Genomic DNA, 57671 nt, shown 5'->3' with positions numbered 1-57671 from the left:
CGAACAGACGGTACGTGAAGATCTTCCGGAAGGTTTCCAGCGCAGTGAGTTCTTGCTTGAGCATGGTGCTATCGACATGATTGTTGATCGCCGAGAAATGCGTCAGCGCATTGGTAGCCTGATTGCGAAAATGACTAACCAACCTTCGCCTCTGGTCGTTTCTGTTAACGATTCACAAAATGAAGCTGCTTATTCTGTACCAGAAGCGGACAAAAAAGGGTAAAGTAACATACTAACAAACAACCACAATGACTTGGTTAGAGTTAGATGAGTCAATCCCAAATTCCTCAAGCCACATCCTCTCTTGCGATGTGGCTTGATTATTTAACAAACATACACACTTCTGCTATCGATCTTGGCTTAGATCGTGTTAAGGCTGTCGCCGAGAAAACCAACCTAGTTAAACCTGCTCCTACCGTGATTACTGTCGCGGGGACCAATGGTAAAGGTTCCACTTGTGCACTTATGGAAGCCATATTGCTTGATGCAGGCTACTCCGTTGGTGTTTACAGTTCACCCCACCTGATTCGCTATAACGAACGTGTCCGTATTAATGGTCAAGATTTGGCTGATGAGAAGCACACTGAAGCGTTTGACTTTATTGAAAAGCAGCGTGGCGATATTAGTCTAAGTTTTTTTGAATATGGGACTTTAGCGGCATTGCGCCTGTTCCAAACTGAAAAAGTGGATGTTGTCTTACTTGAAGTCGGTTTAGGCGGGCGTTTGGATGCGACGAATGTTGTTGACCACGATGTTTCTATCATTACCAGCCTAGCGATTGATCATGTTGACTGGCTTGGTGATGATATCAATGTCATCGGTTTCGAGAAGGCAGGCATTTATCGCACTGGTAAACCAGCGATTTGTGGTCAGCCTAAAGCACCGTCAACAGTTGCAGCACACGCTGATGATATAGGCGCTGAACTGTTTCAGGTAGAAATCCAATACAACTACCAATTGGTAAGTGAGAATACCTGGCGTTGGACACATGGCTCTTATGAGCTTGATGAGTTGCCTGTTCCGGGATTACCGTTACAAAATGCCGCCACAGCATTAATGGCGCTTGCTACTTCTCATCTCGATATCTCTGACATCAATATTGTAAAAGGTTTGAAAGAAGCAAAGTTACCAGGAAGAATGCAGGTGGTGAGTACCGATCCAATAGTCATTCTCGATGTGGCGCACAATCCGCACTCGGCTGAGTACTTGGTAGAACGCGTTCAACAAAAGTTCTCGAGCAAAAATATACACGCCGTGGTTGCGATGTTACACGATAAAGATATCAAAACGACGTTGGAGGCTATATCTCCAGTTGTTAGTCAGTGGTACCCTGCTTCACTGCAAGGCCCGAGAGCGGCGAGCGCTGATGAGCTTTGTAAATTCTTACCCGAAGGCAACGAGCGCTTTGCCACCCCTGTTGATGCTTTTAAAGCTGCCATGACAAGCGTAGGGGCTGAAGATGTCATTTTAGTGGTGGGATCATTCCATACTGTCGGTGAAGTTCTCGAATTCTGGCAGAACCAAGGAGAGTAAATGGCGAGTAAGTTTCAAAATCGTTTGGTTGGCACCATTTTACTGGTGTCAATTGGCGTTATCGTGTTGCCCGATGTCCTTGATGGCAAGAAAACGCACTATGAAGAAGAAATTGCCAGTATCCCTATTAAGCCAGAGCTCGATAGCGATGTTGAAAGTTTCGATGTGCTTGAACCTGTCGATGACACCGCAAGCCTACCTGAGACTCCGGTAGAATTAGTACAAGGCATAGAGCCATCCGTTGAAGCAACGGATGATAAACCACTGCCAGTTGCGATAAAGGAAGTTCCAGAACGCAATGAGTATCAAGACAGCGCATGGATTATTCAACTGATGGCGTTGAAGAATGCTGAGAATGCAAAAAATGTTGTAAAAGACCTTCAAAAGCGTGGCTATCAGGCTCATACCAAACTCGAAAACGGTTTTACTCGTGTCATTATCGGTCCTGATGTTTCTAAGAATAAGCTAGAGCAACAAGTGACAGAACTCGAAAAAATAACCGGCTCTAAAGGTCGATTGCTTAAATTTAAGCCACTAAATCCATAAGAAAACGTTTGCGTCGGCGTTTTTTCTGTTAAAATGCGCGCCAACTTAAGATGTAAGAACAGATGAATTCGTTAGATATTGTCATTTTGAGTGTGATCGGCCTATCGGCATTGATCAGTTTGATTCGAGGCTTCGCAAAAGAAGCATTGTCCTTAGTTATTTGGTTTGGTGCTTTTTTTATCGCCAGTCAGTACTACGCAAAATTAGCGGTGTACTTCTCCAATATCCAAGACGACATGTTTCGTAACGGAGCCGCGATCGCAGCCTTGTTTGTTTCAACGCTAATCGTGGGGGCTATAGTGAATTATGTCATCGCTCAATTAGTACAGAAAACAGGCTTGTCGGGAACAGATAGAGTACTTGGCGTCGTCTTTGGCGGCTTGCGTGGTGTTTTGATTGTTTCTGCTGCATTGTTTTTTATGGATGCGTTTACATCGTTTCCAGACTCAGAGTGGTGGAGGAGTTCGCAACTGGTACCGGAATTTAGCCGTATCATTGCGCCTTTCTTTGAGCACTTGCAAGCAACATCAAGTTTCTTATCTGGCGCGCTATAACGCGCCAGCCATTGTCGCAAATCGAGGGTTAGGACATGTGTGGTATTGTTGGAATCGTGGGTACAACGCCTGTAAACCAGTCTATCTATGACGCACTGACTGTATTGCAGCATCGTGGCCAAGATGCCGCGGGTATTTGTACCATAGAAGGCAATCGTTTTCGTCTGAGAAAGGCGAACGGTTTAGTTAAGGATGTGTTTGAAGCAAAACACATGCAACGCCTCCAGGGAACGGTTGGTATTGGTCATGTACGCTACCCAACAGCCGGTAGTTCTAGTGCCTCAGAAGCTCAGCCTTTCTACGTAAACTCTCCATTCGGTATCACTCTCGCTCACAATGGTAATTTGACTAATGCTGCTGAAGTTCGCGAGAAATTATTTGAGAAAGACCGCCGTCACGTCAACACGACTTCTGACTCTGAAGTCCTACTCAATGTGCTTGCCCATGAAATTGATACAGTCAAAGGCAATGTCACTGCAGAAGATGTCTTTCGTGCAGTGACTAACGTACATCGAGCTATCCGTGGTGCTTACGCTGTATCTGCAATGATCATAGGTCACGGTATGGTGGCTTTCCGTGATCCTAATGGTATTCGTCCGCTATGCCTTGGTAAGCGTGTTGTCGGTGAGACGATAGAATACATGGTTGCTTCAGAGTCTGTTGCTTTGGATGCTGTTGGCTTTGATTTCATCCGTGATGTCGCTCCGGGAGAAGCTATTTATGTGACTTTTGATGGTGAGTTACATACCAAGCAGTGCGCTGATAACCCTGTGCTTAATCCATGTATTTTCGAGTTTGTTTACTTCTCACGACCTGATTCGTTTATTGATAAAATTTCGGTTTATAGTGCTCGCGTAGAAATGGGTAAGAAACTTGGTGCGCGTATTCGTGATGAATATAGCCATCTTGATATTGATGTGGTTATCCCAATCCCAGAAACTTCATGTGATATAGCCTTGCAAATCGCACAGGCTATCGATAAACCTTATCGTCAGGGATTTGTGAAAAACCGTTACGTTGGTCGTACTTTCATTATGCCAGGGCAACAACAGCGTAAAAAGTCAGTGCGCCGCAAGCTGAATGCGATTCGTTCGGAATTCAAAGACAAAAATGTTCTATTGGTTGACGATTCAATCGTTCGCGGTACTACGTCAGAACAAATTATTGAAATGGCTCGCGACTCCGGTGCTAGGAAAGTTTTTATGGTTTCAGCGGCACCAGAGATACGTTTCCCTAATGTGTATGGTATTGATATGCCAAATGCGAATGAGTTAATTGCCCATGGTCGTGACAATGATGCGATATGTAAGCAAATCGGTGCCGATGAGCTGATATTCCAGACATTGGATGACCTAGTAGAAGCCGTAGGCATGGGTAATACGGATATCATTCAATTTGAAACATCGGTTTTCAATGGTCAATATGTCACTGGTGATATCGATCAGAAGTACTTGGACTTTTTACAATCTTTGCGTAGCGATGATGCTAAGGTTCAGAGAGAGATTCAACAAGATCTCGCTAATCTAGAGTTACATAATGAGGGAGCGTAGGACTGGCGACGACGCTCTTTCTTGAGGCTCGATAAAAGGGTTGGCGCATTGCGTCAACCCTTTTATCTTTCCATGACCTCAGTGTTTTGTGCGATAAGCCTGCGCTAACATGAACATCGCCGTAGCACTGATAACAACGGAAGGGCCTGCCGGGGTGTCATAATGCCAAGACATACTTAGACCAAGTAAGACTGCCACAGCACCAATACAAGAAGCCGTGAAAGCCATTTGCTCCGGAGTCTTTGAGAAACGTCGTGCAGTGGCTGCTGGTATAATCAAAAGTGATGTCATTATCAATGCACCGACAAACTTCATACCGATAGCGATCACGAGACCAACCATAACCATCAAGATTAGTCGCATTAAATCAACGTTATGTCCTTCAACAGCAGCCAAATCCTCATTCACTGTTGTTGCGAGCAACGAGCGCCAGAAACAAAACAAGATGACAGAAACTATTGCCGAACCGACATAGATATAGAAGAGATCGTTCGGGGTTACTGCAAGTAAATCACCGAATAAATAACTCATAAGATCGATACGAACATTGTCAAGAAAGCTCACTGCAACAAGGCCCAGTGAAAGTGCACTATGGGCTAAGATCCCCAGCAAAGTATCGGTAGCCACAAGCTGTTGTCTTTGTAATGCAACCAGAATGAAAGCCAGCGCAAGGCAGCAGACGATCAAAGCAAGGTATAAGTTGACGTCGAGCAAGAAACCCAGAGCAAGGCCCATTAAGGAAGCATGTGCTAAAGTATCGCCAAAATAGGCCATTTTACGCCAGACGACAAATGATCCAAGTGGGCCAGCAATTGCTGCAATACCAAGCCCAGCAAGAATAGAAGGTAGCAAAAACTCAATCATGGTGATGGCCGTGTGAATGATGGGAACAAGAAGATGCAGCACCCAGAACCGGGTCTCCAGCGAGATCATGATGATGGTGTTGATGCTGATGATGATAAAACGCGAGAGATTCGCTGCGAACTTCCCCAAAAAGAGCGATGTAATTAGGGTGCTTAGTGATATCCGCTGGTGCGCCTGAACAACAGATATGATGGTGTAAGCAGATGACATCATCCGTTTTAGCCATTACAAGATGCAAATCGTGTGAGACCATGAATACCGCACAACTAAAGCGATGGCGAATGGTATCAATCAATTCGTATAAGTCAATCTGTCCTTGAACATCAACACCTTGAGCTGGCTCATCAAGTACGAGTAGGTCAGGTCGTTGTAGTAATGCTCTCGCCAACAGAACCCGCTGGTTTTCACCTCCAGATAACGAGTGCATGTTGGCCCTTAGCAGGTGCTCGGCACCAACAAGTTTAAGTGCATCTTGGAGTTCCTGCTCACTGTATTTGCCAGCGAGTTTCATAAAACGTTTAACGTCTAGAGGAAGTGAATCATTGAGTCTTAGCTTTTGAGGGACATAGCCAATCTTGAGCCCTTTTGCTTTTTTTTACTGACCCTGTGAACTTTTTTTGCAGCCCCAAAAGTACTTTTACTAATGTAGATTTACCCGCACCATTGGGACCAATTAAAGTAGTGATCTCGCCTCTTTTAAGCTGGAGGCTAATGTTATCTAAGACTTTACGCTCATCAAATTGAACGCAAACTTGTTGAAGTTCGACCAGTGCCGACATGAATGGAACTCATTTGCAAATAACTAGTGTTATAATGTAACATTTGTCGCACTTTAACGCCAGAGAGTAGTGGTATTGAATTATGAAATATCTTATCCCTTTGCTATCCATACTTGCTATAGGTAGTGCCAATGCTAACGAGGTACTGACCAGTATCAAGCCGATTCAAATGATCACCTATGAGATCACCCAAGGTGTTTCTGAGCCAGATGTATTGCTTGACTCCAACACTTCTCCCCATGATTACGCGCTGAAGCCATCTGACGTAAAGCGAATTAGAAAAGCGGATCTGGTTGTTTGGTATGGAAAAGACTTAGAACCTTTCCTAGCCAAAGTTCTTGAGGAGCAGAAGAATGTTTTAACCATTAGTGAGATCCATGGTTTAAACCTACGTGAGTTTTCTGCAGACGGGCATAGTCATGATCATGATGGACATCATCATGGTTCACACGATCCGCATTTTTGGTTAGGTCATGAACAAAGTATCAAGGCCGCGGAAGCAATCAGCCAAAAACTTGCTGAGTTAGACCCGAGCAACAAAGATGTTTATCAAGCGAACTATCAGGCGTTTGTGAAAAATGCTAATCAGTACGATGAAAAGTGGCGAGCGGCGTTAAAGCCAGTAAAAGATGTGGGTTACTACGTATTTCATGATGCCTATGGTTATTTCGAGCAGGACTATGGCTTGAATCATTTGGGGCAATTTACTGTCAGCCCTGAGAGAAAACCAGGTGCTAAGACACTTATTAAAATAAAGAAAGCCTTGGCAAAAGGTGATGCTAAGTGTGTTTTTTCTGAACCTCAGTTTACCCCTGCAGTTGTTGAGTCTGTAACACGTGGTAGTCAAGCTAAACAAGGAGTGCTTGATCCTATTGGTACCGGAATTCAAGTTGGACCGGGAAGCTACTTTACTTTTATTCAATCTATAACGGACAGCTTTACAGAATGTCTTAATCAATAAAAATCGGTTTGATAGTAGAGTTAAAGGGAAGTGTAACACTTCCCTTTTTTGCATTAACACAACAACAAAAGATGGATTTTTTGAAGCAGCTTCTTGTTTCTCGGTTTAAATACAAGATAATTATTCGCACAAAATAATTTAATGATCTCATTCATTTAGTCTAGTTTTATCGATTAGGTGAACCGATAGCTCAGTCTAGATGTAATTGAATGCCATTTTTGCTGCAAGGGAACTGTGAGTGTATAAAGCTATTTGCTTCTTATCGCTATTGCTAATAACTCGTTTGGCATCCGCGATGGATCTTCCTTTGTCGGTTTTTTACCCACTGCCTACTAAAATTCAGGGTAAAGCTTTCGCAGCCAAAGCCCTTTTTTTAGCCGATAATGGTGGGGTTTGGTTTCAGGATGTCAGAAATCAGCTACTTTTTTTTTGACGGTCAGAATATCTTACCTAAATCAGGTTCCGCACTTGAGTTTAGTGCAGAAGATATTGCGTTTATCGACAATGCGTTTTGGTCGTTTGTGGGGAACGAGATCTATCGGACCATTCCAGGTAAAAAACGAGAGTTGATGTTTGGCCTGACCCCCGGAACTGAAGTATTACAGATCGGGGTTTCCAATCGCTATATTTGGATCTCTGATGCCTCTAGTTTCTACACGTATCATGTCGACAACGCCGAGTTTACCTCTTATTCCTTGATAGAGTTATACCAATACAATCAAGCGGCAAAAATAAGCATTACTGACGCTATGCTGATTAATGATAAGTGGGTGTTGGCAACAAACGCAGGGGTATATTTGTCTGATGGCAGTCACTTTGAGCATATTCCTCGCTCTGGAACGGACTATGTAGAAACCCTCCATTTTTCTGATAAACGTCAAGAGTTGGTTTTAGGTACTCGTTTTGGGACAGTCCTAATCAATATCAATGAACCTGATTCCTCTATAAAACAGATTCCAAGCGGGCATGTTTTGAGTATAGAGGAAACGCAAGAAGCTTATTGGATAGGCACGGACTCTGGTTTACTCACTCATACTTTTACTACTGGTGAAAGTGTGTATTTCCCTGAGAGTCTCAAGCGTAATAGCATTTTGTTTGGTGAAAAGGTTTATTCGTTACTCAATGATCATCGAGGTGGGATGTGGATTGCCACTGAGCGGGGGATACACTATTTCTCTTTGTTCGCTCACCACTTCAAGCGTTTTCCTGATTTGATGCTTAGCCATGGTTCTGTTTCAGAAAAACTGATTCAACTGACCAACATGAAAAGCAGAAGTGGATTCTGGATGATCACGAGTGCCGGCGTTTATGCGCTAACCTTAGACCAAAATGCTTCTAGGAAACGCCTTTACAAAGGAAAAGTGAACGATGTGATTGAGCAGAATGGGGTACTTTGGCTCGCTACCGAGAACGGTATTGTCTCTGTTGATAGTGCATCTGGTGCAGTTATTTCTAGTCGTTTACCCAACCTTCTCAACAACTCTTCAGTGAAGTTGCTAGAACTGGATTCACAAGGGCGATTATGGGGAGCTAGTGATCTAAAGCTATGGCGTTATGACATCAAAAGTCGGCAGTTGATTCAGTACGGGTCTGAGTGGATACTAAATAAACACCTACCAACTCAGTTGACCCAGATGGCAGTGACAGAGAATGGAAGCCTAGTTCTTGGTACCGAGAATGGTTTATATGTTCTAGTTAATGGTCAGATTCATTATGTTGATGAAGCAGAGCATTTTGGTCGAGTCGTGAGCATCGAAGAAGTCAACAAAGGTGAAGTATGGGTTGCGAACACCTACGGTTTGTATCGATTAGATGTTGCCAGCTTACAACTTAACCCTCTAGACATGGTAGATGAGCATATTACTACCAAATGTCTGGTTAGAAATAATAATGGTATCTGGATGACGTCTTCTGCTGGGCTTACGCATTATGCGAGTAGTGGGGAAATTGAAGCACACTATAGTGAACCGTTGGGCCTAGAGAACAACGAATTTCTGTCTGGATTATGCACTACTGGGTCTGAGAGTAAAGACAATCTGCTATTTGGCTCTAGGAGAAGTTTGGTCAAGATTGATACGAAAACGTTGAGTGTTACCCCCCTCCTAAGCGACAAGTCGTATTCAGCCAGGTCGTTGCTAACCAGGAGCTATTCTCGCTTGGCGGAAGTGTACTAAGCGCGCCAAACGTAAAATATGGAGAGTCGATTGCTTTCCAATTTGGTGTACTCCCCCAAGTTAGTAATGTGTCACTTCAATATCGTTTTGGCCGCCAAGAAAACTGGCAAGACCTTGAAGGAATGAAGCTGACCGTAGAACATATTCTCCCCGGTGACTACACTCTGCAAGTTCGCGTCTCGACTAATGGTTTTGTTCAAGGCGACATTGAATCATTTCTCTTTACAGTGGAAGAGCCATGGTACATGGGGGTTTATGCGGTCATATCCTACATTGTTGCGGTTTCTTTCCTTATCGCAGTTATTGTTTATTGGCGATCACACATGATGGCGAAAACCAATAAAGAGTTGAAGTCTCTGGTTGCACTACAGACCAACCAATTACGTCATCAAAGTCGGATTTTACTGACCAACAACGACAAATTACGTAAGCAGCTGCAAATAAGACGTATTTTGTACCACCAGTCGCTGCAGTCTTTACGGGAAAAGCTTCAAGGTTATTCTTTGCAAGAAGAGGTTGAGCTTGATCAAGGACAGCAGCATTTCGTGCAATTTATGACTCATGAGCTGGATTTGTTGCTCAATGTTCGGGCTGCTAATGGTGACGCTTTGCCTGTTTATAACCTGTCGTTGGTCCTACGCTCGGCCTTGTATGGCTGGCAAGAGGAACTTAAAAAATCTGCTTTGTCTGTCGAAGTCAGACCTGCGCAAGATAAAGATATTTATGTCGCGCTCGAAGTGTTTAACCTTGATAGTGTGTTTAATCTATTGATTGATAATCTGATCAAACGCTCGTATCGGGGACAAGTTGCCTTAATGACTTGCCGTATCAGTAACGACAAAGTGCATTTTTCTATGATCGAACAAGGCAAAAGATTTGATGATCCATCAGTGAATGCTATTGAGCTGTGGAATGAACTGGAGTCTCTAGTCAATGAAAGCGGCGGCCGCTTTCATCGATACTGTTCTGATGATAACAACACTATCGAGTTTGTTTGGTCAGCGGGTAACGAGTTTAAAGAAAACTCAATGGTTAAACTCTCAGATATTGGGGTATCTAAAGACCCATGGATTGAGAAGCTTGAAGCCTTAGTCATGCAACACTATTCCAATCCAGAGTTTGGTACCGCGGCGGCAGCTAAGCAGATGTATTTATCAGAACGCAGTTTGCAGCGCCGATTTAAATCTGCCACACAACGTACATTTATGGATTATGTCACAGAGGTACGGTTAGACTATGCCTGTCGGCGCTTGCTGGCTGGTGAGAAAATATCCGATGTAGCCTTTGAATGTGGATTTAATGATCCCTCTTATTTCAGCCAACGATTCAAACATCGTTTTGGTGTGTCACCTTCCCAATTCATTGAAAACCAAGATAGTTGATGAGACTAAGCTGTCCAGTGAGCTTAAAAGGCACACTTGAAGCCTATGTACTGCAGAACCTGAGAACACACTGATTGACGTACTTTAAAAAAATATCGTGGTATAGCCGGGGTGACTATACCACGGGTGCCAATGACACCTTCGCTTGCTGCCGGAGTGATGCATGCTGCACCACCTCTGGAATTTCTTGTCTTTGAGGAGCTTTCCCTGTCGACGTTTTTAACTATAAAACTATCGACTTATTTTACTTATAAAATTAACGCCAAGGTTGTATGACAAAAACGACATCTTTTCTAAATTATTGATTTTAATTGATTATTTATTATTTATTACCAATGATGTCAAAATTAAATGATGACTAAATACTCGTTATCGATAACTTTTAACGGATTTGACGAGTTGTAAATGAACAAAAATAACGTTCCATAAATGTAATGTTTGATTTCAGACAAGATTTACAAAATTTACACGGGCTAAGATTCCAGATTATTAATAATAATATTTCTCATTTTTATCTTTAATTGGCCTGTCTATGAAACTTTCAGATTTAACTCAAGGGCAAAAAGCAACGATCACCGGTTTTTCAGAGCTTTCTAATGATGTCAGGAAAAAGCTCATGGTGATGGGGCTGCTTCCTCAGACTCCAGTCACTCTTATCCGTAAAGCCCCAATGGGTGATCCTCTTCAGGTTGAGGTTCGTGGTGTATCTCTCGCAGTTAGAACCAATATTGCGAATTCAATTCATGTGGAGGCCAACTGATGAAATACAAAATTCTGACCGTCGGTAATCCAAACAGTGGTAAAACAACACTTTTTAATGGCCTGACGGGAGCCAAACAGCAAGTTGGTAACTGGGCAGGTGTGACGGTTGAAAAGAAAACAGGTCGTTACAGTCATTCTGGTGATGATTTTATGCTCACCGACCTTCCTGGTATCTACGCATTAGATAGTGGTAACGATGGCAACAGCATTGATGAGTCGATCGCTTCACGTGCTGTACTAACGCACCCAGCGGATTTAATCATTAACGTTGTTGATGCGACGTGTCTTGAACGCAGTTTATATATGACGCTTCAGCTGCGAGAGCTTGGCAGACCGATGATGGTTGTGCTGAATAAAATGGATGCATTGAAGCGTGAACGACAAACTATCGATGTTAAAGCGTTAGAAAAAATGCTGGGCTGTCCGGTCTATGCGTTATCTGCAAACAACAAAAATCAGGTCCAACGCCTGAAAGAACGTCTACATAAAGCGGTGGTTCAAGGCGTTGCGCTGAATGAACTGAAGATTCGTTATGACGTAGAATTTGAGCGGGCGATAGACCAAATCCAACCTGTTTTTGCTAATCATTCTGAGGTATCCGCACGCGCTCTTTCTATTCGAGCTTTAGAGCAGGATCTGTTGGTCTTAAACAATCTCTCGTCTGAGGAAAGGGATAACATTGCAAAGGTTCAGAACAACATAGACCTAGATATCGATCTTACGGTTGCCGATACCAAATATACCTTCCTCCATGAACAGTGCAAAAAAGTGCGCCGGACTGAAGGCAAGCTTAGTCATAGCTTTACGGAAAAGGTGGATAACGTCATTCTCAATAAGTGGGTTGGTGTTCCATTTTTCTTTGTCGTTATGTACCTAATGTTTATGTTCTCTATCAATATCGGCAGTGCATTTATCGACTTCTTTGATATTGGTGTCGGCGCTTTGCTAGTTGATGGCGGACACTACTTGTTAGATGACCATTTGCCTGTCTGGCTGGTGACATTGATTGCGGATGGCGTAGGTGGCGGTATCCAGACTGTCGCCACGTTTATTCCGGTGATTGCTTGCTTGTATCTTTTTTTAGCAATCCTGGAAAGCTCAGGCTATATGTCTCGTGCTGCTTTTGTTCTCGATAAAGTGATGCAGAAGATTGGTTTACCGGGTAAAGCCTTCGTCCCGTTAGTTCTTGGCTTCGGCTGTAACGTACCAGCCATCATGGCAACACGAACGTTAGATCAGGAACGTGAACGCAAACTTGCTGCTTCAATGGCGCCGTTCATGTCTTGTGGTGCTCGTCTTCCTGTATATGCATTGTTTGCTGCCGCGTTTTTCCCTGAAAGTGGCCAGAATATCGTATTTGCTCTTTACCTACTGGGGATTGCTGCGGCTGTATTCACTGGGTTGGTGCTAAAGCATACGCTTTATCCGGGCTCAAGCGACAGCTTAATCATGGAAATGCCTGATTACGAATTACCAACGATACAGAATGTACTGATAAAAACGTGGCAAAAACTGAAACGCTTTGTGCTTGGGGCAGGTAAAACTATCGTTGTTGTTGTGACGATTCTTAGTTTCCTCAACTCTGTAGGTACTGATGGGTCATTTGGCAATGAAGACAGCGAGAATTCAGTACTGTCCAAAGTTTCTCAGGTGGTGACGCCTGTATTTGAACCGATTGGCGTTCATGAAGATAACTGGCCAGCGACAGTGGGTATTATCACAGGCATTTTTGCCAAAGAAGCGGTAGTGGGAACTTTGAACAACCTTTACGCACCAAGTGAAGGAGAAGAAGGTGAGTTCAATCTCATGGCGAGTTTGGAAGAGGCGGTCATGTCTATACCGGAAAACTTAGCTGGATTGAGTTATTCCGATCCGTTGGGTATTGAAGTGGGTGATTTGACCGACAGTTCTACTGTGGCAGAAGAGCAGGAAGTCGACGCTTCTATTTTTGGTAACCTGAACCAGTATTTCGTCTCGGGCCATGCCGCGTTTGCTTACTTGATTTTCATCTTGTTGTACACACCGTGTGTCGCGGCTATGGGCGCATATGTCCGTGAATTTGGTCAGAAATTCGCGCGCTTTATTGCTGTATGGACGATGGGTCTTGCTTACGGCGGTGCAGTGCTTTACTACCAGACGATGCATTTCACAGACCACCCAATCTACAGTGCAGCCTGGATAGCCGGAGTCATTTTGGTTTCCTTTGCGACTTATCGCGCGTTGAAAGCGGCGGGGCTGAAGCAGATGCATTATGGTGAGGCACAAACAGCATGATCTTACAGGAGTTGAAACGGCACATCGAACAGCAGGGTTGCGTTAGCCAGAAAGAACTCGCGAAGAAATTTTCAATGAGTGAAGACGGTGTCGATGCCATGCTGGCGGTATGGATCAAAAAAGGGAAGATATCTCGCTTAGTCGATACCAATAAAGCTCAGAAAGTGACCCGGGTCAGATACTCCGCGAATAGTGCTGATGAGTTATCTCTCACGGTGACCATGTAAAGAAAATGCCGCTAGTAACAGCGGCATTTTTTATGCTTTTTTAAACAAGCTACTTAGTGATAAGACATTCTGGATCTTACTGAGTATCGCTTGTTGTTCCTCTTCAGAACGAAAATCCCCTTGAGTATTTCCCCATACGGGCCCCGGCCAAGCAACGTCATCCTTAAAACGAGCGATGTGATGGACATGAAGTTGCGGGACCATATTACCAAGCGCACCTAAGTTGAGTTTATCTGGGCGAAACGTTGCTTCTAATGCTTGGCTTACTGCTTGTGATTCGAGTAAGAACTGTTGTTGCTCTTGCATTGGTAAGTGATGCAGTTCTTTGAGGTTGTCCCGCTTAGGAACAAGAATGACCCAAGGAACAGCGTTGTCCTTGTGGAGCAGAGCAATAGTCAAAGGAAAGTGACCGATGACGCTAGTATCCTTTACCAGTTGTGGGTGGAGTTCAAAACTCATGATTCATTCCTATTAGTATTTTTAGCCAGTATACGCCAGAAAAAACAAAAGGTTGATGCTTTCACATCAACCTTTATTTTCTATCGCTAAAGCCCTAGCTTACATACGTTCTAGCGTATCAATACCTAGCAGAGAAAGACCTTGCTTAATTGTCTTCGCCGTCAGTGCTGCCAGCTTCAGACGACTCTGTTTAACAGACTCATCTTCTGTGTTCAGAATTGGGCATGCTTCATAGAAGCTTGAGAATTGGCCAGCAAGTTCGAATAAGTAACTACACATGATATGCGGTTGACCTTCACGAGCAACAGACTGCACGGCTTCTTCAAATTGAAGTAGCTTGGCGATAAGAGATTTCTCTTTCTCTTCGGTGATCTGAATGTTACCAGCTAGCTCATCCATAGAGATGCCTGCTTTGGCAAAGATAGATGCAACGCGCGTGTATGCGTATTGCATGTAGGGCGCTGTGTTACCTTCAAATGCTAACATGTTGTCCCAGTCAAACACGTAGTCAGTTGTACGGTGTTTAGACAGGTCTGCGTACTTAACAGCAGCCATTGCTACGGTGTTCGCGATGTTTTGCTTTTCAGCCGTTTCTAAGTCTGGGTTCTTAGACTCGATAAGTTTGATTGCACGCTCTTCTGCTTCATCTAGTAGGTCCGCCAAACGAACTGTGCCACCTGCACGCGTCTTAAATGGACGGCCATCTTTACCTAGCATCATACCGAAAGCGTGGTGCTCAAGAGTTACCTCTTCTGGCACATAGCCTGCTTTACGAACGATTGTCCATGCTTGCATGAGGTGTTGATGCTGGCGTGAGTCTATAAAGTACAATACGCGGTCTGCACCTAGCGTTTCGTAGCGGTATTTCGCACAAGCGATATCGGTAGTGGTGTACAAGAAGCCGCCGTCACGCTTCTGGATGATCACACCCATAGGCTCGCCGTCTTTGTTTTTGTACTCTTCAAGGAATACAACTTGTGCACCGTCATCTTCTTGTGCAAGACCTTGCTCTTTCAGGTCTGCCACAATGCCAGGAAGCATGTCGTTGTACATACTCTCACCCATTACGTTTTCGCGAGTTAGAGAGACATTAAGACGATCATAGTTGCGCTGGTTTTGGATCATGGTGACATCCACCAGTTTCTTCCACATCTCTGCGCAGTATTCATCACCACCTTGCAGTTTAACCACGTAGTTACGCGCCTTTACTGCAAACTCTTCATCTTCGTCGTAAAGCTTTTTCGACTCGCGGTAGAAGGCTTCAAGGTCAGCCAGCTCCATTGAAACTTCACCAGACTCTTGCTGTACACGTTCTAGGTTGGCGATAAGCATACCGAACTGAGTGCCCCAGTCACCGATGTGGTTGGCACGGATAACTTTATGACCAAGGAATTCGAGAGTGCGAACCACAGCATCACCGATGATTGTTGAACGCAGGTGACCAACGTGCATTTCTTTAGCAACGTTTGGCGCTGAATAGTCAGCAACGATCGTTTTTTGCGCTTCAGCAGCAACACCAAGGCGAGAGTCAGATAGTGCGGACTCAGCCTGTTTAGCGAGGAATTCTTCGCTCAGGAAGATGTTGATAAAACCAGGGCCTGCAATTTCAGTTTTGCTTGCAATACCGTCAAGGTCTAGAACATCCAATACTTTTTGAGCAAATTCGCGTGGGTTTGTGCCGAGTTTCTTAGCAACGCCCATCACACCGTTTGCTTGGTAATCACCAAACTGTGGCTTTGCTGATTGACGAACGGCTGCAGGGCTGCCTGCAGGTGCGCCAGCGGCTTCAAGAGCCTGAGATACTTTGTCGTTAATAAGTGCTTGGATATTCACACGCGCTTCCTTCAATTCTTGGGAATTGGTTGGATATGCATTGAGTTATTCAGCTTCGTCAGACGCTATTACTGAATAATATCCACTCTGGTGGAGTGAATGCATATCTCTATAGAGTTCATAATTTGGCGCATATAATACCAACTTTATTGCTTTTCTTATAGGGAGTGTTCTGGGAAATTTTCTACTTTTCCTTAGGTTCTTGCTAGTATTGCGGAAAAATCAACGTTTTGGATAGATGAAAATGTCTCAAAGACTACTGGATGCTGAATTGATGCCTTCACAAATGAAAGGCAAGATTGAAGATTTTATGCATAAAATTCAAGGTTTAAGCGAGAAACTGCATATTAATTTACGTCCTTTTCAGGCGGATCATATTGCATTACGTATCAATGACTTGGAATTGGCAAAACTGGCTCATCAAGAATGGTTAAAAGAAGGCTGTGAAATATCAAATGCGGTGATAAATGGTCGTCCGATCATTGTGATTGAATTCACTGAGCCATTGAAGGCATTAAATTGGTCCATAGAGTGCTTAGAACTGCCTTATCCAGCCGAGGGGAAAAGCTATCCGCAGCAGTCATGGGAGCATGTCGAGTTTGTTGTTCCTTCGCAAGCTGAAACAGCAGAGGAATTTTTGCAGGGCATCAAGCAACAACAGCCAGAACTTGCCAAGCACTGGAATCAGCTGGGAGAGCAGGGAATTAAGGTAAAATTATCAAGTCCGAAGGGAGAGGGCGAGCGTCTCAACAATCCAACAGTGGCATTTAAGCACGATGGCGTTTGTATCAAGCTTCACCCACATTCATTGAAAAAGATTGTCGAGTCGGAGCTATCAGCCTAAATCGATGTCCTTTGGTCTCAATTGAAATTCTTCAATTGAGCCAATTTCCAAACCTAATTGGAGCGGAGCGGACTCATGATGCGCGTTTCCTTGAGTATGCATAATCAGGCGGTTCGCTGTTCTTGGCTTAAGCTCATTGACCACAAAGCGAATCATATCAGCGCGTGTTAAGGTTTTGAGTTCCTCTAATACCCTCTCTTTCTGATTGAATTGGTGATCTTTATTGCCGATGGCAACCCATAGGCGTTGAGCTCGACTCCTTAAGGTTGTATCTGGCGTGGCTATCTGATTCCATAGTCCTTTCTTACTGCTGTGCCATTGGTACTCGTTGAGCTCAAGAAGCACCATGTAGAACGCATTGAGAAACTCATCAATAGAGCTAATCAAATCGATAGGGGCGGCATTGGGAGACTGGACATAGAGCACAATACCCGGATGACGATTGAGTGGTAAGTTCCCTGTTCCTACCATATAACCCAGTTGTTGTTTGGTTCTTATTTCATGAAAGAAAGTGGCAGACATCAGGTGGTTGGCGAGTGAATAGAGTGCAATATGTCGGGGTTCTATGTCATCACATTGGTAATAAACCACAATGGCAGAATCGTCTTGGTTGCACTCCACCGAACGTTGAAAAGAACCATTTTCGCCAAGCATAATTAGAGGGCGAAGCGCTTCTTCATATTGTTGATTGTGCACTCGGAGTGCATCTTTAAGAGTTGTCCCTAACTGAATGGCGTCGGTGCGGTTCCAATCTCCATAAACAAACATCTCGACATGCAATTCAGCCAAAATGTCCTGAACGAAGTCCGCTAACTCTTCGACATGAATGTTTTCAAGCGCCTCCAGCAATTCCACGTAAGGTGGGTTATTGGGTTGCAACAGCCCGGTCATTGCGTTGAACAGCTGCGAAATAGGCTTGTCTTGTGCGGCGTTACGCCAGTTCCTGATTAGCTGAGTTTTGATGGTCTCAAAGCGTTTGGCACTGAATTCCCTTTTAGCAAAGCGATTGAGGATCATTTTCATCAACTCAGGCTGCTTCTTGCTGAAACCTGACAGTGTTAACGTTACGCCACCTTGATGGGCATACATGTTGTAGCCCATACCGGCAATTTCCGCCTGATAGGTCTCTTTAGCCAGCGAATCGAGGAACATTTCTACACACAAGCGTGTTTTGACAATGTTTTTCGGATTAGCGACCGCATGCGGGCTATCAATCGCCACATAGATGACTCCTTTAGGGACGCGGAATTCATGGTCTTGTAGGTGCCACAATTTGAAGCCTGGAAGATCTTCAATGACTTCAGGGATGTCAGACTGAGAATCGATGGGTTGCGGATCTAAGTCATAACAAATAAATGGGTTCTTTGGTGGAAGGCAAAAGCTCAATTCGCTTGTGGCTTTGTAGTAAGCTAGCTTCTCTGAGTTAAATGGAGTGACAGAGTAGGGGGAAGCGTACCATTGAGCTTGCTTGTCATACTTGAAGCCCTGCGCGAGTAGAGTAATACGAAGGTTCTCTGGCGTTAAATATTGGAGTAGGTCTTTGAGCAGAGGTTCGTCATACTCATTCATCATAAAGTCGCCGTAGATCGTATCGTCTGGCGAATAATGCTGCATGTTGACCACTAAATGACTCACTAGGTCGAGTGGTCTGGTAGGTTCTTGAAAGCGGAAAGCAGATTCCAATACTGCCTGCTTTTCAAGATAGCGCCACTCATCAAAGCCCTCATGGCTCAGGAGAGAGATGTAGCTAAATATGGCTTGAACTATCTCGTCTACGTGATCGACGCCATTAGACGTTAGCGCACAGCTAACAGTAAACTCTCGATAGTTACTTCCGCTTGTTCCGCCTCCGGCAGAAAGGGAAGTTATCCATCCGGCGTCCTTTAAGGCAAGCATTAGACTGCCGTCTCCCTCATACCCCAGAAGATGAGCAAAGTATGACAGTGGTTTTTGACGGTAATATTGGTCCATACAAGGCATGGGGAAAGTCAAAATCAGTTTTCTAATTTCTTTTACAGGTTCAACATTAACCAAAATACGGGTGGAATGCTCATCGACATACGGGACATCAATCGTCTTACCCGCCAAATTGTGTGTAGGAATTGCGGAAAACTTTTCGATGATCCAGCTCTCGATCTCATCTAGCGGCTGGGGACCCATTGCGGTTAGTGTCATTAAGTCAGCAGAATAGTGCTGCTCATAAAATTGAACGATGTCATCTCGAATTGACTGACCATCGCGGTCCGCGAGAGTTTCTAGATTTCCTACAGAGAATTTAGCAAAAGGATGAGCCGGATTAACCAGCTCTTTATGGACCTGATACAGCCTTCTAGAGTCATCTTTAAGTTTGAGCTTATATTCAGATTCGACCGCTTGGCGTTCCTTATCTAGAGCTTCATGGTTAAAAAGTGGAGCGGTAAAAAATTGACTGAATCTCTCAAGGCTGTCATCAAATGCAGAGGGTGCGATGTCAAAAAAGAAGCAAGTGTGCTCTGTTCCGGTCCATGCGTTATTGCTGCCACCATGCTGGTTAATGTAGCTTTGAAACTCACCTACTTTAGGGTACTTTTCGGTTCCTAGAAACAGCATGTGTTCCAAATAATGCGCGAGTCCCTGCCGCTCAATAGGATCGTCAAAATGACCGACATTGACAGCTAAGGCCGCCGCTGATTTTTGTGCATCGCTATCGTGGATAGCCAACACTCTAAGCCCGTTTTCCAACGTGAAGTAGCGATATTGGCTGGTATCATTGGGGCTTATGTGCACAAGAGATTCTCCGCTAAAGGTGCTTAGGTATTAGTATGTACGTGATGTCGATGAGTGCCAACAATCTGTGTAACAAATAGAAGCTACGCAAATAATTGGTTCGTACATCAAGATTGTTAAGAAAGTCGAAGTCTTTAGCAAGGCACTTGATATAATTATTTTTTAAACGGGCTCTAAAAGTCCTCGTATATAACAATAACAATCGTAATGACTAGAAAGTCGCAGAGTTAGGAAGAAGCCATGAAAATATTCATCATGCGTCATGGAGAAGCTGAGCATTATGCAGCCTCTGATGCAGAACGAGCGTTGACAGAGAAAGGACGTAGCGCTTCTACAACAGTGGCTAGGACATGTGTAGAGCAAGGTTACGTTCAGTTTGATATGGTGCTTGTTAGCCCGTATTTACGTGCACAACAAACTTGGCAAGAAGTCTCGCGTAGCTTTAGCGCCAAACAGATTCAAACATGCGAAGACATAACGCCTTATGGTGAATCTAGCCATGTCGCTGATTACGTTGCTGCTATCGCTGAGGTGCAAGGACTGGATTCTATTTTGTTGGTCTCTCATTTGCCGTTGGTTGGTTACCTAACCGCTGAGTTTGTGCCCGATATGGCACCTCCGATGTTTCCTACGTCAGGTATCGCTTGTATTGAATATGACTTAGCAAAACGACGTGGTAAATTGATCTTCAATATCCAGCCCTAGCCAGTACGTCAGCTGTTTTACGAGGTAAGCGCAATCAACCAGTTTGCGCTCTCTCCGAACTTGTGCCGTTAGCCATAAAATTGACAGGACTTTTGGACTGGAATTTGCATATAAGCACAAGTCCTTCAATTTTGGTTAAGTTATAGATTTCTTTTTATGAAATTTACATTGCCGTTCGCGGATAAGTTACCTTCCATTCCTCAAAGAGCGATGCCAGCGATAGGGGCGCCTATCATGGTACTGGCGACGCTGGCGATGGTGGTATTGCCAATACCCCCTTTTCTGCTCGACTTATTTTTCACTTTCAATATCGCATTGGCGATGGTCGTGCTTCTTGTCACTGTATACACACGCAGGCCTTTGGATTTTGCAGCTTTTCCGACGGTACTCCTTATTGCTACTTTGTTACGTCTAGCGCTAAACGTGGCATCGACCCGAGTTGTACTCCTTTATGGTCATGAAGGCACAGGCGCTGCAGGTAGCGTGATTGAAGCTTTTGGTAGCGTTGTGATCGGTGGTAATTACGCTGTTGGTTTGGTGGTATTTCTCATCCTGATGATCATCAACTTCATGGTTGTAACCAAAGGTGCAGGTCGAATTTCTGAGGTGAGTGCACGATTTACCTTGGATGCATTGCCCGGTAAACAGATGGCAATCGATGCTGATTTAAATGCGGGGTTGATTGACCAAGAACAAGCAAGAACTCGTCGTCAAGAAGTCACCAAAGAAGCGGATTTTTATGGTTCGATGGATGGTGCGTCAAAATTTGTTAAAGGTGATGCGATTGCCGGAATTTTGATTCTTTTCATTAACATCATCGGTGGTTTATCGATTGGTATGGCTCAATATGGTCTTGCTTTTGGGGAAGCGATTCAGATCTATACCTTACTGACTATTGGTGACGGTCTGGTGGCGCAAATCCCATCGCTATTACTTTCTATTGGTGCTGCGATCATGGTGACTCGTCAGAACACTGACGAGGACATGGGTCAGCAGGTTGTCTTTCAAATGTTTGACAACCCAAAAGCGTTGATGATCACCGCTGGCATATTGGGGGTAATGGGCGTTGTTCCTGGTATGCCACATTTTGCATTCTTACTGCTTGCAATACTGGCTGGTGGTGGCGCGTACTGGATTTATCGTAAGCAGAAAAAAAGAGGCTGAACAGGCGAAATTGCCTGCGACAACAGAGCAAGAAGTACCAACTTCAAAAGAGTTGTCATGGGATGATGTTCAACCTGTTGACATTATTGGTTTGGAAGTCGGTTATCGTCTGATCCCTCTCGTTGACAAAGATCAGGGTGGGGAACTGTTAGAACGCGTTAAAGGTGTGCGTAAAAAATTGTCGCAAGATTTTGGTTTTCTTGTGCCTGCAGTCCATATTCGAGACAACTTAGAACTAACGCCAAATAGCTATCGGATCACGCTCATGGGCGTGGCTGTAGGGGAAGCAGAGATCCGTCCCGATATGGAGCTAGCGATTAACCCGGGACAGGTGTACGGGATGGTGGAAGGTGAGCCAACCATTGATCCTGCTTTTGGCCTTGAGGCTGTGTGGATAAAAGGTGAACAGCGAGAGCATGCGCAAGCGCTTGGTTACACTGTCGTGGATTCATCTACCGTTCTCGCTACTCACTTAAGCCAACTGTTAACGAACAATGCTTCTAATCTGATTGGCCATGAAGAAGTGCAAAACTTGTTGGAGATGCTTAGTCGAAGTGCGCCGAAATTGGTGGAGAACTTTGTGCCAGATCAGCTGCAGCTGGGTGTGGTTGTTAAGGTCTTGCAGAACCTACTGAACGAAGCAGTACCAATTCGAGACATTCGCACCATTGTCCAAACATTGGCTGAATATTCGAGCAAGAGTCAAGAACCTGACATCCTAACCGCGGCCGTTCGAATATCATTGAAACGATTAATTGTTCAGGAAATCAATGGAATAGAGCCAGAGCTGCCTGTTATAACCTTGATACCCGAATTGGAACAAATATTGCATCAAACAATGCAAGCATCTGGGGGAGAATCTGCAGGTATTGAACCAGGCTTGGCAGAGCGACTACAATCTTCTTTAACTCAGGCAACACAAGAGCAGGAGTTGAAAGGGGAACCAGCCGTTCTTCTGACCTCTGGGGTATTGCGTTCGACATTGGCTAAGTTCGTGAAGAATACAATTCCATCGCTGCGAGTGCTTTCTTATCAGGAAATCCCAGACGAGAAACAAATACGTATTGTTCAAGCTGTTGGTAACTAGCATTGATGCGTTAATAGACGGATATCTAATTTGAAGATTAAACGATTTTTTGCCAAAGACATGCGTACCGCACTACTCCAAGTGAAAGGAGAGTTGGGCGATGATGCTGTGATCATGTCTAATAAAAAAGTCGCAGGTGGTGTTGAAATTGTTGCGGCGATAGACAATGAGACGGCTGCCGCGCGTTCCAGTGCTAACTATAACTCCCAGCCTCGCTACAATAATTCACAAGCCGCAGCGACAATGCAGAGTGCGTCTACACCAAAGCAACGCCAACTAGATGAAGACCGCGTGAGTTTGCAGACTAAGGCAGATTCTGGTCGCTCTATGACGAAGCGTTTTGCCAATATGCTCAAGCAATATAGTAATGGAGCTGAGGAGGCGGACGGTAGAGAAGCGGAAAATGTGGATTCATTGTCTGCATTGTTGAAAAGACAATCTGCCGCTCGTAATGGCAACAATGGTGTTCAATTAAAAGAAGACTCCCCATTAGCTCGTTTGATTGCCGAAGATAAAAGTGCCGAGCGTCCTGCTCCACGCCTTGACCCCACTCGTTACGAGCGTCATCGTGCCGAAGAACAAAATGTGCGCAGTGAAGATCTTGAAGATATGCGTGAAGAAATGACATCAATTCGTCGTTTGCTGGAACACCAAGTCTCAGGGTTAATGTGGCAGGAAGTTGAACGACGAGAGCCGCTGCGTGCTATGTTGATTAAACGTCTTGAGCGAATGGGAGTTTCGGCCGAACTTGCGGATCAGTTGGCTTGCTATATCCCTGAAGATACCCCTCCGACAAAAGCTTGGAAAGCATTACTGGGTTTGGTTTCCGATCAGATCCCTATTTCTAAACAAGACATACTAAAACGTGGCGGAGTCGTGGCGTTACTTGGACCGACGGGTGTTGGTAAAACGACCACTGTCGCTAAGCTTGCCGCTCGGGCTGCAATGGAGTTTGGTTCAGATAACGTCGCTTTGGTGACAACCGATACCTATCGTATCGGCGCCCATGAGCAGTTAGCAATTTATGGACGTATTATGGGATGCGCTGTAAAAGTTGCTAAAGATTCCAAAGAGTTAGCCGATGTAATATACCAATTGAGAAATCGTCGCCTAATTCTAGTAGATACAGCAGGTATGGGACAACGAGACGTACGTCTGTCAGAGCAGCTGGATACTCTAATGCACGAAAGCGGGGAGATTATTCACAGCTACCTCGTTTTACCAGCCACCGCGCAGCGAAAAGTACTGCAGGAGACGATAGACCATTTTAAAAGGATCCCACTATCAGGCTGTATCCTTACCAAACTAGATGAGTCGTTAAGTCTTGGAGAGTTTGTCAGTGTCGTTGTACAAAACTCATTACCCGTTGCTTACATTGCCAACGGGCAACGAGTTCCGGAAGACATAGTGATAGCGCAGCCTAAGTATATGGTTGCCAAGGCAAATGAATTGTTAGAGAAGTCGACAGATGACGAACCTCACTACTGGAATAGTGAATCAGAAGGGTTCTAGGCGGCGTACGATTATGACTAAGAATATGATACAAGACCAAGCAAGCGGACTACGCCGCTTAACACAACCTTCACTAACCAAAGTAATCGCAGTTACTGGTGGTAAGGGTGGCGTGGGTAAAACAAATGTAACCTTGGGTCTGGCGATTTGTATGGCTCGTCAGGGCAAAAAGGTCATGGTACTTGATGCTGACCTAGGCCTAGCCAATGTTGATGTAATGCTCGGTATACGGGCAAAAAAGAACCTTGGACACGTATTGGCAGGTGAATGTGACCTACAAGATGCTATTGTTGAAGGACCGTATGGGATCAGAATCATTCCAGCGACCTCAGGCACCCAGTCTATGACTGAGCTGTCACATGCACAGCATGTAGGTTTAATTCGTGCTTTTGGCAGTTTGGAAGATGAGATGGACGTACTACTCATTGATACTGCAGCCGGGATCTCAGATATGGTAGTGAGCTTTTCACGTGCGGCTCAGGATGTGGTAGTGGTGGTTTGTGATGAGCCGACATCTATCACGGATGCATATGCCCTGATCAAACTTTTGAGTAAAGAACATCAAGTTCAACGATTTAAAATTGTTGCAAATATGGTCAGAAGCTATCGTGAAGGGAGAGAATTGTTCGCAAAGTTGACCTTGGTCACAGAGCGATTCTTGAATGTTAGCATTGAGCTCGTAGCATGTATTCCATTGGATGATAAAGTTCGACAAGCTGTTAAAAAACAAAAGATTGTCGTGGATGCATTCCCTCGTTCGCCTGCATCGTTGGCTTTGGGTTCGTTAGCAAATAAAGCGCTAACTTGGCCAATTCCCAAAACACCGAGTGGACATCTGGAGTTTTTTGTAGAACGCTTACTTCATAGAACAGAGATGTTAGAGGAACCATTTGGTGAATAAGGCATTGACCTATGACCAATACGCAAATCAAAACAGCCAGCGAGCATTTTTAGAAAAATACTCGGTACTGGTTAAGCGCATTGCACACCATTTGCTTGGACGATTACCCCCGAGCGTGCAGGTTGAAGACCTTATTCAAGCTGGAATGATCGGCTTGTTGGAAGCTCAAAAGAATTACGATGGCAGCAAAGGTGCCAGTTTTGAAACCTATGCTGGTATTCGCATTCGTGGTGCTATGCTAGATGATATACGCCGAGGGGATTGGGTCCCTCGCTCCGTACACAAAAACAGTCGAGAAATCAGTCAGGCGATTGCGCAGTTAGAAGGTGAGCTCAATCGTGATCCGACAGATGCAGAGGTTGCCAAGCGTTTGGATATGACTCTCGATCAATACCACAGTGCACTAACAGATATAAACAGTTCACGTCTCATTGGTATTGACGATTTAGGTGTGTCAGAAGATGCGATATCGCACGAAGATGCTGACGAAGAAAATATCCCTTTTCAGGGCGTCGCAGATGAATATTTTCGTACAGCACTGGTAGAATCAATTAAATCACTTCCTGAAAGAGAAGCTCTAGTACTTTCGCTTTATTATGATGAAGAGTTAAACTTGAAGGAAATCGGCGAAGTTATTGGTGTTAGCGAGTCGCGCGTTAGCCAAATACTAAGCCAATCAATGCAGCGTCTACGCACTAAGTTGAGTGTTTGGACAAATAATGACTAGAAATCACTGATATCAAACTCAGTGGAGGCAATTTTGAATAAAAACATGAAGATCCTTATTGTTGACGATTTTTCAACAATGCGCCGTATCGTTAAGAACTTACTTCGTGACTTGGGTTTTAATAACACTCAAGAAGCAGACGACGGCTTAACGGCGTTACCAATGCTTAAAAAAGGTGAGTTCGAATTTGTTGTAACAGACTGGAACATGCCTGGAATGCAAGGTATAGACCTTCTGAAGCATATTCGTGCCGATGAGGAGCTTAAGCACCTACCTGTTCTAATGATCACAGCAGAAGCAAAGCGCGAACAAATCATTGAAGCTGCGCAAGCTGGTGTAAACGGATACATCGTTAAGCCATTTACTGCAGCTACACTAAAAGAAAAATTAGATAAAATCTTTGAGCGTTTATAAGTCAAGGAATTGACGAAGTATCGCAAAAGGCCAATTCAGAATGATTTCATTAGAACAGGCAAAGCACCTGGTAGAGTTGTTAGAAAACGATCAGCAGAATGAAGCTGACCAACTTGTTAAAGACATACATGATGGCTCTTCTAATCCAATGCTACAGGAAATAGGCGAGCTAACGCGTGACCTTCACGAGTCTATCAAGCAGTTTAGCCTTGATGAACGTATGAGTGAGATCGCGAATGATGAAATCCCTGATGCTAGGGACCGACTCAAGTATGTTATTGAAAAAACAGAGACAGCGGCAAACAAAACCATGGATGCTGTAGACCGCTGTATGCCAATAGCGGATAACTTGCATGACGGGTTGCTTCAGGTTCGCCCTCAATGGAATGAGTTAATGCATGGTCGGATTGATCTGACAGAGTTTAAAGCACTTTGCCATCGTATTGATGCATTGTTGAGCGAGGTAGAGGGCGATAGTACTGAACTCAGAGGGCAATTAACCGAGATTCTAATGGCTCAGGATTTCCAAGATTTAACAGGTCAGATTATTAGTCGAGTCATTACTTTGGTTAACGAAGTAGAGGATCGGCTGGTGGAAATTCTGACAGCATTTGGTGCTAGCCAGCTGGAAAATGCTGCAAACAATAAGAACAATTCATCGATAGACCCAGAGGGGCCAATACTCAACCCTCATGAAAGGGATGATGCGGTTTCATCACAAGACGAAGTCGACGACTTACTCTCAAGTCTTGGGTTTTAGAGGTAACTTATGAGCTATGAATTAGACGAAGATATTCTACAGGACTTTTTGGTCGAGGCAGGAGAAATTCTAGAGCTGCTTTCTGAGCAGTTGGTAGAATTGGAAAACAACCCCGACGACAAAGATCTTTTAAATGCAATCTTTCGTGGATTCCACACCGTCAAAGGCGGGGCCGGTTTTCTTTCATTGACCGAACTGGTCGATACTTGTCACGGTGCGGAGAACGTATTCGATATTTTGCGTAACGGGCAGCGTGAGGTATCTGCAAGTCTAATGGATACAATGCTGACGGCGTTAGATACTGTTAATGAACAGTTTCAAGCTGTGCAAGACCGAGAGCCTCTAACCCCAGCTGACCAAACTCTCTTGGACGAACTGCATCGATTGAGTCAGCCGCAAACCGCGGATGAAGAAGGGCCTGGTGAAACCGCACCAGTGGAGCCTGAAGTTGTGGCTGAAGAACCAGCTCCTCAACAACCAGAAGTCACTGAGTCAGTAGAAGCGTCATCAAGCTCTGAAACCATTTCAGCTGGTTCTATTGACGAAATTACTCAGGACGAGTTTGATAAATTATTAGATCAGTTGCACGGTGAAGGTAGCGCACCAGGAGCAGTTCAAGGTGCTGCAGCACCAGAAACACCCACCGCCCCATCAGCACTTGATGGTGATATGAGCGGTGATATTACGGATGATGAATTTGAAAAACTCTTAGATGAACTGCATGGTAGCGGAAAAGCACCTGGTGAAGGTGCGGTAACTCCCCCAGCGGCCGCGCCTGCTTCTGGCAAACCTGAATCGCCAGCACCGGCTTCTGGTGCTGGTGACAGTGATCTAATGACAGACGCTGAATTCGAAAAGTTGCTTGATGATTTACATGGTTCAGGTAAAGGCCCTTCAATTGAAGAACTTGATGCCGTTACCAAGCCAGCCGCACAAAACGTAGCGCCAGCTCCCGAACCGACGCCAGCCCCCAAAGCTGCAGCACCCGCTCCTAAGGCGGCCGCTCCTGCTGCTTCGACAGTTGCACCGGCGCCCAAACCAAAAGAGAAAGCTGCACCGCCAGCTAAAAAAGAGTCGTCTCCCCCAGCGACACAAGCCAAAAAACCTCAAGCTGAGGCCACGGTTCGAGTCGATACTTCAACCCTAGACACCATTATGAACATGGTAGGGGAATTGGTACTTGTTCGTAACCGACTGTTAAGTTTAGGCCTCAACAGCAACGACGAAGAAATGTCTAAAGCGGTAGCTAACTTAGACGTAGTTACTGCTGATTTGCAAGGCGCAGTCATGAAGACTCGCATGCAGCCAATTAAGAAAGTGTTTGGTCGTTTCCCTCGAGTTGTTAGAGATCTCGCTCGTAGTTTGAAGAAAGATATTGAGCTTGAGATGCGCGGTGAAGACACCGACCTAGATAAAAACTTGGTTGAAGCACTTGCGGATCCATTGATCCACTTGGTGCGTAACTCCGTTGACCATGGCGTTGAGATGCCAGATGATCGTGCTAAGGCAGGCAAACCAAGAACGGGTAAAGTCATTCTATCTGCTTCTCAAGAAGGCGATCATATCGAGCTAGCCATTGTGGATGATGGCGGTGGTATGGACCCCGATAAACTTCGCGGCATTGCAGTTAAGCGTGGCATGATGGATGAAGATGCAGCTTCTCGCTTGACCAATAAAGAGTGTTTTAATCTTATCTTTATGCCCGGATTCTCTAGTAAAGAGAAAATTTCCGATATTTCAGGCCGTGGTGTAGGTATGGATGTGGTTAAAACCGCTATCAATACTCTAAATGGCTCCATTGACATCGATTCAGAAATGGGTAAGGGGACCAAAATAACGATTAAGGTGCCGTTAACTTTGGCTATCCTTCCTACCTTAATGGTCGGTGTTGCTGGACACCCATTTGCTCTTCCATTGGCGAGCGTTAATGAGATTTTCCACCTTGATTTGAGTCGAACTAACGTTGTCGATGGCCAACTGACCATTATTGTTCGTGAAAAATCGATCCCATTATTCTATCTGCAGAATTGGTTAGCACCGAGAGCTGGGGATGTAGAACTTCGTAAAGGGCATGGTCATGTCGTGATAGTTCAGATCGGTAGCCAGCGTGTTGGTTTTGTGGTGGATACTTTGATTGGACAAGAGGAAGTGGTTATCAAACCGCTCGATAGTATGCTTCAAGGCACGCCAGGTATGGCAGGTGCAACAATCACCAGTGATGGACATATTGCGCTTATTCTGGATGTGCCGGATTTGCTCAAGCAGTACGCAACTGCTTCTCGAATCTAAGTCGTAGAAATAAAAAGGATAGCTATGGCGATTAAAGTGTTAGTAGTAGATGATTCGAGTTTTTTTCGTCGCCGAGTCAGTGAAATAATAAACTCCGAACCTCGACTTGAGGTAATGGACGTGGCCACCAATGGTAAGGAAGCGGTTGAAAAAGCTGTGAAGCTGAAGCCAGATGTCATTACTATGGACATTGAAATGCCAGTGATGGACGGTATTACTGCTGTCCGTGAAATAATGGCTAAAAGCCCAGTGCCTATCTTAATGTTTTCATCACTCACCCATGATGGCGCCAAAGCGACACTGGATGCTTTGGATGCAGGTGCATTAGACTTTTTGCCGAAGAAGTTCGAGGATATTGCGCGCAACCGTGATGAAGCCGTGTCTTTGCTCCAGCAACGCGTTATTCAAATATCTACACGTCGTACCTTCATGCGTCGTCCGGCTTCCAAACCTGCGCCAACGGCCACTTCTACGACAAGGCAAGCCGCTGCGCCGGCAGCTTCCGCGCAACGAGCGACGCGCCAAGCTGCACCTGCGTCTAAACCGTCTTCCACTGCGAGATTTAAAGCGAGCGGTAAAAAATACCAGTTAACCGCAATTGGGACTTCCACAGGAGGGCCTGTTGCATTGCAAAAAATACTCACAAAGCTGCCAGCTAACTATCCACACCCCATCGTTTTGATTCAGCATATGCCCGCGACGTTTACGGCGGCTTTTGCGAGTCGTTTAAACTCGCTGTGCAAGATCCAGGTAAAAGAAGCTGCCGATGGTGATGCTCTCAAACCTGGGGTGGCATACTTAGCGCCTGGTGGCAAACAGATGATGATTGATGGCCGACCTGGCTCTGCTAAGTTGCGTATTATTGATGGTGGTGAGCGCATGAACTACAAGCCATGCGTTGATGTGACGTTTGGTAGTGCGGCAAAAATATATTCAGAACAAGTGCTCTCTATGGTACTGACTGGTATGGGAGCCGATGGTCGTGAAGGGGCTCGAATGCTAAAAAGTGCAGGCGCAACTATCTGGGCACAAGATGAAGAAAGTTGTGTTGTATATGGAATGCCACAAGCGGTGGCTAAAGCGGGTATTTCCACTGAAGACCTCCCCTTAGACCGCATCGCTGAGCGAATGTTGGTAGAAGTCGGTTTATCGTAGGGGCTACGCATGATTGTTTGGAGTATTGCAAACCAAAAAGGTGGTGTAGGTAAAACAACGACTACTATCACACTGGCAGGTTTGTTGAGCAAGCAAGGAAAACGGGTTTTGCTTGTCGATACAGACCCTCATGCATCTCTGACTACGTATCTAGGCTATGATTCAGACGGTGTTAATGCAAGCTTATTCGACCTCTTTCAGTTGAAAGAGTTCAGCGAGCAAAGCGTATTGCCTTTGGTGATGAAGTCTGACATTGAAGGTATTGATATTATTCCGGCGCACATGTCGCTCGCCACTCTAGACCGAGTGATGGGAAACCGCAGCGGAATGGGCTTGATTCTCAAGCGCGCGATGATGGCGATCAAAGAGCATTACGACTACGTGCTGATTGATTGTCCACCTATTCTTGGTGTAATGATGGTCAATGCCTTAGCGGCGAGCAATAGAATACTCATTCCTGTTCAGACAGAATTTTTGGCGATGAAAGGTCTTGAACGTATGGTTCGCACACTCGCGATTATGCAGAAATCACGAAATAGAGCCTTTAATGTTACGATCGTACCGACTATGTATGATAAACGCACAAGGGCGTCGTTGCAGACATTACAGCAATTAAAGAAGGACTACCCTGATCAGGTATGGTCTTCTGCAGTTCCCATTGATACCAAGTTTAGGGATGCGAGTTTAAAACATCTTCCTGTTTCGCATTTTGCGTCCGGGAGTCGTGGAGTTTTTGCCTATAAACAACTGTTGATCTATCTAGAGAGGTTAGCGGTGAATGAGTAGCGATACCTTACTATCAAGTGAACAGGCGCTGGACGAATATTTTTCGGCTCTACTCGATGAAACGATTGAATCTGAAGCGTTTTTAGAAGAGCGAGTCAGTGATAAGGATGGTTTATCAGAACCTGAGCCTCTGGTTCAATCGGTTGAAGAGAAAAGCTACTACTCTGCACCGACTCTGGAAGTCGAAGTACCGAATTTGGACGATGTAGAAAGGTTGTTAGAACAACTAGAATCCACGAATCCGGTTGCTGAACTTCAACTTGAAGAAGTAATGGAGCAAAACACGGTTCAGATCGCAGAAGCGAAAGAAGCGGTTGAAGAAATTCAGGAGTGGGATGTCGAAATTCCTGAGGTAATTGAGGTAAGCGTTGAACCAGAGTTGGATGTTTCTGTAGATGAGACCTTAGAAGTCGAACCTGAACCAGAAACTTTCTATGAAGAACCTGAAATCATTGCTGAAAATACACCGCAAGCCGAACCTGAAACAGAAACGGGTGGCAGCGACCTAGGGACTTGGCATTCGACAATACGTGATGTTGAGTTTCAGGTGCTTTACTTTGACGTAAATGGCGTGACCTTTGCGGTTCCTCTTGACGAACTTGGTGGCATACACCGAATCGCGGAATTGAATCATCTGATAGGCCGCCCTGAATGGTATTTAGGCCTACAAACAAGCCGAGAGGCTCAGTTGGATGTGGTAGATACGGCAAAGTGGGTGATGGCCGAAAAGCTGGTAGATGACAGCTACAAGGATGAATACCAATATATAGTGATGCTAGATGAGAGTATGTGGGGACTGGCTTCCACGCAGCTCAAAGGAACAGAATCACTTAATCCAGAGAAAGTCCGCTGGCGTAAAACGGCCGGAAAGCGACCGTGGTTAGCTGGAATGGTTAAAGAAAAATGTGTGCTTTGATCCATGTTGAAGCATTGATAGCTATGCTTAATGCAGGACTTGATGTAAAAGCCTTAGATAAATAAAACATTTATGCCGATTTAGGCTTAGAGAGGAATAGGTATGTCTCAAACTAATGAAGTCGAAGTAAGAAAAGATCAGTCCAATGACGAAGTACTTCAGTGGGTGACGTTCCAGCTAGAAGAAGAAACTTACGGTATCAATGTCATGCAAGTACGTGAAGTACTTCGCTATACCGAAATTGCTCCTGTGCCAGGCGCGCCTGAATATGTTCTAGGTATTATCAATCTACGTGGTAACGTCGTAACGGTAATCGATACCCGTTCACGCTTCGGCTTGATGGAAGGTGAAATTACCGATAATACACGTATCATCGTGATTGAATCTGAACATCAGGTGATTGGTATTCTAGTGGATAGTGTTGCTGAAGTGGTTTATTTGCGTTCTTCTGAAATTGACACCACGCCAAGTGTTGGTACTGATGAAAGTGCTAAATTCATCCAAGGTGTAAGCAACCGCGATGGTAAGCTTCTAATTCTGGTTGATCTGAACAAACTTCTGACTGACGAAGAATGGGATGAGATGGCTCACCTGTAATGGATGCGGTTGTGTTGGCAAATGCTCCTGTGATTGCAGGAGCCGTTGCGTTAGTTGTACTGTTGTTTGTATTGGCTCTTTTTCGTCTTAAGAAAAGTCAGCGTTTAATGGCCGACCATTGGCGACAGCAAAATCGTCATCTTGATAAAGAGTTACACAAGGCAACAAAGCAATTGCTTGAAGTACGCTCAGTGGTTGTCGGATTGGGACAACGCGTCAGTGAGCAGCAGGACCTCATCCAGCACCTGAACGAAAGAATATCAGAACTAGAACAGGAAGATGGTGATGGCCGGTTGTATTCACGGGCCACAAAAATGGTTCAGCTAGGCGCTGACGTTAACGAGCTCATTGAAGAATGTGAATTGCCTAAAGCGGAAGCGGAGTTGATGTTATCTTTGCAAAAAAGATTGCTGGAAAAGAAAAGGTTCCTCCGCTAAGAGCAAGTAACGAACAACGAAAAGCACCAGTACGGCGAAAAAGTGCAAGAAAATAAAGATTGAAAAAGGATGCAAACAGCATCCTTTTTTTGTGTTCAATTGTAACCATTTAGTGGTAGTTGGATTGAGCTGTGATAGATTATTAACAGAATCTTACCGAGTTTCGTGATTCGTATGGGGCTATTTCTATTTTGTGTGAGTACGGCTGTGGTACTATACCCACATAAAATTTATCTAGTGAACGTTCATGTTAGAAGTATCTCAACTGACTGCCATCAGAGATGAAAGAATTCTCTTCGAATCCCTATCTTTTACTATAAATTCCGGTGAGTTAGTACAGATTGAAGGCCGAAATGGCACGGGCAAAACAACGTTATTGCGTATCGTTACTGGGCTCGGAGATCGTGACAGTGGTGAGATTTTCTGGAACAACGAAAACATTGAGTCAAACCGGGATGGTTATCACCAAGAACTGCTGTTTTTGGGCCATCAAACGGGTGTAAAACGTGAGCTCACCGCTTATGAAAATTTGAGGTTCTACCTTAATATTCATTCTCATAAGCCAGTCGATAAAGAGACGATTTATCGCGCTCTTATGAAAGTGGGTTTAGTGGGTCGTGAGGATGTCCCCGTTGCTCAGTTATCTGCAGGGCAACAACGTCGAGTTGCACTGGCACGTTTGTGGTTGAGCGATCATAAACTTTGGATCTTGGATGAGCCGTTGACAGCGATCGATAAACAGGGAGTGAAAGTTTTGGAATCTCTCTTTCTTAGCCACGCTGAAAAGGGTGGTATCGTGATACTGACAACGCATCAGGATATGTTCGCTGATACTCCAAAACTAAGAAAAATAAAACTGGGTAGTTAGCCATGTTTGCAACGATGAACAGTATTATTCGACGTGAATTACTTATTGCGTTTCGCCGTCAGGCAGACATACTCAATCCGCTGTGGTTTTTCATCATAGTGATTACACTTTTCCCACTCAGCATTGGTCCAGAGCCCAGCCTGTTGGCTCGTATTGCTGCCGGTATTGTGTGGGTCGCGGCATTGTTGTCTGCATTGTTATCTCTAGAAAGGCTATTTAGGGACGATTTTCAGGATGGATCACTGGAACAAATGATGTTAATGCCTGTCCCGTTGCCAGTCGTGGTGATGTCAAAAGTCATTGCTCATTGGGCTTTGACGGGCTTACCCTTGATCTTGATTAGCCCTTTGCTGGCTATTTTACTTTCTCTTGATATGAACTCTTGGTTGGCTATTGTTTCGACTTTGCTTGTAGGCACTCCAACGTTGAGCTTCATCGGTGCTATTGGTGTCGCGTTGACGGTGGGTCTACAAAAAGGGGGCGTGTTACTCAGTTTGTTGATTTTGCCTCTGTATATTCCCGTACTAATTTTTGCGACTTCGGCTATTGATGCTGCTTCACTTGGAATGGCATACAACGGACAGCTCGCAATCATGGGGGCGATGTTGATGGGGGCAATGACCCTAACACCATTTGCGATCAGTGCGGCGTTGAGAGTGAGTGTCAATTAATTGTTTTCGATCAAGCACGAATTTTCCCCTTTCTATAAATTACAAAACTAATAATTGTCAAAATAAGTCTAAGAGACGTACATAAGACAAAGACTGAAGTAAGAGTGAGAACGACGATGTGGAAATGGCTCCATCCTTATGCCAAGCCCGAAACTGCTTATCAGCTGTGTGGTAAGCTATTGCCCTGGTTTTTGATATTAGCCCTATTGTGTTTATCAGTAGGGACAATATGGGGGCTGGCCTTCGCCCCCTCTGACTATCAACAAGGTGACAGCTTCCGGATTATTTACATCCATGTCCCTTCTGCGATTTGGTCTATGGGTGTTTACATGTCCATGGCTATTGCCGCATTTATTGGCTTGGTATGGCAGGTGAAGCTGTCAGATATGGCCGCTTCTGCAATGGCGCCAATCGGTGCAGTTTATACTTTCATTGCTCTACTTACAGGTGCTGTATGGGGTAAGCCGATGTGGGGGGCATGGTGGGTATGGGATGCACGTCTAACTTCTGAACTGATCCTATTGTTCCTTTATCTCGGTGTTATCGCACTCTATCACGCGTTTGATGATCAAAAAACCGCCGCAAAAGCCGCGGGCATTCTTGCGATTGTTGGCGTGGTGAACTTACCGATTATTCATTTTTCAGTTGAGTGGTGGAATACCCTACATCAGGGAGCGACGATCACTAAATTTGCAAAGCCTTCCATCTCTAGCGATATGCTTTGGCCTCTATTGCTGAACATTTTCGGTTTTGCCTTTTTCTTTGGTGTAGTGACGATGATTCGTCTACGCAATGAGATTATTAGCAAAGAGAGTCACCGCCCGTGGGTGATTGCTTTAGCTCAGGCTAAATCTCAGCGAGGTAACTAAACGATGCATTTTGAATCTTTGAGCGATTTTTTCGCGATGGGCGGTTATGCAGGCTATGTCTGGAGCGCTTTTGGTATCACATTCTTTTCGATGTTTGTTCTGCTTATAGGCAGCATCCGCCGTGGCAAAAACCTGTTGAATGAAGTGCAGTCGAAGGTAGACAGGCAAGCGCGTATTGATGCGGCTAAAAATTTGGAGAACACATTATGAACCCTAGGCGAAAGAAAAGGCTGGCTATTGTCTTAACCATTTTCATTGGTATTAGCGCTACTGTTGGTTTGATGCTTTACGCATTGAATCAGAATATGGATTTGTTCTATACACCGACAGAGCTAGTGGATGGAAAACCTGACGGCACCAAACCTGAAGTCGGCCAGCGTCTTCGGATTGGCGGTATGGTGGTTGAAGGTTCGGTTCGACGAGACCCTGAATCATTGCGTGTTTCTTTCGATTTGCATGATATCGGGCCAAAGGTCACCATCGTCTATGACGGTATTCTTCCAGACCTGTTCAGGGAAGGGCAGGGTATTGTCGCTCAGGGTGTGTTGAAAGATGCGACCACCGTGGAAGCCTTTGAAGTGTTGGCAAAGCATGATGAAGAATACATGCCGCCAGAGATAGCGGAAGCGATGAAGAAAAATCACCAACCGCTTGAATATACACAACAACAAAAACAAGGAAGCGGTCAATGATTGCTGAAATTGGTCATTTTGCAATGATTGTTTCACTGGCAATGGCAGTGCTATTGAGCATACTGCCGTTAGTCGGTGCATCTCGAAATAATACCATGCTGATGAACACCGCAAGGCCTCTGTCTTGGGGAATGTTCCTACTGTTACTTTTCTCTTTTTGTGTTCTGCTTTGGGCATTTTATACCAATGACTTTACACTCAATTATGTTGCTACTAACTCAAACAGTCAGTTGCCTTGGTACTATCGCCTGACCGCCGTTTGGGGAGCGCATGAAGGCTCCTTGCTTCTTTGGGTTCTTATCCAAGCCGCTTGGACAGTAGCAGTCGCGGCATTCAGCCGTGGTATGCCGCAAGAATCGGTGGCCCGTGTACTTGCTGTCATGGGGATGATTACGGTTGGGTTCTTACTATTCATCATAGTCACATCTAACCCATTTCTACGTACTTTGCCTTTCTTCCCTGTTGATGGGCGCGACTTGAACCCATTGCTTCAAGACCCTGGCTTAATTATTCATCCACCAATGCTTTACATGGGTTATGTCGGTTTCTCAGTTGCGTTCTCTTTTGCAATCGCTTCGTTAATGACGGGGCGACTTGACACCGCTTGGGCTCGTTGGTCTCGTCCTTGGACCACCGCAGCTTGGTTGTTCCTGACTCTGGGTATCGCGCTAGGTTCGTGGTGGGCATATTACGAACTCGGCTGGGGTGGCTGGTGGTTCTGGGATCCAGTAGAAAACGCATCATTTATGCCTTGGCTTGCGGGCACAGCACTTATGCACTCATTAGCCGTAACCGAAAAGCGTGGTACTTTCAAAGCTTGGACTGTGTTGTTGGCTATCTCTGCATTTTCTCTTAGTTTGTTAGGTACGTTCCTTGTACGTTCGGGTATTTTGGTGTCAGTTCACGCGTTTGCATCTGATCCTTCACGAGGTATGTTTATACTCGGCTTCTTGGTGTTTGTTATCGGCGGCTCACTGCTTTTGTTTGCTCTAAAAGGGGCAACCGTTCGTGCTAGAGGTAACTTCAGCTTAGTCTCACGCGAAAATGCATTGCTATCAAACAACGTCCTATTGATTGCTGCTTTGGTCGTGGTTTTAGTTGGTACGCTATTACCACTAGTACATAAACAGATTGGCTTGGGCTCTGTGTCTATCGGTGCGCCATTTTTCAATATGTTGTTTGCGTGGTTAATGATTCCTTTCTCTTTCTTGTTAGGTATCGGTCCGCTGATTCGTTGGAAACGAGATAGCTTAACAAGCTTGCTCAAGCCTATGCTGGTTTCTGGCATAGCGTCGCTTGTACTCGCAGGTGTATTTGTATACTTGTTTGCTGATTTCTTCCAGTTTATGGCTTATTTAGGCTGGGTGATGGCGTTGTGGATTATCTTCATGCACGGCTTTGAGTTGCATGAACGTGCAACTCATCGTCACAGTTTTGCTGTTGGCATCAAGAAACTTCAGCGTAGTCACTGGGCGATGATGATGGGTCACATTGGCCTTGCCGTAAGTATTATTGGTATTGCGATGGTTCAGAACTACAGCATCGAGCGAGATGTACGCTTAGCTCCTGGTCAGCATTACAACATTCAAGGTTATGACTTCTACTTTGAAGGACTGCGTGACAAAGATGGCCCGAACTATGATGGTTATATTGCTGACTTCAAGATCACTCATAATGGTCAGTACATTAATACCCTTCACGCAGAAAAACGCTTCTATCGCACTGCACGCTCGATGATGACTGAAGCTGCGATTGATCGTGGTGTGACTCGTGATTTGTATATTGCGATGGGCGAACGTCTAGATGACAATAAGTCTTGGGCCGTGCGTATTTATTACAAACCGTTTGTTCGTTGGATCTGGGCAGGCTCCCTGTTGATGGCTCTGGGCGGCGCTATTGCAATCAGTGACAAGCGCTATCGTTTTAGACAAAGCACTAAGACGCAGGAGGCATAATGAATAAGAAACTACTGTTCATCCCACTGTTTGTGTTTTTGGGTTTGGTGGCTGTCTTTGCTGCCCAACTGATTAAAAACTCGCATGGCGATGATCCTACTAAGCTAGAATCTGTGCTAGTAGGAAAATCGGTGCCCGAATTTCGTCTTGAAGATCTCGCTGAGCCAGGCAAGCTTTATGATCAATCCATCTTTAAAGGTGAGCCACTACTGCTAAATGTATGGGCGACTTGGTGCCCAACTTGTTATGCAGAGCACCAATACCTGAATGAGTTAGCATCTCAAGGTGTGAAGATCATCGGCATGAACTACAAAGATGAGCGTGATAAAGCTGTTCAGTGGCTGAATGAGCTGGGTAATCCATACCTGATTAGCTTATTCGATGGTAACGGAATGCTTGGTTTAGACTTAGGCGTATATGGTGCCCCAGAAACCTTCCTTATTGATGCGCAAGGGAAGATTCGTTATCGCCATGTCGGTGATGTGAATGACCGTAACTGGAACGAAACGCTTAAGCCGATGTATGAGCAAGTTCTCGCGGAGGCTGGTCAATGAAAAAGATGATATTCGCTTTACTTGCTGCGATGACTCTGTCTTTAGCTGCACATGCCACAATCCAAATTTATGAGTTTGAAAATTTGCAACAAGAGCAGCAGTTCAAAGAACTCGGAAATACGCTTCGTTGTCCTAAATGTCAAAACAATACGATTGCGGATTCCAACGCAGAGTTGGCTGTCGACTTACGCCAAAAAGTGTATGAGATGACTAAAGAAGGTAAGTCAAAACAGGAAATTGTTGACTACATGATTGCTCGTTACGGCAATTTTGTTACCTATAATCCTCCATTCACAATGGCGACATCAATTTTATGGCTAGGACCGATTTTTGTCTTGGTATTTGGTTTTGGCTTTATTGTCCTAAGAACTCGATCGCGTAAAGTGCAACCTGAGCAGACAGAATCTTGGGATAAAGCGAAAGAAGCACGCTTGAAAGCGCTGTTGGATGATAAGAATGATGGAGACAAGCAGTAATGACACTATTTTGGGTAGCTTCAGTCATTCTCGTTGCATTGAGTTCACTGTTGATTGTTTTGCCAATCGTTAGAAAAAGAGCGAATAATGATGAAGCATTACGTGATGAATTAAATAAAGCGTTTTACAAAGATCGTTTATCGGAGCTTAAAGAAGAAACTGAAGAAGGGTTAGTCGAAAACCAACAAGAGCTAATTGACGATTTGAAACAGTCACTGCTAGATGACATTCCGCAAGCTCAAAAAGCAGAGCGTGAAAACGGTATTTCACCTACGGCAGTACTTATACCATCGGTCCTTCTGGTCATTGTATTGTCTTATGCGATGTATATGACATTTGGTGCTTCAGATGAAGTCGTAGAATGGCAGCAAGTGAGTGCCAATCTTCCTGCTCTGTCGAAAAAGCTGATGGCACCGGAAGGGACGGCGTTGAGTGATGACGAAATGCAAGATCTTACTTTAGCACTTCGCACTCGTTTGCATTACCAACCTGATGATTCTACAGGCTGGTTGCTTCTTGGTCGAATTGCACTCGCCAATAGGGATGTGGAAACGGCAATTGGGTCGATGAGAAAAGCGTACAGGCTTGAGTCAGATAACGCGGATGTGAAACTGGGTTATGCGCAAGCTTTGATGTTGTCTCAGGATGATATCGACCAAGACAAAGCTCGTAAGATACTTGGTCAACTGGTTCAAAGTGATTATGTTGATTTACGCGTATTCTCTTTGTTAGCTTTCGATGCGTACGAGCGCAAAGATTATCCAGCAGCGGTTCGCTACTGGAGCGTTATGCAGCAGATGATAGGCCCTCAAGATAGTCGCTACGAGATGCTTTCTCGAAGTATCGAGAATGCTCAGAAACAAATGGGTGAACACGTTTCTAGCGGTCAATCGGTATCCGTTTTAATATCGATCAGTGAGCAAGTTCAAGCAGATCCTAACTCAGCTTTGATTGTATCGGTACACACTGCTGATGGCGCGCCAATGCCAGTTGCTGCAGCGAGGTATCCACTCGGTTCTTTCCCAAGGACTGTTGTTTTGGATGACGGGAATAGCATGTTGCAAAATCGCAAGCTTTCTTCACTCGAATCTTTGATGGTAAGGGTTCGTTTAGATAGCGATGGAAATGTCGCAACGAAGCAAGGGGACTGGTTTGGAGAGAGCGAAGCCGTTAAAATGGGCGAACCTGTTGAAGTTATAATTGATAAGCAGTATCAATGATACTCCTTATGAATGTACGAAGGCTGGTGACGATACCAGCCTTTTTTATGGAAATTATAATAATGAAGAGCCTTAAGTCTCAGATCTGGGTGATTGCTTGTACGTCGATTTTATTATTCGGCTGTGCGGGTTCTCCTCAAGAAAATGAATACTCAACGTCAGCCGAATCTGAAGTGAATGATCCATTTGAGGGTTTCAACCGCACAATGTGGACCATTAACTATGATTTCCTGGACCCTTATTTTGTACGTCCCGTTTCGTTGGCATATGTTAATTATGTGCCTGATCCATTGCGTCATGGTGTATCTAACTTTCTTGGCAACTTAGACGAACCAGCGAGTATGGTAAATAATCTGTTGATGGGAAACGGTGAAAAAGCGCTTGACCATTTTAATCGCTTTTGGATTAACAGTACTTTTGGTTTGTTAGGTCTTATTGATATTGCCTCAGAAGCGGGGATTACCGATCACAACGAGAAAGCATTCAGTGATGCTGTTGGACATTACGGAGTAGGCAATGGTCCTTATGTTATGGTGCCGGGCTATGGACCTTGGACTGTGCGTGAATCCACAGATATTGTCGATGGCTTATATATACCGCTATCGCTAGTTAACTTCTGGGCTGGGCTAGGTAAGTGGGCGCTTGAAGGTATGGAGACGCGTGCGGCGTTGGTGTCCCAAGAAGCTATGCTAGAAAACTCCCCTGATCCATATGCGCTGACACGTGATGCGTTTCTTCAGAGGCAAGACTTTAAAGCGGAAATCGAGCCCAAGGATGATTACGATGCAGACGAAGAAGCTTACTTAGATGAATATCTGGATGAAGATTTCTAATAAAAAGGCTTGGTCATTGACCAAGCCTTTTTTCTTTGCGGGATAATTATTTAGAATGTGTAACTGGCTTGAACACCAATTAGCCAGACGCTGCCTTTCGTCTCGCCGACAAACTGGCCAGCAACCCTTTGCGCTTCATCGTCTGAGGTGTATCCACGTGACTCTGTGATCGGCGCGTCTTTCGCGAGGATGTAGGTTAATCCACCATCTAGTGTGAACTGCTTAGTAAACTCGTAGCTCGCCCCTAGGCTTAACCATGTACGATCGGTTTCTGGAATGGTAATGGTGCGATTTTTATCACTGACTGCTGATGTGTCGTATGCGACGCCCGTACGCAGAGTTAGTTTTTGGTCAACCTGATAGGTGGCACCGATGGCGAAACGGTAGTTGTCTTCCCAGTTTTCAACCTTGACCATTTTAGTACCATAGGTATCAAGTTGTGCTTCAAGCTTCTCGAAGCTGCTCCAATCAGTCCAGTTTAAACTTGCGTGGATAGCAAGCTTTTCCGTTAGCTGGTGGAAGCTTGCTAGTTCAGCGGTGGCTGGTAAGGCGAGATCCATAGAGCCATTGTCACGGTTCCCGTCCCTAAGGGCCGAGTTAAAACCAATACCGGTTGCGTAGCCTTCAAGTTTAAGATCAATTTCAGATTTGTAAGTAAAGCCAATTCTATGATCTTGGTTAATTTGCCAAGCTGTGCCTACTTGCCAACCCCACGCCGTATCATCACCTTCCATATACTTTAGAGTAGTGCCTTGCGACTGTGACAATACATTGTATTGCGGTGTTTTTGCACCGAAGCTACCTTCACCCATGACGTAACGGAGGCCACCACCAAAACTGAATTGTTCATTCAGCTTATAAGCGGCGTTTAGATTGGCTTCCATCGTGGTGACGCTGGCTTCATTACCAAAGTGTGCGGCGGCAAAGTCATCACCCAGATTGGTTTCCATACCGTAGTTAGTACCCAAGGCAAAGCCGACTGCGACTTTGTCAGAGTATTTATGAGAGAGATAAAAGTTAGGAATAACGGCGTCATTCGCGAAATCATCAGAAGAAGCATTGGATGTAGGAAGTAAAGGGCTTAAAGACTTTGAGCCATCTACAGTGCCCTCAACGTCAACATTAGGGTTGACATAGATAGCGCCAACAGAAATCTGAGTACCTTCTAGATAGGTTAGCATTGCTGGGTTGCGCCACTGAGCGCTCGCGTTGTCGGCTATAGCGGCTTCACCCGCGTAGGCGCGACCTAACCCTGTCGCTGAATATTCAGCGAGCTGGAATCCCGCTGCATTGACTGATGCTGATACTGAAAGAAGGCTACCTGCCACTGCAAGAGATAGGAGAGTTTTGTTTGTTTTCATTTTAATGTTCGCTGAACGTGTCGAGAGATGGTCGTGCGATCATAAGTTTAGAGTTATTGCTTTAAAAATTAAAAACAGTGTTAAGCTAGCATTTGGTATAAAATACTTAAAAATGAGTATTAACCTACTTAATCAACTAAATGTTAATGGCTTGTTTTGTAAACTGAGCGTACACGCGTAGTCTGAGAATGTTGTTTACGAGTACATGTGTAAGCTGAAAATAGTTGATAAACAGAGGTTTAAAGTGGGCTTTATCGTTCAGCTAAAAGAAAGGGCCAGTAAAAACTGGCCCTTTAAAGTTGTTATTAACTAGACGTTAAAACTTGTGAGTGTATTGCACACCGAACAACATAGCTGTCGCTTTAGTCGTTGTATCTAGCTTAATGGTATTCGCACCACTTGTGATGGTGTCGTTAACCTTTTGGTCTTCGCCTATGAGATAGGTGAAGCCAACATCTATTGCTTGATCTTGGTTGATATGGTATGTGGCACCGGCAGAGAACCATTGACGGTCAGAATCAGGTACGGATACTGAAGTCAGTTCATCTTGAACGCCTTCGTCGAACATGTAGCCTACACGAGCTTCCCAGTCTTGGTTAATGTAGTAGGTACCACCAATAGAGTAGTGGAAGGTATCTTTCCACTTATATTCTTTAATTTCAGTACCGTTAGTTGTTGCTAAGCGATCGAAAGTGCTCCAACCAATCCACTGTACGCTGTAGTGAACAGCGAATTTAGTGTCTTCAATACGGTGGTAACCAGAGAATTCAAACATATCGGGTAGTGGGATCTTAAGATCGCCGATATTTGAGTTACCGTTGTACGAAACAGTGCCGCTCACTTCTTTCTCTGGGCTGTAATGATAGCTTAAACCGAAGCGGTTGTTTTCGTCCATTTCAAAAACAGTGCCTAGGTTAAAACCGAAAGCCCAACCTGAAGCATCGATATCCATTAGCTGTTGAGTATTTGTTGTACCTGTTGCAGTACTAGGTACTTGCACTACGTTCATGGTCGATTGGCGCTTGAGTTCCCCCTCACCGTAGATTATATCTAAGCCACCACCAACACTCCATTGTTCATTAATACGATAAGAGCCAGCCAGTAAGATATTTGTAGTGCTAACATTGGTTATACCGCCAAATGCATCAGCGCCAGGAACTGCTGAAACTGCAGTCGTACCGTTCACGAACAACGTACCAGTATTTGTCCCCCAGTTGCTATCAAATTCATTGGTTGTACCAAAGTTAGAGTAAATACCGAGGCCGACAGCAAACTCTTCGTTAACAGGGTGTACAATATAAAAGTTAGGTACAAAAGAGGTTGCATCGTTTGTTGTGTCATCGACAGAACTAGATGAACCACCGGCTGCAGCTGGTTGAGTGTAAGTCGAATCCTTTATTTTTACTTCGGAGTCGATGATGTTAAAACCAAGCGACACTTCTGTTTGGTCGAATAATGACATTGCTGCAGCGTTACGAGACATAACAGAAGCATTATCGGCGATAACAGCATCACCAGCGAATGCACGGCCTAAACCAGTCGCTGATTGAGAATTAAGTTGGAAACCGGCAGCGAGAGCTTGCTGCGAAGCCATTGTGGTTGTGGCAATGGTCACTGCTAAAAGTGATTTTTTAAACAGACGCGTCTTGTTCATTTTTGCTTTTTCCTTTTTTGTTCGTCTCTACCGGACGTTATACTCGAGCAAAAGCTCAGTGGTGGCTGATACTAGACTCAAGTATAAAAGATAGAAATCCGACCATTACCTAATTGGATGATAAAATTATGGAAATGATGTGTATTTGGCAGGAAAATGCTGGAAAAAACTTCTTTTTAGAGCTTGAGCTCTAATTTTGTGCTAAAAAAATGGCTTGAACGATTCGCTCAAGCCATGAGATGGGTCACAAAATGTTAAAATTTGGTTAACTCATGGGCTTGATGATAGTCATCAAGTTTTCGGCGATTTTGGCCACATCTTCACCCTCTTCTCCGACCAAGATTAAACTGGTCTGACCGACAGGTTCTATAACACCCGCCATACCTTCTTTCTCGAAGTCGACAGTCTTGTCTGAAGTAATGCCTGTTAAGAACAGGGTCACTTTCCCTTTTTCACCACGGAAGACCATGTGAAGTGCATTCGATTGACCAAATCCACAATGGTTGAGGTAGTAGACATGATATGGGAAGTTTTCACCAAGCTGGTGATCAAATGGCATCATCTTGGCGTTGATTTGCGATGATGCGACATCTTCATCCAAATTTTGAACGAATGGCTTTTCAGCAATGACGTGCTTGATGGCAGTATCAGCCAGACTTGCTTGTGCTGGAGAGACAACGAGGTTACCCCAATTTACCTGTCCGACGAGCAAGCCAAAAACAAACGCAACCGATGCCGCCATGGCCATTGCTCGTTTGGCAAAGTTTGTTCTAACAACGTTTGATTCTGTGCTTGATGTCTGATGGAACAATATTCTGTCCGCCAGTTCTTCAGGGACATCTACATTCATTGCTTTGGCAATCTGAGCATCAAGATCCATTATATCATCGGCGAACTTGCCATTGGCATCACTCGACTTAATGGCTTCTAACATATCGCTGTCGCGGTCTTTAGGATCGGACATGATGCGACGACGAAACTCTAACTCATCCATTTTGCTGCCCTCTGTGACGGTTTTCTGTATCTAACATATCTTTCAGTTGGTTTCTTGCTCTGAAGAGACGTGTCATCACAGTGTTCTTATTCAAACCGAGTATTTCACCAATTTCTTCGCCGCTGAATCCGCCGATGACTTGTAGGAAAAGTGGTTCGCGATACTCATCTTCCAGCTTCATGATCTGCGCCTGAATCCATTCGGATTGATGGTGTGGGTCATCGCTGACCTTTGCATCGTTGCCGTGATCATCAATATCGACCAGGTCAAACTGTTTTCTCTCAAAACGGCGGGCGTTTTCTCGTCTCAATATGGTAATGAGCCAAGATTTAGCGGCTTTTTCGTCCTGTAAACTATCCAGCGATTTCCATGCCCGTAGGCAAGTTTCTTGTACTAAATCCTCCGCCACCGACTGGTCTTTACATAACCAGTAAGCGTAACGGTACAAGTCTCTGTGATACGCTCTGACAAGCGCTTCATACTTTCTTTGTCTGTCCATATCCGAGTTGACCGGGCGACTGGACTTTTTCTTCCCAAAAAAACTGATGACTGACACATGAGCCTCCAAATTTGCTCTGTGGTTTTTGTTGAACGCCTGTAAGTAAAGGTTGTTCGTGAGACCTGAATGAAATGGGCATGTCCAACTTTATGTGCAAGCGAATGTTCTCATAGCGACTGATAGAATTAAAGTTAATCGGATTATTTTATAAAATCTAATTAAGTGGATAAATCCACTCAAACTTGATCTATTTCAAAATCCGCTCAGTTTCAACGGTTATAGTATTCCTTGTCATCTAGTTGGTCTTATGACCAACATGTTGAGCAAGATGACACTTCCTTTTGAAGGCTGACTTTACTTTCTCCTAATCAGGAAACTGATTATTTTCAATTGGCGTAAGTTAATTGTTTTATATATTCCGACCACACAGTTCTGTGTGGTTTTTTTTTTGCTCAACATTTTTCGCCACTGTAACTATAGATGATAGATTTTTTTGCAATCAGCTTGCCTAAACCAAGGCTTTTTCTGCAAGCTATCTATTCTATAAATGCCTCTGCCGTTCAGCTTTCGTTCATTCCAAACAAGTAAACTGCTTTTCCATCCTAAATCACGTTTATTTAAACGACCGTTTGATTGTATTAACATTCTGATTACAATGTTTCTGGTCAGACCTCTATTCTTTAAAGGAGAAACAATGGGCAAACAGGAAGTGAAAACGCGCTCCGGAGAGCGCGTCGCGGTTGTCGCTGGTTTGCGTACACCATTTGCACGTCAAAGTACTGAATTCAGTCAAGTGCCAGCAGTTGATTTGGGTAAAATGGTCGTAAGCGAGATGATGGCGCGAACTGAGATCGACCCAAAGCTTGTCGATCAAGTCGTTTTTGGTCAAGTCGTGCAAATGCCGGAAGCTCCGAACATTGCTCGTGAAATCGTTCTTGGTACAGGAATGAATATTCACACTGATGCTTACAGCGTGACCCGAGCTTGCGCGACGAGTTTTCAGTCGGCGGTCAATGTGGCTGAAAGCATTATGTCTGGAACGATTGATGTGGGGATTGCGGGTGGCGCAGATTCTTCTTCAGTATTACCCATTGGCGTGTCTAAAAAACTGGCGGCAAATCTACTTGCCCTGAGCAAAACGAAAACTCTAGGCCAAAAGCTCAAGATTCTTAAAAGTTTGTCCTTAAAAGATTTGATGCCAGTACCTCCAGCCGTGGCAGAATACTCAACAGGTTTGTCCATGGGCCAAACTGCTGAACAGATGGCTAAATCACATGCGATTACTCGTCTTGAGCAAGATGCGTTGGCCCATCGTTCTCATACTCTTGCTGCTCAGGCGTGGAATGAAGGGAAAATTGAAGGGGAAGTCATGACGGCATTCCCTGAACCGTATAAAAAGTGGCTCGCAAAAGACAATAACATTCGCTATGACTCTACACTCGAAGGTTACGCAAAGTTACGTCCGGCCTTTGATCGTCAGTATGGTAGTGTCACCGCTGCAAACAGTACGCCACTCACCGATGGTGCCGCGGCAATTATGCTGATGCGTGAAGGCAAAGCAAAAGAGTTGGGCCTCGATATCATGGGTTACATCCGCTCTTACGCATTCTCTGCGATTGGTGTTGAAACGGATATGTTAATGGGTCCCTCTTACTCAACACCGATGGCTCTGTCCAGAGCGGGTATTGAACTGTCTGACCTTACTTTGATTGATATGCATGAAGCATTTGCTGCTCAAACCTTATCCAATGTGAAGATGTTTGCTTCTGATAAGTTTGCTCAAGAGCAACTGGGCCGATCCAAAGCGATTGGTGAAATCGATATGGATAAGTTTAATGTGTTGGGTGGTTCTATTGCTTATGGTCACCCATTTGCAGCCACTGGCGCACGAATGATAACTCAGACGTTAAGAGAGCTAAAACGTCGAGGTGGTGGACTGGCGCTGAATACAGCGTGTGCCGCAGGTGGTTTGGGTGCAGCTATGGTTTTGGAGGTTGAGTAATGAGCGAGCAAAAAGCGTTTGAGCTAAAAATAGACGAACAAGATATCGCCTGGCTGTCTATTGATGTTCCGGGTGAGAAAATGAACACCTTGCAGGCAGCGTTTGCTCAGGAAATGGAAGACATTTTTACCCAACTGAAGGAGAAAAAATCCTCAGTAAAAGGTTTGATTGTTCACTCTCTGAAACCTGATAACTTCATCGCAGGCGCTGATGTAAGGATGCTGGATGCATGTAACAGTGCTTCACAAGCGCAAGCTTTAGCCGAGCAAGGTCAACAGATGTTTCAGCAACTATCTGACTTACCTTATCCTGTTATTGCTGCCATTCACGGCCCTTGCTTGGGTGGCGGTTTAGAGCTTGCCCTTGCATGTGATTACCGTGTTTGTACGAACTCAGATAAAACTCGACTAGGGTTACCAGAAGTACAGCTTGGACTGCTCCCAGGCTCTGGTGGTACGCAGCGACTGCCACGTCTTGTTGGGCTATTGCCATCTTTGGATATGATCCTGACAGGTAAGCAGCTACGTGCAAAAAAAGCCAAGAAGCTTGGTGTTGTGGATGCCGTGGTACCTGAGACGATTTTACTTGAGGTAGCGAAGAGCTTTGTCGAAAAGCATGCTGGAAAATCGCGAGCTAAGCGCAAGGTTTCAACGAAAGAGAAGCTAATCGCTAATACCGGTCTTGGTCGTAAAGTGATCTTTGAGCAAGCATCAAAGAAGACCCTCGAAAAGACTCGTGGCAATTACCCAGCGGCAGAGGCAATCCTAGAAGTGATTCGCTACGGCTTAGAGAAAGGGTTTGAGAAAGGCCAGCAAAAAGAAGCGCAGCGCTTTGGTGAGCTAGTGATGACCTCAGAGTCGAAAGCACTTCGCTCTATATTCTTCGCGACAACTGAGATGAAGAAAGAGAATGGCAGCGATGCTGAGCCTAAAGCGATTGAACGTGCAGCGGTTCTTGGTGGTGGCCTGATGGGTGCCGGAATTAGCCACGTCAGCGTCTCGAAAGCGAAAGTTCCAGTGCGTATCAAAGATGTCTCTAACGATGGTGTTCTTAACGCGTTGAAGTACAACTACAAGCTGTTTGATAAGCAGCGTAAGCGTCGCATTATTTCTAACGCACAACTGCAGTCTAAAATGTTACAAATGTCAGGTGGAACCGATTTCACCAGCTTCAATCATGCGGATGTTGTTGTTGAAGCGGTATTTGAAGATCTGAGCCTCAAGCAGCAAATGGTGTCCGATGTGGAAGAGAATGCAAAAGAGAGCACTATTTTTGCAACTAATACCTCTTCGCTGCCCATTCATCAGATAGCGGAAAAAGCTCAGCGACCTGAAAACATCGTCGGCCTGCATTATTTTAGCCCAGTAGAAAAAATGCCGTTGGTTGAGGTGATTCCTCATGAAACAACGTCTGAAGAAACAATCTCGACTGTCGTTGAGTTTGCACGTAAGCAAGGTAAAACGCCGATTGTTGTTAAAGATTGCGCGGGTTTTTATGTGAATCGTATTCTTGCTCCGTACATGAATGAAGCGGCACAAGTTTTGATGTCTGGTGAGCCGATAGAGCAATTGGATAAAGCTTTGCTGAACTATGGCTTCCCAGTAGGCCCGATAACCTTGCTTGACGAAGTTGGTGTCGATATCGGTGCTAAGATCATGCCGATTCTGGTTGAAGAATTAGGCGAACGTTTCCAAGGCCCTGACGTGTTCGATATCTTGCTGAATGACAATCGTAAAGGACGTAAGACAGGTAAAGGTTTCTATACCTATAAAGGTAAGAAGAAGGAAGTCGACAAGTCAGTGTATAAGCTACTTAGCTTATCACCAGAGTCTAAGATGGCAGAGAAAGACATCGCGATGCGCTGTGTGCTACCTATGTTGAATGAAGCGGTTCGCTGTCTGGACGAAGGCATTATTCGTAGCCCTCGAGATGGTGACATTGGTGCTATTTTTGGTATTGGCTTCCCTCCTTTCCTTGGTGGTCCATTCCGCTATATGGACCAGATTGGTGTGAAGAAACTGGTAGAAATGATGAACGAGCACGCACAGAAATACGGGGATCGTTTCGCTCCTTGTGATGGCTTGTTAACCCGAGCAGGGTTAGAAAAATCGTTTTACGAGTAACGCGAGATCGAAGATGGTAAGGCGAACCGTAAGGTTCGCCTTTTTTGTTACCTGAGGTTATGATCAAGCCAAAGCAAAGATAAAAACTCAGTAAGGATTTCAAATGGATGCTTTAGATTTGTTGCTCAACCGTCGTTCGATAGCAAAATTGTCTGAGCCTGCGCCAGAAGGACAGGTGCTTGAGAATATAATCCGTGCTGGATTGAGAGCCCCAGATCACGCGGGCTTAACACCTTGGCGCTTTGTTATTTCCCAAGGTGAAGGTCTTAACAAGCTGTCACACATTCTGGTATCAGCGGCCAAAGTCGAGAACAGCGAAGACGCGGTGTTAGACAAACTGAAAAATGCGCCATTCCGAGCACCTATGGTTATCACAGTGATTGCTAAAGTTACTCAGCATGAAAAAGTACCGCCACTGGAGCAATATCTATCTGCGGGTTGTGCGGTGCAGGCTATGCAAATGGCCGCGGTGGCTCAAGGTTTTCAAGGCTTTTGGCGTTCAGGAAAGTGGATGTTTCACCCAGCAGTTCATGATGCGTTTGGTCTAACAGGGGAAGATGAAATTGTTGGCTTTCTCTATTTGGGAACACCATCATGTAACCCAATGAAAGTACCAGAACGGGACCTGAGTAAGTTTGTCGAGTACTTGTAACAAAAGAGCTTGGGGTCCCCCAAGCTCTTTTTATTTATCAATGGATGTTGTAAGCGATCACAAAGTCGATGAACAAGCGTACTTTTTCTGGTAGGTGGTCTTTGTGGTTATACAACATGTAGATATCTCGTGGGTTTGCGCTCCACTCTTCAAGAACCCGCACTAAACTGCCATCTTGGAGGTACTCCTTAAGCATCGCATCAGGCATAAGCGTTATACCCAAGCCATCTGAGCATGCACTGCGTACCACGTCTAGGGTGTTTGCTTGAAAACGTCCTTTATCATTATTTACAACGGTTTCTCCACTGGCGTTAGTCAGTTGCCATTTGAGGAGAGGGGCACCTTTCAACAGCGGGTGGGTGTGTAAATCTTCGGCATGTTTTGGGGCTGGGTTATTTTTCAAATAAATTGGGCTGGCAACCAAGATATCTTCAACAGAACTGATTTTACGAGCAATGAGGCTTGAATCTCGTTGCGGGCCAACACGGAATATGACGTCCCATTCTGTTGGGTCGAGCTGATCTGCATGGTTACTGGTAGTGAGCTCAATATTAATGTCCGGATAATGCGTCATGAACTCATTGAACATCGGCATCATCATTCTCTTAGTGAGGTTAGAGGGTGCTGAAATTCGAATTTTACCCGCAGCGCCACGACATTCGTCAGTGATCTCTTCAGCGGCTAGGGTCAGTCTGTTGAGTAGCGGAGAGCATTCATTGTAAAAACGTTCGCCGGCTTCCGTGAGAGAAAGCTTACGAGCATGGCGATTGAGCAGTCTAAGGTTTAGAGCCTCTTCCAACGCTTGTATGCGTCGAGTGATTGTAGCAACGGGAATCATCGTCTTACGAGACGTGGCGGTATAGCTCCCATTTTCCACAACTAGCCTAAACAGGTTGAGATCGTCTAATTTCATTATGTCCGACACATTTTTATGGATTTGGTTAATTTATATCTATATCAGATGTCAAAGGTTGAGTCACATCAACAAGTTTTACGATCTTTGACATTGCATACATATAGTATGTAACAAGTGCGAGAAGTGGAAGATTTGTATAAATACACTTTCGCGACTACTTTTAAATGAGTGTTTGAAACGAGTTATAAAAACAATAATAACAGCAGTTGTACGTTTTTAGTTGTGTGAGGCGAAGGTTTATGCATAAAACATACGAAGTGGCGACAAAGCCCTCAGTTCAGCTGGCTGCCAGCCCAAAACGGATTATGCTAGTCGATGATGATCCTGTTTTTCGTAAGATTACCAGCGGGTTTCTCGAAGCTCAAGGTTATCAAATAGTTGAAGCTGAAAATGGCTTAGAAGGTCTCAAAAAGCTCAGAGATGCTGAGCCAGATATCATATTGTGCGATCTATCGATGCCAGTGTTGGATGGTATAGAGTTTGTGGAAGAGGTGAGTTTAGAGTACCCATCGCTCCCGTTGATCGTTGTGTCTGCAACCGATGAAATGTCAGATGTAGCAAAAGCGCTACGTTTTGGTATTAAGGATTTTTTACCAAAGCCAATTGCAAATCATGAGCATCTTGCGAGTGCAATCGAAAACACACTCGACGATTCAGATAACCATCTTTCTGATCAGCGTGATTTTGCCAGCCAATGGTTTCGTGTAGACAGTGGTGATATGCCAGAGGAACAAGAGTTACATTGGCACCTCGAATATCTCGAAGACAATCCCATTGCTGCGAAAGATTTACTTCATGCTTTGCTACCTGATAAGGATACCTCTCAGGGGGATTGGAAGTGCAGTTACCGCTTATTGCAGTCCACAGATGTTATGCCTCTAGTGTTTGATTATGCTTGGCTTATGAATGGCCAGTTTGCGTTTTATCTTGTTGACTCAGCGAGCGAAGGGCAGCATGGTGCAGCGACGACTCTGCTGGTACGCGCGTTGTTCCATGATTACTTAAGAAATCTGAAGTGTTTCAACGCGGATCTGAAAGACATTGCCGACCTCCTTGAAAAAGGGGTGACATGTTCCGAATGTGCGAGTCCTGTACGTGCCTTGTTTGGATTAGCTGATGTGTCTGAAGGAACACTATCTATTTTACCTGCCGGATTAGATGCCCAGTGGTCTAATGGCTATTTTTCGCAGCACATCCCGGCGGGTGTCAGGCTAGGGGATAGTTGTGCGAAGAACTTCATTACCACTGATTTGCCAATACAGTCTGCTTGCCAGTTAACTTTAAGCTGCTTGGGTTCAAGTAGTTTCAGCTTAGATATTTTCCGCGGAGGGAGTGCGTAAGCGCTCCTTTGGCATTGAGTAGAATAGTGGAATAACCATTTTTTTATTCGGTGTTTATGTGCAAGGTATTAGGGTATAGTCCGCCAAAACAAAAATGACCCAATGTTTTAACGAAAGTTTAACTCGTGGTCGGAAAGTCGTCACTACATTAGAGAAGTAATCCCATGGCAGACAAAGATTTCAAAGAACCTTACAATATTTTCTACTTTCTAGGTTTTATTGCAGTGCTACTGATCCCTACACTACCAGCCACGTTAACTTGGATTCGTGTAATGAATGGATACGCGGGTTTCTAATTGATTTCTCGGAGCTTACCATCAGTATTCAAAGACTTGGTTTAAATATTGTCGGTAGCTTAAGTTTGTGCCTGGGCTTTCTGGGCATATTCCTCCCTCTTCTCCCAACGACGCCATTTATTCTTCTTGCCAGTGCGTGTTTTATGCGCAGTAGCCCAACCTTCCATCGTTGGTTGCATGAGCACAAAACGTTTGGGCCCATCTTAGACAATTGGCATCAGCATGGTGCAGTAACCAGCAAAGTAAAAACACGTGGAGCCATTTGCATGGTCGCGAGCTTTACCTTTTCTATTTGGGTTGTTCCCCACTTTTGGTTAAAGATTATGCTGGTGGTCATGCTGATCATCTTATTGACTTGGTTTATTCGTTTACCAGTGATTGAGCGCCTTGCTGACAAGCAAGAAAATCACTAAGATTGCAGTAAAGTTTGCCCGCTCTTCAGAGTGGGCGTTTATAATTGTAGGCACAGATCATTTAAGTCAGCGGTTGATGACCCAAATGTGCAGAGAACCCCGCTAGCGTCACCACATAATGACACGATAGGTACACGCTTAGCCAATCTAAGAAACGAGTTATGACAACTGAAACAATCTCACTGATCAAATCCAGCATCAAAAGTATTCCAGATTATCCAAAGCCAGGCATTCTATTTCGTGACGTGACCAGCTTGATGGAAGACGCTCCTGCTTACCAAGCGACGATCCAACTATTAGTTGAAAAATACAAGGACATGGGTTTCACCAAAATTGTAGGTACAGAAGCGCGTGGTTTTCTCTTCGGGGCTCCGCTTGCACTTGAGCTAGGACTAGGTTTTGTTCCTGTGCGTAAGCCGGGTAAATTGCCACGTGAGACCGTTGCTCAATCTTATGAGCTCGAGTACGGCACTGACACACTGGAAATCCACACTGACGCGATTTCGGAAGGTGACAAAGTGTTGGTTGTTGATGATCTTTTGGCTACTGGTGGCACTATTGAAGCGACAACGAAACTGATTCGTCAGTTGGGTGGCGCTGTGGAACATGCTGCATTTGTTATCAATCTTCCAGAGATTGGTGGCGACAAGCGTCTAGAAGGTTTAGGCCTCGACGTATACAGTATCTGTGAATTTGACGGCCATTAATCGGATATATTCATGAGTTATCTTGCTTTAGCTCGAAAGTGGCGACCTACTAACTTCAATGAAGTGGTAGGGCAAAGCCATGTTTTGACAGCATTGGAAAATGCTTTAGCCCAGAACCGGCTCCATCATGCCTACTTGTTTAGCGGTACACGTGGTGTTGGGAAAACGACGATAGGTCGATTGTTTGCAAAAGGGCTGAATTGTGAAACAGGAATCACAGCGACGCCTTGTGGTACTTGTGCTACTTGTAAAGAAATCGATGAAGGCCGTTTTGTCGACCTATTGGAAATCGATGCTGCGTCACGCACTAAAGTTGAAGATACTCGTGAATTGCTGGATAACGTGCAATATAAGCCTGCACGTGGTCGATTTAAGGTTTATCTAATCGATGAAGTCCACATGCTCTCGCGCCACAGTTTTAACGCATTACTTAAAACACTCGAAGAGCCGCCTGAGTATGTTAAATTCCTTCTGGCGACGACTGATCCGCAAAAGCTACCTGTTACCATTTTATCCCGTTGTTTGCAGTTTCATCTCAAGCCAATCAGTGTTGATAGTATCCATGAACAGTTGGATCATATTTTAAAACATGAGCAAGTTTCCTCTGAGCCGCGAGCGCTTGGAATGATAGCACACGCTGCTGATGGTAGTATGCGTGATGCATTGAGCTTAAGTGATCAGGCCATTGCATTAGGTAACGGACAAGTACTTACTGACAGTGTGGCACACATGTTGGGCACACTGGATACCGACCAGGCGTTGCATTTGCTTGAGGCGATCAGCTCAAAGCAACCTCAGGTGGCGATGGACCGTTTATCTGCCTTAGCGCAAAACGGCGTTGAATGGGATGGGCTGCTCCAACAGCTTGCGACTCAGTTGCATCGTCTCGCCATGTATCAGGCACTGCCTGCAACCTTGGACAAGGCACAGCCTGACGCAGAAAAAAGTAGAGCTTTTGAGTCGTGCTTTAGCGCCTCAAGATGTTCAGCTGTACTATCAAATTGCTTTGAAAGGTCGCCAAGATCTTCCTTTAGCGCCTTCAGAGCGCATTGGTCTAGAGATGGTTGTGCTGAGAATGATGGCATTCAGGCCATCAGCGAAACCTGATGCACAAGCAATCTCGACAGATGTTACTCAGTCTGAGCTGACGACTCCAGCGTCAGTCTCTCAACCTCTCTCTAGTGCGACGACTCACAGTACCACGTCGCCTGTCGTACCGACTCCTTCCCATCGGCAGGATCGAGAAGCGTTACCGCCGGCTGGTTACATGCCAGAGCAATATCGCCATGAGCCTATGGATTACGAGCCTTTGCAGCATGACACACCGGATCCATCTATGTCTCAAGAGCAGCAGGTTCCGCCTTCAGTGCAACAGGGCCAGCCTACATCGCCTGTGAGTGGGTTGCGTCATCAGCTTCGTTCTCAACGTAAAGGGAACCATCAAGGAAATACGCCAAAAAAGGCTAACGCGACATCAGCAAAAAAATCAGAATCTGTTCTTGACCGAGTTGCTCAGCGACAATCAGGAACTCTGCCGGTGTCGCCATTGTCAAACTCGCAGTCGGTAGCGACACCTGAGCCGATTAAGAATGAACCTTATCAGTGGAAGCCGACTTTAACTCAAGTCGAAAAACAGGGTAGTGAACTGACTCCAACTCAGATAAAAAAAGCGTTGGAGCATGAGAAAACACCTGAAATGGCCCAAAAATTAGCAGAAGAGAGCCTAGGGAAAAATGAGTGGGCAAAGCTGATTAGTCAGCTGGACACGGCTAAGCTGACTGAGCAATTGGCTCTGAACTCCCATTATGAAAAACAAGGTTCATTAATCGCACTGACATTAAGGCCTCAGCAGGCGCATTTAAATACTGAGCGTGCGCAAAGTGAGTTACTCGAGGCAGTCAACAGAGCTATTGGTGAGGATTGCCATCTTACTGTTAAGATAGGCGATAGCGGAGAAACACCTTTAGAGCTGAGAGAAAAACTTTATCAAGGAAGATTGCAACAGGCGTTTATGAGCTTAGAAAATGATAATCATGTTCAGTTCATTGAGCAAAGATTTGCTGCAGAACTCGATAAAGACAGTGTACGACCAATCTAACTCTGGGGTTGAAAAGTCATACTTCGACCCCATTTATTAACGAAATAGGCTAAATAACCAGAGAGATAATCATGTTTGGTAAAGGCGGTATGGGCAATTTGATGAAGCAAGCCCAGCAAATGCAAGAGCGTATGCAAAAGCTTCAAGAAGAAATTGCAAATATGGAAGTGACAGGTGAGTCTGGTGCAGGCCTAGTAAAAGTCACTATCACGGGCAGCCACAGCGTGCGTCGCGTTGAAATTGATGAAAGTCTGATGGAAGACGACAAGGAAATGTTAGAAGACCTTATCGCTGCTGCTTTCAACGATGCTGCTCGTCGTGTTGAAGAAACTCAGAAAGAAAAAATGGCTGGCGTGACTGGAGGTATGCAACTACCACCGGGCATGAAAATGCCTTTCTAATCGATAGGGTTAGTTAATGCGCACCAGTCATATGCTGGAGCAATTGATGGAGGCCTTGCGTTGTCTGCCTGGGGTTGGTCCCAAGTCGGCTCAACGTATGGCCTTTCATTTGTTACAGCGCGATAGAAAAGGTGGTTTGCAGTTATCGGATGCGTTAAGCCATGCGATGACGGAAATTGGTCACTGCAATGAATGTCGCACGTTTACCGAAGAAGAAACCTGCCATATTTGTACCAATCCTAAACGTCAGGAAAATGGTCAAATTTGTGTAGTTGAAAGCCCGGCTGATATTGCTGCTGTAGAGTCAACGGGTCAGTTTTCTGGCCGCTATTTTGTTTTGATGGGGCATTTGTCTCCCCTTGACGGAATTGGTCCGAGTGATATTGGTCTGGATGTGCTCGACTACCGCTTACGCCGAGGGGATGTTTCCGAAGTCATTCTCGCGACCAACCCCACAGTCGAAGGGGAGGCCACAGCACATTATATCGCTGAATTGTGTAAGGAACATCAGGTTCAGGCGAGCAGAATTGCCCATGGCGTCCCTGTAGGTGGTGAATTAGAGTTGGTGGATGGCACAACCCTCTCACATTCACTGTTAGGTCGACAAAAGCTATGATTCATACTGGATGATTGAAAAAGCCACTCATGAAGAGTGGCTTTTTTGTTATTTCTGTTTGGTGTGGAACTGTTCACAAGCCAACATCGTATTCTCAATCAAGCTGGCTACTGTCATTGGACCAACACCACCAGGAACGGGCGTAATAAAGCTCGCGCTTTCCTTTGCGTTTTTGTAATCGACGTCACCGACTAGTTTTCCAGACTCTAAGCGGTTGATACCGACATCGACTACCACGGCGCCTTCTTTGATCCAATTACCTGGAATAAAGTTAGGTTTACCTACCGCCACTACCACTACATCAGCTTGTCGCACGTGGCTTTCGAGATCTTTGGTGAATCGGTGACAAGTGGTCGTTGTACAGCCCGCTAGCAGAAGCTCAAGCGTCATAGGGCGGCCAACAATGTTAGATGCGCCTACAACAACCGCATGCTTACCGCGAAGGTTGATATTGTAGCGGTCAAGTAACGTGATGATGCCTTTGGGTGTGCATGACCGAAGTT

The 57671-nt window shown here is 44.9% G+C and carries 48 protein-coding genes and 6 pseudogenes (2 of these 54 only partly in view); 43 read left to right on the top strand and 11 right to left on the bottom strand.

The window, feature by feature from the left end:
* From accD to purF, 5 genes are all read left to right on the top strand, one after another.
* Window positions 1-223, top strand: partial view of an acetyl-CoA carboxylase, carboxyltransferase subunit beta gene (gene accD / locus KW548_14265; GenBank protein ID QXX06246.1) — the end only. The gene continues 704 nt to the left of window position 1, outside the view; the window shows 223 of its 927 coding nt (coding positions 705-927); its start codon lies off the left edge, out of view; its stop codon occupies window positions 221-223.
* A gap of 44 nt (window positions 224-267) precedes the next feature.
* Window positions 268-1533, top strand: coding sequence for a bifunctional tetrahydrofolate synthase/dihydrofolate synthase (gene folC, locus KW548_14260; protein ID QXX06245.1), 1266 nt, complete (start codon window positions 268-270; stop codon window positions 1531-1533).
* On the top strand, window positions 1534-2079 hold the full coding sequence (locus tag KW548_14255; protein QXX06244.1) for an SPOR domain-containing protein: 546 nt from the start codon (window positions 1534-1536) through the stop codon (window positions 2077-2079).
* A 62-nt stretch (window positions 2080-2141) separates the two neighbouring features.
* Window positions 2142-2633 (top strand): CvpA family protein, encoded by a 492-nt coding sequence (locus tag KW548_14250; protein QXX06243.1) that lies wholly within the window; start codon window positions 2142-2144, stop codon window positions 2631-2633.
* A gap of 35 nt (window positions 2634-2668) precedes the next feature.
* The gene (gene purF / locus KW548_14245; GenBank protein QXX06242.1) at window positions 2669-4183 is read left to right on the top strand and encodes an amidophosphoribosyltransferase; all 1515 of its coding nucleotides are present in this window, start codon (window positions 2669-2671) and stop codon (window positions 4181-4183) included.
* Window positions 4184-4261: 78 nt separating this feature from the next.
* On the opposite strand, the gene znuB is transcribed toward purF, so the two are convergent.
* Complete coding sequence (gene znuB, locus KW548_14240; GenBank protein QXX06241.1) at window positions 4262-5047, bottom strand: zinc ABC transporter permease subunit ZnuB; 786 nt, start codon at window positions 5045-5047, stop codon at window positions 4262-4264.
* A pseudogene (znuC, locus tag KW548_14235) lies at window positions 5040-5826 on the bottom strand (zinc ABC transporter ATP-binding protein ZnuC). Before znuC ends, znuB begins: the two are co-directional and overlap by 8 nt.
* A gap of 82 nt (window positions 5827-5908) precedes the next feature.
* Here znuC and znuA point away from each other — a divergent pair.
* The 5 genes and pseudogenes from znuA to KW548_14210 all read left to right on the top strand — a co-directional run bounded on the left by znuA (window position 5909) and on the right by KW548_14210 (window position 13606).
* The gene (gene znuA, locus KW548_14230; protein QXX06240.1) at window positions 5909-6787 is read left to right on the top strand and encodes a zinc ABC transporter substrate-binding protein ZnuA; all 879 of its coding nucleotides are present in this window, start codon (window positions 5909-5911) and stop codon (window positions 6785-6787) included.
* A gap of 295 nt (window positions 6788-7082) precedes the next feature.
* A pseudogene (locus KW548_14225) lies at window positions 7083-10343 on the top strand (helix-turn-helix domain-containing protein).
* Window positions 10344-10875: 532 nt separating this feature from the next.
* Window positions 10876-11103: a ferrous iron transport protein A gene (locus KW548_14220; GenBank protein ID QXX06239.1), complete on the top strand. Its 228-nt coding sequence runs from the start codon at window positions 10876-10878 to the stop codon at window positions 11101-11103.
* Window positions 11103-13379: a Fe(2+) transporter permease subunit FeoB gene (gene feoB, locus KW548_14215; protein QXX06238.1), complete on the top strand. Its 2277-nt coding sequence runs from the start codon at window positions 11103-11105 to the stop codon at window positions 13377-13379. The genes KW548_14220 and feoB overlap by 1 nt, the downstream gene beginning before the upstream one ends.
* Window positions 13376-13606 (top strand): FeoC-like transcriptional regulator, encoded by a 231-nt coding sequence (locus KW548_14210; protein ID QXX06237.1) that lies wholly within the window; start codon window positions 13376-13378, stop codon window positions 13604-13606. The genes feoB and KW548_14210 overlap by 4 nt, the downstream gene beginning before the upstream one ends.
* A 30-nt stretch (window positions 13607-13636) precedes the next feature.
* Here the strand turns inward: KW548_14210 and KW548_14205 are convergent, their stop codons facing one another.
* Together KW548_14205 and argS are read right to left on the bottom strand one after the other, a co-directional pair.
* The gene (locus KW548_14205) at window positions 13637-14065 is read right to left on the bottom strand and encodes an HIT domain-containing protein (GenBank protein ID QXX06236.1); all 429 of its coding nucleotides are present in this window, start codon (window positions 14063-14065) and stop codon (window positions 13637-13639) included.
* Between the two features lie 99 nt (window positions 14066-14164).
* Window positions 14165-15898 (bottom strand): arginine--tRNA ligase, encoded by a 1734-nt coding sequence (argS, locus tag KW548_14200; GenBank protein QXX06235.1) that lies wholly within the window; start codon window positions 15896-15898, stop codon window positions 14165-14167.
* 244 nt (window positions 15899-16142) lie between these two features.
* Between argS and KW548_14195 the strand changes: the two genes are divergently transcribed.
* The gene (locus KW548_14195) at window positions 16143-16742 is read left to right on the top strand and encodes a VOC family protein (protein QXX08080.1); all 600 of its coding nucleotides are present in this window, start codon (window positions 16143-16145) and stop codon (window positions 16740-16742) included.
* On the opposite strand, the gene KW548_14190 is transcribed toward KW548_14195, so the two are convergent.
* A complete protein-coding gene (locus KW548_14190; GenBank protein QXX06234.1) occupies window positions 16734-19508 on the bottom strand; it encodes an insulinase family protein in 2775 nt (924 codons plus the stop codon). The two genes, KW548_14195 and KW548_14190, sit on opposite strands and share 9 nt — an antisense overlap.
* 240 nt (window positions 19509-19748) lie before the next feature.
* On the opposite strand from KW548_14190, the gene sixA reads away from it, so the two are divergent.
* From sixA to KW548_14075, 23 genes and pseudogenes are all read left to right on the top strand, one after another.
* Window positions 19749-20213 (top strand): phosphohistidine phosphatase SixA, encoded by a 465-nt coding sequence (gene sixA / locus KW548_14185; protein ID QXX06233.1) that lies wholly within the window; start codon window positions 19749-19751, stop codon window positions 20211-20213.
* Between the two features lie 156 nt (window positions 20214-20369).
* Window positions 20370-22464 (top strand): annotated as a pseudogene (gene flhA, locus KW548_14180) (flagellar biosynthesis protein FlhA).
* Window positions 22465-22494: 30 nt separating this feature from the next.
* Window positions 22495-23976: a flagellar biosynthesis protein FlhF gene (gene flhF, locus KW548_14175; protein ID QXX06232.1), complete on the top strand. Its 1482-nt coding sequence runs from the start codon at window positions 22495-22497 to the stop codon at window positions 23974-23976.
* A 13-nt stretch (window positions 23977-23989) separates the two neighbouring features.
* On the top strand, window positions 23990-24877 hold the full coding sequence (locus KW548_14170; GenBank protein QXX06231.1) for a MinD/ParA family protein: 888 nt from the start codon (window positions 23990-23992) through the stop codon (window positions 24875-24877).
* Window positions 24870-25604 (top strand): RNA polymerase sigma factor FliA, encoded by a 735-nt coding sequence (locus KW548_14165; GenBank protein QXX06230.1) that lies wholly within the window; start codon window positions 24870-24872, stop codon window positions 25602-25604. Before KW548_14170 ends, KW548_14165 begins: the two co-directional genes overlap by 8 nt.
* A gap of 45 nt (window positions 25605-25649) precedes the next feature.
* Window positions 25650-26018, top strand: a complete 369-nt coding sequence (cheY, locus tag KW548_14160) for a chemotaxis response regulator CheY (protein ID QXX08079.1) — start codon at window positions 25650-25652, stop codon at window positions 26016-26018.
* Between the two features lie 40 nt (window positions 26019-26058).
* On the top strand, window positions 26059-26778 hold the full coding sequence (locus KW548_14155) for a protein phosphatase CheZ (protein ID QXX06229.1): 720 nt from the start codon (window positions 26059-26061) through the stop codon (window positions 26776-26778).
* A gap of 9 nt (window positions 26779-26787) precedes the next feature.
* Window positions 26788-29067, top strand: coding sequence for a chemotaxis protein CheA (locus KW548_14150; protein QXX06228.1), 2280 nt, complete (start codon window positions 26788-26790; stop codon window positions 29065-29067).
* A 24-nt stretch (window positions 29068-29091) separates the two neighbouring features.
* Window positions 29092-30222, top strand: coding sequence for a chemotaxis response regulator protein-glutamate methylesterase (locus KW548_14145; GenBank protein ID QXX06227.1), 1131 nt, complete (start codon window positions 29092-29094; stop codon window positions 30220-30222).
* Window positions 30223-30231: 9 nt separating this feature from the next.
* Complete coding sequence (locus KW548_14140) at window positions 30232-31008, top strand: ParA family protein (protein QXX06226.1); 777 nt, start codon at window positions 30232-30234, stop codon at window positions 31006-31008.
* A pseudogene (locus KW548_14135) lies at window positions 31001-31989 on the top strand (chemotaxis protein CheW). The gene KW548_14140 and the pseudogene KW548_14135 overlap by 8 nt, the downstream one beginning before the upstream one ends.
* A gap of 37 nt (window positions 31990-32026) precedes the next feature.
* Window positions 32027-32521, top strand: coding sequence for a chemotaxis protein CheW (locus KW548_14130; GenBank protein ID QXX06225.1), 495 nt, complete (start codon window positions 32027-32029; stop codon window positions 32519-32521).
* Window positions 32521-33014 (top strand): annotated as a pseudogene (locus KW548_14125) (DUF2802 domain-containing protein). The gene KW548_14130 and the pseudogene KW548_14125 overlap by 1 nt, the downstream one beginning before the upstream one ends.
* Window positions 33015-33205: 191 nt before the next feature.
* Window positions 33206-33826, top strand: coding sequence for a cytochrome c biogenesis heme-transporting ATPase CcmA (gene ccmA / locus KW548_14120; GenBank protein ID QXX06224.1), 621 nt, complete (start codon window positions 33206-33208; stop codon window positions 33824-33826).
* A gap of 2 nt (window positions 33827-33828) precedes the next feature.
* Window positions 33829-34497, top strand: coding sequence for a heme exporter protein CcmB (gene ccmB / locus KW548_14115; protein ID QXX06223.1), 669 nt, complete (start codon window positions 33829-33831; stop codon window positions 34495-34497).
* Between the two features lie 116 nt (window positions 34498-34613).
* Window positions 34614-35366, top strand: coding sequence for a heme ABC transporter permease (locus KW548_14110; GenBank protein ID QXX06222.1), 753 nt, complete (start codon window positions 34614-34616; stop codon window positions 35364-35366).
* A 3-nt stretch (window positions 35367-35369) separates the two neighbouring features.
* Entirely contained in the window at window positions 35370-35576 is a 207-nt protein-coding gene (ccmD, locus tag KW548_14105) for a heme exporter protein CcmD (GenBank protein QXX06221.1), read from the top strand.
* Window positions 35573-36058 (top strand): cytochrome c maturation protein CcmE, encoded by a 486-nt coding sequence (gene ccmE / locus KW548_14100; GenBank protein ID QXX06220.1) that lies wholly within the window; start codon window positions 35573-35575, stop codon window positions 36056-36058. Before ccmD ends, ccmE begins: the two co-directional genes overlap by 4 nt.
* Window positions 36055-38013: a heme lyase CcmF/NrfE family subunit gene (locus KW548_14095; GenBank protein QXX06219.1), complete on the top strand. Its 1959-nt coding sequence runs from the start codon at window positions 36055-36057 to the stop codon at window positions 38011-38013. The genes ccmE and KW548_14095 overlap by 4 nt, the downstream gene beginning before the upstream one ends.
* On the top strand, window positions 38013-38567 hold the full coding sequence (locus tag KW548_14090) for a DsbE family thiol:disulfide interchange protein (GenBank protein ID QXX06218.1): 555 nt from the start codon (window positions 38013-38015) through the stop codon (window positions 38565-38567). The genes KW548_14095 and KW548_14090 overlap by 1 nt, the downstream gene beginning before the upstream one ends.
* Window positions 38564-39043 (top strand): cytochrome c-type biogenesis protein CcmH, encoded by a 480-nt coding sequence (locus KW548_14085; GenBank protein QXX06217.1) that lies wholly within the window; start codon window positions 38564-38566, stop codon window positions 39041-39043. The genes KW548_14090 and KW548_14085 overlap by 4 nt, the downstream gene beginning before the upstream one ends.
* Window positions 39043-40263 carry a c-type cytochrome biogenesis protein CcmI gene (gene ccmI / locus KW548_14080; protein ID QXX06216.1) on the top strand — a complete coding sequence of 407 codons (1221 nt, stop codon included), beginning with the start codon at window positions 39043-39045 and terminating at the stop codon, window positions 40261-40263. The genes KW548_14085 and ccmI overlap by 1 nt, the downstream gene beginning before the upstream one ends.
* Before the next feature lie 62 nt (window positions 40264-40325).
* Complete coding sequence (locus KW548_14075; GenBank protein ID QXX06215.1) at window positions 40326-41096, top strand: VacJ family lipoprotein; 771 nt, start codon at window positions 40326-40328, stop codon at window positions 41094-41096.
* 50 nt (window positions 41097-41146) lie between these two features.
* Here the strand turns inward: KW548_14075 and KW548_14070 are convergent, their stop codons facing one another.
* The 4 genes from KW548_14070 to KW548_14055 form a co-directional block, all read right to left on the bottom strand.
* A complete protein-coding gene (locus tag KW548_14070; protein QXX06214.1) occupies window positions 41147-42457 on the bottom strand; it encodes an outer membrane protein transport protein in 1311 nt (436 codons plus the stop codon).
* A gap of 316 nt (window positions 42458-42773) precedes the next feature.
* Window positions 42774-44111 carry an outer membrane protein transport protein gene (locus KW548_14065; protein QXX06213.1) on the bottom strand — a complete coding sequence of 446 codons (1338 nt, stop codon included), beginning with the start codon at window positions 44109-44111 and terminating at the stop codon, window positions 42774-42776.
* Window positions 44112-44376: 265 nt separating this feature from the next.
* The gene (locus KW548_14060; protein QXX06212.1) at window positions 44377-45105 is read right to left on the bottom strand and encodes a DUF3379 domain-containing protein; all 729 of its coding nucleotides are present in this window, start codon (window positions 45103-45105) and stop codon (window positions 44377-44379) included.
* Window positions 45098-45673 carry a sigma-70 family RNA polymerase sigma factor gene (locus KW548_14055; protein QXX06211.1) on the bottom strand — a complete coding sequence of 192 codons (576 nt, stop codon included), beginning with the start codon at window positions 45671-45673 and terminating at the stop codon, window positions 45098-45100. Before KW548_14055 ends, KW548_14060 begins: the two co-directional genes overlap by 8 nt.
* 625 nt (window positions 45674-46298) lie before the next feature.
* On the opposite strand from KW548_14055, the gene fadI reads away from it, so the two are divergent.
* From fadI to KW548_14040, 3 genes are all read left to right on the top strand, one after another.
* On the top strand, window positions 46299-47606 hold the full coding sequence (gene fadI / locus KW548_14050; protein QXX06210.1) for an acetyl-CoA C-acyltransferase FadI: 1308 nt from the start codon (window positions 46299-46301) through the stop codon (window positions 47604-47606).
* On the top strand, window positions 47606-49729 hold the full coding sequence (fadJ, locus tag KW548_14045; protein QXX06209.1) for a fatty acid oxidation complex subunit alpha FadJ: 2124 nt from the start codon (window positions 47606-47608) through the stop codon (window positions 49727-49729). The genes fadI and fadJ overlap by 1 nt, the downstream gene beginning before the upstream one ends.
* A gap of 103 nt (window positions 49730-49832) precedes the next feature.
* Complete coding sequence (locus KW548_14040) at window positions 49833-50381, top strand: NAD(P)H nitroreductase (protein ID QXX06208.1); 549 nt, start codon at window positions 49833-49835, stop codon at window positions 50379-50381.
* A gap of 37 nt (window positions 50382-50418) precedes the next feature.
* Here the strand turns inward: KW548_14040 and KW548_14035 are convergent, their stop codons facing one another.
* Window positions 50419-51294, bottom strand: coding sequence for a LysR family transcriptional regulator (locus KW548_14035; protein QXX06207.1), 876 nt, complete (start codon window positions 51292-51294; stop codon window positions 50419-50421).
* Between the two features lie 242 nt (window positions 51295-51536).
* Between KW548_14035 and KW548_14030 the strand changes: the two genes are divergently transcribed.
* From KW548_14030 to recR, 6 genes and pseudogenes are all read left to right on the top strand, one after another.
* A complete protein-coding gene (locus KW548_14030) occupies window positions 51537-52637 on the top strand; it encodes a response regulator (GenBank protein QXX06206.1) in 1101 nt (366 codons plus the stop codon).
* A gap of 343 nt (window positions 52638-52980) precedes the next feature.
* Window positions 52981-53346 carry a YbaN family protein gene (locus KW548_14025; GenBank protein ID QXX08078.1) on the top strand — a complete coding sequence of 122 codons (366 nt, stop codon included), beginning with the start codon at window positions 52981-52983 and terminating at the stop codon, window positions 53344-53346.
* Between the two features lie 161 nt (window positions 53347-53507).
* Window positions 53508-54053 carry an adenine phosphoribosyltransferase gene (gene apt, locus KW548_14020; GenBank protein QXX06205.1) on the top strand — a complete coding sequence of 182 codons (546 nt, stop codon included), beginning with the start codon at window positions 53508-53510 and terminating at the stop codon, window positions 54051-54053.
* A gap of 12 nt (window positions 54054-54065) precedes the next feature.
* Window positions 54066-56151 (top strand): annotated as a pseudogene (dnaX, locus tag KW548_14015) (DNA polymerase III subunit gamma/tau).
* 71 nt (window positions 56152-56222) lie between these two features.
* Entirely contained in the window at window positions 56223-56552 is a 330-nt protein-coding gene (locus KW548_14010) for a YbaB/EbfC family nucleoid-associated protein (protein ID QXX06204.1), read from the top strand.
* A 16-nt stretch (window positions 56553-56568) separates the two neighbouring features.
* Complete coding sequence (gene recR / locus KW548_14005; protein QXX06203.1) at window positions 56569-57168, top strand: recombination mediator RecR; 600 nt, start codon at window positions 56569-56571, stop codon at window positions 57166-57168.
* A gap of 48 nt (window positions 57169-57216) precedes the next feature.
* Here the strand turns inward: recR and folD are convergent, their stop codons facing one another.
* A protein-coding gene (gene folD / locus KW548_14000) for a bifunctional methylenetetrahydrofolate dehydrogenase/methenyltetrahydrofolate cyclohydrolase FolD (GenBank protein QXX06202.1) crosses the window boundary here: on the bottom strand, window positions 57217-57671 show its 3' portion. Its footprint extends 409 nt past the window's final position; 455 of the gene's 864 nt are visible here — the last part of the coding sequence; its start codon lies beyond the right edge, outside the window — the gene reads right to left on this strand; its stop codon occupies window positions 57217-57219.

This window comes from Vibrio neptunius (assembly GCA_019339365.1).
In the GTDB taxonomy this organism is placed as follows: domain Bacteria; phylum Pseudomonadota; class Gammaproteobacteria; order Enterobacterales; family Vibrionaceae; genus Vibrio; species Vibrio neptunius.
This window is presented reverse-complemented; position numbering and strand designations above follow the sequence as displayed.

Excerpts from the sequence above, each read along its gene's own strand:
- znuB (QXX06241.1), bottom strand. The coding sequence starts at position 5,047 with ATGATTGAGTTTTTGCTACCTTCTATTCTTGCTGGGCTTGGTATTGCA.
- KW548_14195 (QXX08080.1), top strand. The coding sequence starts at position 16,143 with ATGTCTCAAAGACTACTGGATGCTGAATTGATGCCTTCACAAATGAAA.
- ccmI (QXX06216.1), top strand. The coding sequence starts at position 39,043 with ATGACACTATTTTGGGTAGCTTCAGTCATTCTCGTTGCATTGAGTTCA.
- KW548_14155 (QXX06229.1), top strand. The coding sequence starts at position 26,059 with ATGATTTCATTAGAACAGGCAAAGCACCTGGTAGAGTTGTTAGAAAAC.
- fadI (QXX06210.1), top strand. The coding sequence starts at position 46,299 with ATGGGCAAACAGGAAGTGAAAACGCGCTCCGGAGAGCGCGTCGCGGTT.
- KW548_14065 (QXX06213.1), bottom strand. The coding sequence starts at position 44,111 with ATGAACAAGACGCGTCTGTTTAAAAAATCACTTTTAGCAGTGACCATT.
- KW548_14210 (QXX06237.1), top strand. The coding sequence starts at position 13,376 with ATGATCTTACAGGAGTTGAAACGGCACATCGAACAGCAGGGTTGCGTT.
- KW548_14040 (QXX06208.1), top strand. The coding sequence starts at position 49,833 with ATGGATGCTTTAGATTTGTTGCTCAACCGTCGTTCGATAGCAAAATTG.
- KW548_14255 (QXX06244.1), top strand. The coding sequence starts at position 1,534 with ATGGCGAGTAAGTTTCAAAATCGTTTGGTTGGCACCATTTTACTGGTG.
- folC (QXX06245.1), top strand. The coding sequence starts at position 268 with ATGAGTCAATCCCAAATTCCTCAAGCCACATCCTCTCTTGCGATGTGG.
- KW548_14250 (QXX06243.1), top strand. The coding sequence starts at position 2,142 with ATGAATTCGTTAGATATTGTCATTTTGAGTGTGATCGGCCTATCGGCA.
- recR (QXX06203.1), top strand. The coding sequence starts at position 56,569 with ATGCGCACCAGTCATATGCTGGAGCAATTGATGGAGGCCTTGCGTTGT.
- KW548_14140 (QXX06226.1), top strand. The coding sequence starts at position 30,232 with ATGATTGTTTGGAGTATTGCAAACCAAAAAGGTGGTGTAGGTAAAACA.
- feoB (QXX06238.1), top strand. The coding sequence starts at position 11,103 with ATGAAATACAAAATTCTGACCGTCGGTAATCCAAACAGTGGTAAAACA.
- KW548_14090 (QXX06218.1), top strand. The coding sequence starts at position 38,013 with ATGAATAAGAAACTACTGTTCATCCCACTGTTTGTGTTTTTGGGTTTG.
- znuA (QXX06240.1), top strand. The coding sequence starts at position 5,909 with ATGAAATATCTTATCCCTTTGCTATCCATACTTGCTATAGGTAGTGCC.
- KW548_14110 (QXX06222.1), top strand. The coding sequence starts at position 34,614 with ATGTGGAAATGGCTCCATCCTTATGCCAAGCCCGAAACTGCTTATCAG.
- ccmD (QXX06221.1), top strand. The coding sequence starts at position 35,370 with ATGCATTTTGAATCTTTGAGCGATTTTTTCGCGATGGGCGGTTATGCA.
- KW548_14030 (QXX06206.1), top strand. The coding sequence starts at position 51,537 with ATGCATAAAACATACGAAGTGGCGACAAAGCCCTCAGTTCAGCTGGCT.
- KW548_14085 (QXX06217.1), top strand. The coding sequence starts at position 38,564 with ATGAAAAAGATGATATTCGCTTTACTTGCTGCGATGACTCTGTCTTTA.
- KW548_14220 (QXX06239.1), top strand. The coding sequence starts at position 10,876 with ATGAAACTTTCAGATTTAACTCAAGGGCAAAAAGCAACGATCACCGGT.
- ccmB (QXX06223.1), top strand. The coding sequence starts at position 33,829 with ATGTTTGCAACGATGAACAGTATTATTCGACGTGAATTACTTATTGCG.
- KW548_14130 (QXX06225.1), top strand. The coding sequence starts at position 32,027 with ATGTCTCAAACTAATGAAGTCGAAGTAAGAAAAGATCAGTCCAATGAC.
- KW548_14150 (QXX06228.1), top strand. The coding sequence starts at position 26,788 with ATGAGCTATGAATTAGACGAAGATATTCTACAGGACTTTTTGGTCGAG.
- ccmA (QXX06224.1), top strand. The coding sequence starts at position 33,206 with ATGTTAGAAGTATCTCAACTGACTGCCATCAGAGATGAAAGAATTCTC.
- KW548_14075 (QXX06215.1), top strand. The coding sequence starts at position 40,326 with ATGAAGAGCCTTAAGTCTCAGATCTGGGTGATTGCTTGTACGTCGATT.
- KW548_14060 (QXX06212.1), bottom strand. The coding sequence starts at position 45,105 with ATGGATGAGTTAGAGTTTCGTCGTCGCATCATGTCCGATCCTAAAGAC.
- KW548_14010 (QXX06204.1), top strand. The coding sequence starts at position 56,223 with ATGTTTGGTAAAGGCGGTATGGGCAATTTGATGAAGCAAGCCCAGCAA.
- KW548_14035 (QXX06207.1), bottom strand. The coding sequence starts at position 51,294 with ATGAAATTAGACGATCTCAACCTGTTTAGGCTAGTTGTGGAAAATGGG.
- KW548_14170 (QXX06231.1), top strand. The coding sequence starts at position 23,990 with ATGACTAAGAATATGATACAAGACCAAGCAAGCGGACTACGCCGCTTA.
- KW548_14205 (QXX06236.1), bottom strand. The coding sequence starts at position 14,065 with ATGAGTTTTGAACTCCACCCACAACTGGTAAAGGATACTAGCGTCATC.
- KW548_14070 (QXX06214.1), bottom strand. The coding sequence starts at position 42,457 with ATGAAAACAAACAAAACTCTCCTATCTCTTGCAGTGGCAGGTAGCCTT.
- cheY (QXX08079.1), top strand. The coding sequence starts at position 25,650 with ATGAAGATCCTTATTGTTGACGATTTTTCAACAATGCGCCGTATCGTT.
- KW548_14145 (QXX06227.1), top strand. The coding sequence starts at position 29,092 with ATGGCGATTAAAGTGTTAGTAGTAGATGATTCGAGTTTTTTTCGTCGC.
- purF (QXX06242.1), top strand. The coding sequence starts at position 2,669 with ATGTGTGGTATTGTTGGAATCGTGGGTACAACGCCTGTAAACCAGTCT.
- ccmE (QXX06220.1), top strand. The coding sequence starts at position 35,573 with ATGAACCCTAGGCGAAAGAAAAGGCTGGCTATTGTCTTAACCATTTTC.
- sixA (QXX06233.1), top strand. The coding sequence starts at position 19,749 with ATGAAAATATTCATCATGCGTCATGGAGAAGCTGAGCATTATGCAGCC.
- apt (QXX06205.1), top strand. The coding sequence starts at position 53,508 with ATGACAACTGAAACAATCTCACTGATCAAATCCAGCATCAAAAGTATT.
- fadJ (QXX06209.1), top strand. The coding sequence starts at position 47,606 with ATGAGCGAGCAAAAAGCGTTTGAGCTAAAAATAGACGAACAAGATATC.
- KW548_14095 (QXX06219.1), top strand. The coding sequence starts at position 36,055 with ATGATTGCTGAAATTGGTCATTTTGCAATGATTGTTTCACTGGCAATG.